General features: G+C 73.7%; 56 protein-coding genes (2 of these 56 running past the window's edge). 25 read left to right on the top strand and 31 right to left on the bottom strand.

From position 1 onward, the window contains the following. On the top strand, window positions 1-108 hold the 3' end of the coding sequence (locus tag ABZ261_RS04565) for a Na+/H+ antiporter (RefSeq protein WP_356855203.1). It extends 1,476 nt beyond the left edge of the window; only the last 108 of its 1,584 coding nucleotides appear in the window; its start codon lies beyond the left edge, outside the window; the stop codon is at window positions 106-108. Window positions 109-115: 7 nt separating this feature from the next. On the opposite strand, the gene ABZ261_RS04560 is transcribed toward ABZ261_RS04565, so the two are convergent. Together ABZ261_RS04560 and ABZ261_RS04555 are read right to left on the bottom strand one after the other, a co-directional pair. Beyond that, window positions 116-994, bottom strand: coding sequence for a pyridoxal-phosphate dependent enzyme (locus ABZ261_RS04560; protein ID WP_356855557.1), 879 nt, complete (start codon window positions 992-994; stop codon window positions 116-118). Between the two features lie 199 nt (window positions 995-1,193). Next, window positions 1,194-1,787, bottom strand: a complete 594-nt coding sequence (locus ABZ261_RS04555; RefSeq protein ID WP_356855201.1) for an N-acetylmuramoyl-L-alanine amidase — start codon at window positions 1,785-1,787, stop codon at window positions 1,194-1,196. Between the two features lie 298 nt (window positions 1,788-2,085). Between ABZ261_RS04555 and ABZ261_RS04550 the strand changes: the two genes are divergently transcribed. The 4 genes from ABZ261_RS04550 (at window position 2,086) to ABZ261_RS04535 (ending at window position 5,682) form a co-directional block, all read left to right on the top strand. Continuing rightward, window positions 2,086-3,492, top strand: coding sequence for a family 2B encapsulin nanocompartment shell protein (locus tag ABZ261_RS04550; protein WP_356855200.1), 1,407 nt, complete (start codon window positions 2,086-2,088; stop codon window positions 3,490-3,492). A 112-nt stretch (window positions 3,493-3,604) separates the two neighbouring features. Continuing rightward, the gene (locus ABZ261_RS04545; RefSeq protein ID WP_356855198.1) at window positions 3,605-4,759 is read left to right on the top strand and encodes a family 2 encapsulin nanocompartment cargo protein polyprenyl transferase; all 1,155 of its coding nucleotides are present in this window, start codon (window positions 3,605-3,607) and stop codon (window positions 4,757-4,759) included. Between the two features lie 333 nt (window positions 4,760-5,092). Continuing rightward, window positions 5,093-5,317: a hypothetical protein gene (locus ABZ261_RS04540; RefSeq protein WP_356855197.1), complete on the top strand. Its 225-nt coding sequence runs from the start codon at window positions 5,093-5,095 to the stop codon at window positions 5,315-5,317. Window positions 5,318-5,349: 32 nt separating this feature from the next. Next, window positions 5,350-5,682: a DUF952 domain-containing protein gene (locus ABZ261_RS04535; protein ID WP_356855195.1), complete on the top strand. Its 333-nt coding sequence runs from the start codon at window positions 5,350-5,352 to the stop codon at window positions 5,680-5,682. Window positions 5,683-5,992: 310 nt separating this feature from the next. Here ABZ261_RS04535 and ABZ261_RS04530 read toward each other — a convergent pair whose 3' ends face one another. From ABZ261_RS04530 to ABZ261_RS04495, 8 genes are all read right to left on the bottom strand, one after another. Next, entirely contained in the window at window positions 5,993-6,748 is a 756-nt protein-coding gene (locus tag ABZ261_RS04530) for a VOC family protein (protein WP_356855193.1), read from the bottom strand. A gap of 39 nt (window positions 6,749-6,787) precedes the next feature. Further along, window positions 6,788-7,204 carry a VOC family protein gene (locus ABZ261_RS04525; protein ID WP_356855192.1) on the bottom strand — a complete coding sequence of 139 codons (417 nt, stop codon included), beginning with the start codon at window positions 7,202-7,204 and terminating at the stop codon, window positions 6,788-6,790. 34 nt (window positions 7,205-7,238) lie between these two features. Beyond that, window positions 7,239-7,640 carry a helix-turn-helix transcriptional regulator gene (locus tag ABZ261_RS04520; protein WP_356855191.1) on the bottom strand — a complete coding sequence of 134 codons (402 nt, stop codon included), beginning with the start codon at window positions 7,638-7,640 and terminating at the stop codon, window positions 7,239-7,241. Window positions 7,641-7,754: 114 nt separating this feature from the next. Then, window positions 7,755-8,360 carry an alkaline shock response membrane anchor protein AmaP gene (locus tag ABZ261_RS04515; RefSeq protein WP_356855189.1) on the bottom strand — a complete coding sequence of 202 codons (606 nt, stop codon included), beginning with the start codon at window positions 8,358-8,360 and terminating at the stop codon, window positions 7,755-7,757. Between the two features lie 34 nt (window positions 8,361-8,394). Continuing rightward, window positions 8,395-9,135: a DUF6286 domain-containing protein gene (locus ABZ261_RS04510; RefSeq protein WP_356855187.1), complete on the bottom strand. Its 741-nt coding sequence runs from the start codon at window positions 9,133-9,135 to the stop codon at window positions 8,395-8,397. A gap of 52 nt (window positions 9,136-9,187) precedes the next feature. Next, a complete protein-coding gene (locus ABZ261_RS04505; RefSeq protein ID WP_356855185.1) occupies window positions 9,188-9,601 on the bottom strand; it encodes an Asp23/Gls24 family envelope stress response protein in 414 nt (137 codons plus the stop codon). After that, window positions 9,598-9,765, bottom strand: a complete 168-nt coding sequence (locus ABZ261_RS04500; RefSeq protein WP_356855183.1) for a hypothetical protein — start codon at window positions 9,763-9,765, stop codon at window positions 9,598-9,600. Before ABZ261_RS04500 ends, ABZ261_RS04505 begins: the two co-directional genes overlap by 4 nt. Window positions 9,766-9,852: 87 nt before the next feature. Then, on the bottom strand, window positions 9,853-10,344 hold the full coding sequence (locus ABZ261_RS04495) for an Asp23/Gls24 family envelope stress response protein (RefSeq protein ID WP_356855181.1): 492 nt from the start codon (window positions 10,342-10,344) through the stop codon (window positions 9,853-9,855). Window positions 10,345-10,494: 150 nt separating this feature from the next. Between ABZ261_RS04495 and ABZ261_RS04490 the strand changes: the two genes are divergently transcribed. From ABZ261_RS04490 to ABZ261_RS04480, 3 genes are read left to right on the top strand one after another with little or no spacing between them, the layout of a single operon-like run. Beyond that, on the top strand, window positions 10,495-11,070 hold the full coding sequence (locus ABZ261_RS04490; RefSeq protein ID WP_356855179.1) for a sigma-70 family RNA polymerase sigma factor: 576 nt from the start codon (window positions 10,495-10,497) through the stop codon (window positions 11,068-11,070). Beyond that, the gene (locus tag ABZ261_RS04485; RefSeq protein ID WP_356855177.1) at window positions 11,061-11,735 is read left to right on the top strand and encodes a hypothetical protein; all 675 of its coding nucleotides are present in this window, start codon (window positions 11,061-11,063) and stop codon (window positions 11,733-11,735) included. The genes ABZ261_RS04490 and ABZ261_RS04485 overlap by 10 nt, the downstream gene beginning before the upstream one ends. Then, a complete protein-coding gene (locus ABZ261_RS04480) occupies window positions 11,732-12,121 on the top strand; it encodes a hypothetical protein (protein WP_356855176.1) in 390 nt (129 codons plus the stop codon). Before ABZ261_RS04485 ends, ABZ261_RS04480 begins: the two co-directional genes overlap by 4 nt. A 161-nt stretch (window positions 12,122-12,282) precedes the next feature. Here the strand turns inward: ABZ261_RS04480 and sodN are convergent, their stop codons facing one another. Continuing rightward, window positions 12,283-12,678, bottom strand: coding sequence for a superoxide dismutase, Ni (sodN, locus tag ABZ261_RS04475; protein WP_014674929.1), 396 nt, complete (start codon window positions 12,676-12,678; stop codon window positions 12,283-12,285). Window positions 12,679-12,822: 144 nt separating this feature from the next. Here sodN and sodX point away from each other — a divergent pair, with 144 nt between their 5' ends. Next, window positions 12,823-13,257 carry a nickel-type superoxide dismutase maturation protease gene (gene sodX / locus ABZ261_RS04470; RefSeq protein WP_356855174.1) on the top strand — a complete coding sequence of 145 codons (435 nt, stop codon included), beginning with the start codon at window positions 12,823-12,825 and terminating at the stop codon, window positions 13,255-13,257. Here sodX and ABZ261_RS04465 read toward each other — a convergent pair. Next, window positions 13,161-13,790, bottom strand: a complete 630-nt coding sequence (locus tag ABZ261_RS04465) for a CGNR zinc finger domain-containing protein (RefSeq protein ID WP_356855172.1) — start codon at window positions 13,788-13,790, stop codon at window positions 13,161-13,163. The genes sodX and ABZ261_RS04465 overlap by 97 nt on opposite strands. A gap of 100 nt (window positions 13,791-13,890) precedes the next feature. On the opposite strand from ABZ261_RS04465, the gene ABZ261_RS04460 reads away from it, so the two are divergent. After that, the gene (locus tag ABZ261_RS04460; protein WP_356855170.1) at window positions 13,891-14,649 is read left to right on the top strand and encodes a class I SAM-dependent methyltransferase; all 759 of its coding nucleotides are present in this window, start codon (window positions 13,891-13,893) and stop codon (window positions 14,647-14,649) included. Between the two features lie 109 nt (window positions 14,650-14,758). Here ABZ261_RS04460 and ABZ261_RS04455 read toward each other — a convergent pair whose 3' ends face one another. The 3 genes from ABZ261_RS04455 to ABZ261_RS04445 are packed head-to-tail and all read right to left on the bottom strand — an operon-like array spanning window position 14,759 to window position 17,494. Further along, a complete protein-coding gene (locus tag ABZ261_RS04455) occupies window positions 14,759-15,511 on the bottom strand; it encodes an amino acid ABC transporter ATP-binding protein (RefSeq protein ID WP_356855555.1) in 753 nt (250 codons plus the stop codon). Between the two features lie 50 nt (window positions 15,512-15,561). Next, entirely contained in the window at window positions 15,562-16,497 is a 936-nt protein-coding gene (locus ABZ261_RS04450; RefSeq protein ID WP_356855168.1) for an amino acid ABC transporter permease, read from the bottom strand. Between the two features lie 37 nt (window positions 16,498-16,534). Then, complete coding sequence (locus ABZ261_RS04445) at window positions 16,535-17,494, bottom strand: transporter substrate-binding domain-containing protein (protein WP_356855166.1); 960 nt, start codon at window positions 17,492-17,494, stop codon at window positions 16,535-16,537. Window positions 17,495-18,063: 569 nt separating this feature from the next. Between ABZ261_RS04445 and ABZ261_RS04440 the strand changes: the two genes are divergently transcribed. The 4 genes from ABZ261_RS04440 to ABZ261_RS04425 all read left to right on the top strand — a co-directional run bounded on the left by ABZ261_RS04440 (window position 18,064) and on the right by ABZ261_RS04425 (window position 21,365). After that, complete coding sequence (locus ABZ261_RS04440; RefSeq protein WP_356855164.1) at window positions 18,064-19,287, top strand: NADP-dependent malic enzyme; 1,224 nt, start codon at window positions 18,064-18,066, stop codon at window positions 19,285-19,287. A gap of 225 nt (window positions 19,288-19,512) precedes the next feature. After that, window positions 19,513-20,478 (top strand): zinc-binding dehydrogenase, encoded by a 966-nt coding sequence (locus ABZ261_RS04435; RefSeq protein WP_356855162.1) that lies wholly within the window; start codon window positions 19,513-19,515, stop codon window positions 20,476-20,478. Window positions 20,479-20,589: 111 nt separating this feature from the next. Then, window positions 20,590-20,799, top strand: coding sequence for an HTH domain-containing protein (locus ABZ261_RS04430; protein WP_073889424.1), 210 nt, complete (start codon window positions 20,590-20,592; stop codon window positions 20,797-20,799). Beyond that, window positions 20,799-21,365, top strand: a complete 567-nt coding sequence (locus ABZ261_RS04425; protein ID WP_356855160.1) for a Clp protease N-terminal domain-containing protein — start codon at window positions 20,799-20,801, stop codon at window positions 21,363-21,365. The genes ABZ261_RS04430 and ABZ261_RS04425 overlap by 1 nt, the downstream gene beginning before the upstream one ends. A 121-nt stretch (window positions 21,366-21,486) precedes the next feature. On the opposite strand, the gene ABZ261_RS04420 is transcribed toward ABZ261_RS04425, so the two are convergent. Further along, a complete protein-coding gene (locus ABZ261_RS04420; protein ID WP_356855158.1) occupies window positions 21,487-22,545 on the bottom strand; it encodes a PadR family transcriptional regulator in 1,059 nt (352 codons plus the stop codon). 1 nt (window position 22,546) lies between these two features. Further along, entirely contained in the window at window positions 22,547-23,536 is a 990-nt protein-coding gene (locus ABZ261_RS04415) for a hypothetical protein (RefSeq protein ID WP_356855156.1), read from the bottom strand. 260 nt (window positions 23,537-23,796) lie between these two features. On the opposite strand from ABZ261_RS04415, the gene ABZ261_RS04410 reads away from it, so the two are divergent. Continuing rightward, the gene (locus ABZ261_RS04410) at window positions 23,797-23,976 is read left to right on the top strand and encodes a DUF6104 family protein (protein WP_003992906.1); all 180 of its coding nucleotides are present in this window, start codon (window positions 23,797-23,799) and stop codon (window positions 23,974-23,976) included. An 89-nt stretch (window positions 23,977-24,065) separates the two neighbouring features. Here the strand turns inward: ABZ261_RS04410 and ABZ261_RS04405 are convergent, their stop codons facing one another. From ABZ261_RS04405 to ABZ261_RS04390, 4 genes are all read right to left on the bottom strand, one after another. Beyond that, entirely contained in the window at window positions 24,066-27,905 is a 3,840-nt protein-coding gene (locus ABZ261_RS04405; protein ID WP_356855154.1) for a multifunctional oxoglutarate decarboxylase/oxoglutarate dehydrogenase thiamine pyrophosphate-binding subunit/dihydrolipoyllysine-residue succinyltransferase subunit, read from the bottom strand. A gap of 302 nt (window positions 27,906-28,207) precedes the next feature. Next, entirely contained in the window at window positions 28,208-29,332 is a 1,125-nt protein-coding gene (locus ABZ261_RS04400; protein WP_356855152.1) for an ATP-binding protein, read from the bottom strand. Then, window positions 29,329-30,066: a response regulator transcription factor gene (locus ABZ261_RS04395; protein WP_356855150.1), complete on the bottom strand. Its 738-nt coding sequence runs from the start codon at window positions 30,064-30,066 to the stop codon at window positions 29,329-29,331. The genes ABZ261_RS04400 and ABZ261_RS04395 overlap by 4 nt, the downstream gene beginning before the upstream one ends. Window positions 30,067-30,178: 112 nt before the next feature. Beyond that, the gene (locus ABZ261_RS04390; protein WP_356855148.1) at window positions 30,179-30,856 is read right to left on the bottom strand and encodes a spermidine synthase; all 678 of its coding nucleotides are present in this window, start codon (window positions 30,854-30,856) and stop codon (window positions 30,179-30,181) included. A 188-nt stretch (window positions 30,857-31,044) separates the two neighbouring features. Between ABZ261_RS04390 and ABZ261_RS04385 the strand changes: the two genes are divergently transcribed. The 3 genes from ABZ261_RS04385 to ABZ261_RS04375 all read left to right on the top strand — a co-directional run bounded on the left by ABZ261_RS04385 (window position 31,045) and on the right by ABZ261_RS04375 (window position 36,555). Then, window positions 31,045-31,866: a rhomboid-like protein gene (locus ABZ261_RS04385; RefSeq protein ID WP_356855146.1), complete on the top strand. Its 822-nt coding sequence runs from the start codon at window positions 31,045-31,047 to the stop codon at window positions 31,864-31,866. Between the two features lie 1,084 nt (window positions 31,867-32,950). Continuing rightward, window positions 32,951-35,371 (top strand): endopeptidase La, encoded by a 2,421-nt coding sequence (lon, locus tag ABZ261_RS04380; protein WP_356855144.1) that lies wholly within the window; start codon window positions 32,951-32,953, stop codon window positions 35,369-35,371. A 164-nt stretch (window positions 35,372-35,535) separates the two neighbouring features. Continuing rightward, entirely contained in the window at window positions 35,536-36,555 is a 1,020-nt protein-coding gene (locus tag ABZ261_RS04375; protein WP_356855142.1) for a serine/threonine-protein kinase, read from the top strand. A gap of 459 nt (window positions 36,556-37,014) precedes the next feature. Here ABZ261_RS04375 and ABZ261_RS04370 read toward each other — a convergent pair whose 3' ends face one another. Then, the gene (locus tag ABZ261_RS04370) at window positions 37,015-39,438 is read right to left on the bottom strand and encodes a SpoIIE family protein phosphatase (RefSeq protein WP_356855140.1); all 2,424 of its coding nucleotides are present in this window, start codon (window positions 39,436-39,438) and stop codon (window positions 37,015-37,017) included. 180 nt (window positions 39,439-39,618) lie between these two features. Continuing rightward, window positions 39,619-40,452 (bottom strand): lysozyme, encoded by an 834-nt coding sequence (locus tag ABZ261_RS04365; RefSeq protein ID WP_356855138.1) that lies wholly within the window; start codon window positions 40,450-40,452, stop codon window positions 39,619-39,621. Between the two features lie 227 nt (window positions 40,453-40,679). Between ABZ261_RS04365 and ABZ261_RS04360 the strand changes: the two genes are divergently transcribed. Continuing rightward, window positions 40,680-41,171 (top strand): MarR family transcriptional regulator, encoded by a 492-nt coding sequence (locus ABZ261_RS04360; protein WP_356855136.1) that lies wholly within the window; start codon window positions 40,680-40,682, stop codon window positions 41,169-41,171. A 32-nt stretch (window positions 41,172-41,203) separates the two neighbouring features. Here the strand turns inward: ABZ261_RS04360 and ABZ261_RS04355 are convergent, their stop codons facing one another. Further along, entirely contained in the window at window positions 41,204-41,992 is a 789-nt protein-coding gene (locus ABZ261_RS04355; protein WP_356855134.1) for a hypothetical protein, read from the bottom strand. Window positions 41,993-42,364: 372 nt separating this feature from the next. Between ABZ261_RS04355 and ABZ261_RS04350 the strand changes: the two genes are divergently transcribed. Genes ABZ261_RS04350 through ABZ261_RS04330 form a run of 5 tightly spaced genes read left to right on the top strand, consistent with a single transcriptional unit; the run spans window position 42,365 to window position 48,098 of the window. After that, entirely contained in the window at window positions 42,365-45,268 is a 2,904-nt protein-coding gene (locus ABZ261_RS04350) for a nitrate- and nitrite sensing domain-containing protein (protein WP_356855133.1), read from the top strand. Beyond that, window positions 45,265-45,774 carry a roadblock/LC7 domain-containing protein gene (locus tag ABZ261_RS04345; protein ID WP_356855132.1) on the top strand — a complete coding sequence of 170 codons (510 nt, stop codon included), beginning with the start codon at window positions 45,265-45,267 and terminating at the stop codon, window positions 45,772-45,774. Before ABZ261_RS04350 ends, ABZ261_RS04345 begins: the two co-directional genes overlap by 4 nt. Further along, entirely contained in the window at window positions 45,771-46,181 is a 411-nt protein-coding gene (locus tag ABZ261_RS04340) for a DUF742 domain-containing protein (RefSeq protein ID WP_356855130.1), read from the top strand. The genes ABZ261_RS04345 and ABZ261_RS04340 overlap by 4 nt, the downstream gene beginning before the upstream one ends. After that, on the top strand, window positions 46,162-46,821 hold the full coding sequence (locus ABZ261_RS04335; RefSeq protein ID WP_356855128.1) for an ATP/GTP-binding protein: 660 nt from the start codon (window positions 46,162-46,164) through the stop codon (window positions 46,819-46,821). The genes ABZ261_RS04340 and ABZ261_RS04335 overlap by 20 nt, the downstream gene beginning before the upstream one ends. A gap of 23 nt (window positions 46,822-46,844) precedes the next feature. Beyond that, window positions 46,845-48,098: a styrene monooxygenase/indole monooxygenase family protein gene (locus tag ABZ261_RS04330; RefSeq protein ID WP_356855126.1), complete on the top strand. Its 1,254-nt coding sequence runs from the start codon at window positions 46,845-46,847 to the stop codon at window positions 48,096-48,098. 80 nt (window positions 48,099-48,178) lie between these two features. Here the strand turns inward: ABZ261_RS04330 and ABZ261_RS04325 are convergent, their stop codons facing one another. The 5 genes from ABZ261_RS04325 to ABZ261_RS04305 all read right to left on the bottom strand — a co-directional run bounded on the left by ABZ261_RS04325 (window position 48,179) and on the right by ABZ261_RS04305 (window position 51,860). After that, a complete protein-coding gene (locus ABZ261_RS04325) occupies window positions 48,179-49,216 on the bottom strand; it encodes a C40 family peptidase (RefSeq protein WP_356855124.1) in 1,038 nt (345 codons plus the stop codon). 112 nt (window positions 49,217-49,328) lie between these two features. Continuing rightward, on the bottom strand, window positions 49,329-49,664 hold the full coding sequence (locus ABZ261_RS04320) for a hypothetical protein (protein WP_356855122.1): 336 nt from the start codon (window positions 49,662-49,664) through the stop codon (window positions 49,329-49,331). Between the two features lie 10 nt (window positions 49,665-49,674). Further along, window positions 49,675-50,328 (bottom strand): TetR/AcrR family transcriptional regulator, encoded by a 654-nt coding sequence (locus ABZ261_RS04315; protein WP_356855120.1) that lies wholly within the window; start codon window positions 50,326-50,328, stop codon window positions 49,675-49,677. A gap of 95 nt (window positions 50,329-50,423) precedes the next feature. After that, a complete protein-coding gene (locus ABZ261_RS04310) occupies window positions 50,424-50,762 on the bottom strand; it encodes a peptidase inhibitor family I36 protein (RefSeq protein WP_356855118.1) in 339 nt (112 codons plus the stop codon). A 159-nt stretch (window positions 50,763-50,921) separates the two neighbouring features. Beyond that, complete coding sequence (locus tag ABZ261_RS04305; protein WP_356855116.1) at window positions 50,922-51,860, bottom strand: diiron oxygenase; 939 nt, start codon at window positions 51,858-51,860, stop codon at window positions 50,922-50,924. Between the two features lie 240 nt (window positions 51,861-52,100). Here ABZ261_RS04305 and ABZ261_RS04300 point away from each other — a divergent pair, with 240 nt between their 5' ends. Continuing rightward, window positions 52,101-52,916 (top strand): hypothetical protein, encoded by an 816-nt coding sequence (locus tag ABZ261_RS04300; RefSeq protein ID WP_356855553.1) that lies wholly within the window; start codon window positions 52,101-52,103, stop codon window positions 52,914-52,916. Window positions 52,917-53,009: 93 nt separating this feature from the next. Here ABZ261_RS04300 and ABZ261_RS04295 read toward each other — a convergent pair whose 3' ends face one another. Together ABZ261_RS04295 and ABZ261_RS04290 are read right to left on the bottom strand one after the other, a co-directional pair. Continuing rightward, window positions 53,010-54,467: a penicillin-binding transpeptidase domain-containing protein gene (locus tag ABZ261_RS04295; protein WP_356855551.1), complete on the bottom strand. Its 1,458-nt coding sequence runs from the start codon at window positions 54,465-54,467 to the stop codon at window positions 53,010-53,012. A gap of 35 nt (window positions 54,468-54,502) precedes the next feature. Then, window positions 54,503-54,571, bottom strand: partial view of an FtsW/RodA/SpoVE family cell cycle protein gene (locus ABZ261_RS04290; protein WP_356855115.1) — the end only. It continues 1,293 nt past the right edge of the window; only the last 69 of its 1,362 coding nucleotides appear in the window; the start codon falls outside the window, past its right edge; it ends in the stop codon at window positions 54,503-54,505.

Below are 54,571 nucleotides of genomic sequence, written 5' to 3'. Positions count from 1 at the left end.
GTCTTCGTCAGGCTCCGCGACCACCGCCACATCGACGACGAGATGCTCCGCGCCCTGCTCAGACGCCTCGACCTGGAGGAGGCGGCGGCCTACCGGGAGGCCGGTTAGCGCGGGCTCACGGAAAGGGCCTTCCCGTGACCACGGCGGCGACCGTCGTCCCGCGATCGAAGGCGCCCTCCTCCGCGAGGGCCACGAGGGCGTACAGCAATTTGGCGACATAGAGACGTTCCACGGCCAGTCCGTGCCGCTGCTCGAAGTCCTGTGCGAACGCCTCGAGGTCCGGTGTCGTACGGGCGTAACCGCCGCAGTGGAAGCGGTCGTCCAGCGACCAGTCGCCGCAGCGGGCGCCGAAGGCGCGTTCCTGCAGGGCCTGGACGCCGCCGTCCAGGAAGCCCCCCTTCAGGACCGGGATGCCGAGCGCGCGCCGGCCGGCCGGCAGCCCGGCGGCCAGGCCGGCCAGGGTCCCGCCGGTGCCGCAGGCGACCGCGACGACGTCCGCGTGCTCGCTCAGTTCCTCGCCGAGAGCGCGGCAGCCGCGCACCGCCTCCGTGTTGCTGCCGCCCTCGGGGACGACGTACGCCCCCTCGGCGCCGGCCGCGCGCAGGATCGCGGCCAGGACGCCGGGCTCGGACTTGTGCCGGTACGTGGTCCGGTCGGTGAAGTGCAGGCGCATGCCGTCGGCCGCGCACCGGGCCAGGGACGGGTTGAGCGGGCGGCCGGCCAGTTCCTCGCCGCGCACCACGCCGACCGTGGGGAAGCCGAGGAGGCGGCCTGCGGCGGCGGTGGCCCGCAGGTGGTTGGAGTAGGCCCCGCCGAAGGTGACCAGGGGGCGGCCCCCCGCCGCCGCGATGTTCGGCACCAGCTTGCGCCACTTGTTGCCGATCAGCTCCGGGTGGATGAGGTCGTCCCGCTTCAGCAGCAGACGCAGCCCTCGGCGGGCGAAGCGGTCGTCCGGCACCTCCTGGAGGGGGGACGGAAGGCGGGGGGCGAGCATGTCCGGGCCGGTCACGGCTTCATTGTCGCCCGGCGCGGAGGCTGCGCGGGCAGCTGCCGCCGGCCCGCGGCGAGGGCGGCGCCCCGAGCGCGGCCCGCCCCTGTGCGCACCCGCGCCCCGGACGGGCGGCCCGCGCTCGCGCGGTGCTGCCGGGTCGGCCGCGGCGCCGGACCCGGAGGACGGCCGCGCCCCCGTGCCGCTACCCCTTCAGCCGTGCCCGCACCCGCTCCCTGAGCCACGCCATCGTGAAGCCACGCGGGTCCACCTTGCCCGGTTGCCACTCCAGGTGCCCGATGACCGACCGCTCCGTCCAGCCGTGGTGGCGGCACACCGCGGCGGCGACCCGTTCGATCGCGTCCAGCTGCTCCGGCGGCCACGGATCCTTCCCGTCGCCCATGTTCTCGCACTCGAAGCCGTAGAAGTGCCGGTTGCCGTCGGTGTTCGCCTCGTTGTCCGGCGGCAGCCCCTTCTCGGCGATCACCGCGCGCAGCACCTCGTCGTCGCCGAGCCCGGCGTGGTTGGCGCGGCCGTAGCCGACCAGGTGGACCGTGCCGTCCTTGGTGATCACGCCGTGGCACAGCGGACCGGGGAGCTCGGCGTAGCCGTCGCGGCACATCTCCACGGTCTGCGCACTGCCCCGGGTCACCGTGTGGTGGATCATCACGCCGTGGACCGGGCCCCAGGGCCCCTTGTGATTGCGGTTGTGGTGCTGCCAGTCGCCGACCTCGACGACCGTGGCGCCCTCCGCCCGCAACGCGTCCAGAAACCGTCTCGCCGACATGGGTGGGGCCATGACCGACTCCTTCGCGCCGTGCCCGACCGGCCGCCGGACGCGGCCGATTCGTCCTGCTTGCTTGTACCGAGGACGGACGTGCCCGGACACATCCTTCGCACACTGTGCGAGCCGATCCGGACACCCGGCACGCCCGGCGGGGCGCGACGCGAATCCCTCTTTGTGCCCAGTAGTGCGATGATCCATTCCCGCTCTTTCGGGTAATGGCATGCGCACACTGTGTGATGGAAGGCTCGGGCCCGAGACCGGTGCCCGGTGCGAGTTCGGGCGCCGGGCATACATGGGAGGGCATTTCCTTATGTCGGTAGGCGAAGAGGTCCGCACGGATCAGGGCAGGCCGCAGCAGTCCCTCGGGACGGCGGCCGCGCGGAACCTGGCCACCACCACCAAGTCCGTTCCGCAGATGCAGGAGATCAGTTCCCGCTGGCTGCTGCGCACGCTCCCCTGGGTGGACGTCCAGGGCGGCACGTACCGGGTGAACAGGCGGCTGACGTACGCCGTCGGCGACGGCCGCATCACCTTCGTGAAGACCGGGGACCAGGTGGAGGTCATCCCGGCCGAACTCGGGGAGCTGCCGGCCCTGCGGTCGTACGAGGACGAGGAGGTGCTGACGGAACTGGCCCGGCGCTGCCGTCAGCGCGAGTTCGCCCCGGGCGAGGTGATCGCCGACTTCGGCAACCGCACGGACGCGGTCCACCTGCTCGCCCACGGCCGGGTGGAGAAGATCGGCACGGGCCCGTACGGCGACGACGCCGTCCTCGGAGTCCTCGCCGACGGCGCCTACTTCGGCGACCAGGCACTGCTCGACCCGGACGCCATCTGGGAGTACACGGCCCGCGCGGACACGGCGTGCACGGTGCTGGTCCTCGGCCGGCAGGACTTCGAGCAGGTCGCCGAGCGCTCCGACACCCTCCGGGAGCACCTGGAACGCGTGCGCTCGCTCCCCCGCCAGCGCACCAACAAGTACGGCGAGAAGGAGGTCGAGCTGGCGGCCGGCCACTCCGGCGAGCCCGACATCCCGCACACGTTCGTCGACTACGAGCCCAGGCCGCGCGAGTACGAGCTGAGCATCGCCCAGACCGTGCTGCGCATCCACACGCGCGTGGCCGACCTGTACAACCAGCCGATGAACCAGACCGAGCAGCAGCTGCGGCTCACGGTCGAGGCGCTCAAGGAGCGCCAGGAGCACGAGCTGATCAACAACCCGGAGTTCGGTCTCCTCAGCAACTGCGAGTACGACCAGCGCATCCAGCCGCACGACGGCGTGCCCGGTCCGGACGACATGGACGAGCTGCTCAGCCGCCGTCGGGGCACCAAGCTGTTCCTCGCGCACCCGCGGGCGATCGCCGCGTTCGGACGCGAGCTGAACAAGCGCGGCCTGGTCCCGGAGACCATCGACATCGCCGGCAACCGCATCCCCACGTGGCGCGGTGTGCCGATCTACCCGTGCAACAAGATCCCGATCAGTCAGGCCCGCACGACCTCCGTCATCGCGATGCGCACGGGCGAGGCCGACCAGGGGGTGATCGGCCTGCGGCAGTCCGGCATCCCGGACGAGATCGAGCCGAGCCTGTCGGTGCGGTTCATGGGCATCAACGAGCAGGCCGTCATCAAGTACCTGGTCACGGCCTACTACTCGGCTGCCGTCCTGGTGCCGGACGCCCTGGGCGTGCTGGAGAACGTCGAGATCGGCCGGTGGCGGTGACGGTCGCGCACGCCACGGCCGTGTCCCCGCCCGCCGCCGTGGGTAGGCCCCCGGGGTACGCGTCCGGCCGGGCCGGCGACGCCGGCATCCGCGGACCTGGCGAGGGGGAAGCATGGCCGAGTACATGACCGAGACCCAACGCTGCTCACCCGCTGTGCCCCGTCCCGGCGCAGCGGGGGAGCCACGGCAGCGGACGGCAGGCGCCGCCGGCCCGCCCGACGGGCAGGAGGCGGCGGCGCTGCTGGAGCGCACCCGTGCCCTCGTCGACCCGGAACTGCGCGCGGCCGTCGAGTCGCTGCCCGGCCCCATGCGCCGGGTCGCGCTCTACCACTTCGGCTGGCGGCACGCGGACGGCGCCCCGGCGGCGGGCAACGCGGGCAAGGCGATCCGGCCCGCGCTGGTGCTGGCGGCTGCCGCCGCGCTCGGCGGGCCGGCGGCCCGGGCGGCGGCCGTCCGTGCGGCGGCGGCGGTCGAACTGGTCCACAACTTCACGCTGTTGCACGACGACGTGATGGACCGGGACACCTCCCGCCGGCACCGGCCCACCGCCTGGACCGTGTTCGGTGACACGGACGCGATCCTCGCCGGCGACGCCCTCCTGGCCCTCGCCCTGCGGCTGCTCGCCGAGGACCCGCACCCGGGCGCAGCGCCGGCCGCAGCCCGGCTCGCGGCCTGTGTGGTGGAGCTGTGCGCCGGCCAGCACGCCGACACCGACCTGGAGCGGTGCGCCCCGGACGCGGTCACGCTGGACGAGGTGCTCGCCATGGCGGAGGCCAAGACCGGCGCCCTGCTGGGCTGTGCCTGCGCGCTCGGCGCGCTCTACGCGGGCGCGGGGGAGGGCGAGGTGGCCGCGCTGGACGGCTTCGGCCGCCAGGCGGGGCTGGCCTTCCAGCTGATCGACGACGTCATCGGCATATGGGGGGACCCGCGGCGCACCGGCAAACCGGCCGGAGCGGATCTCGCCGCGCGCAAGAAGTCGCTGCCGGTGGTGGCGGCGCTCACCTCCGGCACCCCGGCCGCGGCCGAACTGGCCGCGCTGTACGGGAAGCCCCACGCGGGGCAGACGCACCCCGGGGAGCCGGACGCCGGTGAGATCGCGCGCGCGGCGCTGCTGGTGGAGCGGGCCGGCGGACGGGACTGGGCGCAGGCGGAGGCGGCCGACCGGATGGCCCGTGCGATGCAGGAACTGGCCCGCGCGGTGCCCGACCCCGAGGCGGCGGGCGGTCTCCTCTCGCTCGCCGAGTTCGTGACCCGGCGCACCAGCTGAGCCCCGGCCGTCCCCGGCGGCCCGGAAGGAACCGGAGTCCTCGGACCCGTGCGGCTCCTGACCCCGCACGACCGTGGGCACTCCGGCCGGGCGGGCCCCGCACCTCCCACAGTGTGCGGGGCCCGCCGCTGCCGTCATGAAAGGAGATCGGCCGGCGCACGCTCACCCACCTGACCTGACCTGCCCTGACCGCGGTCAGGGCATGCCGGTGCTCGCCGCCGGTCCCGCCCCGGCGGAGCCCACCCCGGACTCCGTGCGCACCTCCGGCGACGGCGCACCGGTGCGGACGCACCGCAGGAAGCGCCGAGGCCGCCGCCGCTCTACGCTGAGGACATGGACAGCGACCAACCCGTCTGTCCCCTCTGCGGACAGCCCGTCGAAACCGTCGTCAGGCGGCACAAGACCCTGGGCGCCTGGGTGCCGGTCTGGGGCCCCGGTCCGTGCCGCAACCCGCAATGCCCCGGCCTTGCCGACCCCGGCCCCACCCCCGGCGCCCCGGCCCGGCCGCGCGAGGGCGGGAACCCGTCGGCGACCGGAGCGGAGAACAGCGCCGTCTGAACACCCGCGGCCGAGGCGCGTAGCGTGGCCGCATGCCGAAACTGCCGTACCTCATGCACATCACCGAGCGGTCCGTGTGGGAGGCGGCGCGCGAACACGGCGCCTACGCGATGTCGACCCGGGGCCGCACCCTCCAGGAGGAAGGCTTCATCCACTTCTCCACCCGCGCGCAGCTCCCGCGCGTCGCCGCCTTCCTCTACGGCGACTACGACGGCCCGGACGAGCTGGTCGTCCTGGTCGTGGACCCGGCGCTGGTCGGGGCGCCGGTGAGATACGAGTCCGCCGAGCCGGGCGGGGAGGAGTTCCCGCACGTGTACGGGCCGGTGCCGGTCGAGGCCGTGGTGGCCGTGGAGCCCTGGGGGTGACGCGGCGGGGGGATGCGCGCCGCCGGCTGCTGTGGCGGTGGACGGTGACGGTGTGGGCGGCGGCCTTGGCCGTCGGGGGAGTACTCACCCTCTGCCTCCGCGAAGAGACCGCATCCCGGGGGCCGTACGTCTGGCAGGCGGCTCCTCGCCACCGCCCGGGCCCAGGGGGGCGCCGCGGCCGCGCACCGGTGGGGACGGCGACGGCGAGGGCAGGGGCTGTCCGCCGGGTCCGCCGGCCGGCGGACCCCCGCAGGCGTCCGGCGGCGCCTCGGCTCCGTGCTTTCCCGCGGCAGGCTTCCCCTGAGCGCCGTCACCCGGCGCTGCCGCCCGGAGCGCCGCCCGGCAGCGCGCCGGTGGCCGGGTCCCGGCCGGTCAGGCAGTAGACGCCACCCGCCGGATCGCGCATCACCGTCCAGTGCGTGCCCTCGTGGACCGGGACGGCCCCGTGCGTCTCGTGCCGGGAGCGGACCGCCGCGACGTCCGCGCAGGCGAGGTCGAGATGGGCGGAGGCGGGGCGCTCCTCGTCCAGCCGCTGCAGCAGCAGCCGTACGGGGAGTTCCGGCGGCGGTGCGAGCACCTGGAACTCCGGCCGGGAACCGGCCCGCCGCTCCCACCCGGTGAGCGCGGCCCAGAAGGCGGCCTCGGCGCCGTACGCGGAGGGCGGGATGTCCAGGCACACCTGGTCCAGGCGGCTCCCGGAGACCACCGGCGGACGCAGCGCCTCCCCCTGCCAGGGCACCGCGCAGAACGGCAGCCCGGCGGGCGAGCGCAGGACCGCCCAGTCGCCGTGGTCCGCCACGACACGGGCGCCGAGCCGGCAGGCGGCCCCGGTCAGCTCCCGCACGTCCTCGGCGCACAGGTCGATGTGGGCGCCGCCGTCGCCCTCGCCGACCCCCTGCACCTTCACGCACGGGTCCGCCCCGTCGGGCAGCAGGGTGACGAACTCGCCCCGTTCACCGCGCCGTTCGGACAGGCGGGTGCCCGTGACGGCCGTCCAGAAGGCGCAGGCCTCGCAGAAGCGCGCGGCGGGGCGGTCGGCGAAGGCGTACGTCCAGCGAACGGTCATGGCGGGGAGTGTAGAGGGGATCGGGCCGGCGACCGGGGGTCAGCCCGACGGGCGTTCGAGGAAGCGCAGTTGGTTGCCCGCGGGGTCGCGGAAGGCGCAGTCACGCACCCCGTACGGCTGGTCCGTCGGTTCCTGGAGGACGTCGGCGCCGGAGTCCCGTACCCGGGCGAACAGCGCGTCGCAGTCGGGGGTGGTGAAGATGACCCCGCGCAGCAGGCCCTTGGCGAGCAGTTCGTTGAGCGCCTGCTTGTCCGCGGGGGAGGCGTCCGGGCTCGCGTCCGGCGGCTCCAGCACGATCTCGACGTCCGGCTGGAGCGGGGAGCCCATGGTCACCCAGCGCATCCCCTCGAACCCCACGTCGTTGCGGACCTCCAGACCCAGCACATCGCGGTAGAAGGCGATGGCCTTGTCGTGGTCGTCCACCGCGATGAAGCACTGCGCCAGTTTCACGTCCATGAGCTCACCCTAGGACCGGAGGGCGGGCCGCGCCTCAGTACGGGCGGCGGCGCGGCCGGGTCAGCCTGCGGGCCACGCAGGGCGGGATCACCGCGCTCTCCTCGTGGTCACGGGCCCGGTAGGCGCTCGGCGTCTCGCCCACCAGCTCGGTGAACCGCGAGCTGAACGAGCCGAGCGAGGTGCAGCCGACCGCGAGGCACACCTCGGTCACGGTGAGGTCGCCCCGGCGCAGCAGCGCCTTGGCCCGCTCGATCCGCCGGGTCATCAGATAGCTGTACGGCGTCTCCCCGAACGCCTTGCGGAAGCTGCGCTGGAAGTGGCCGGGGGACATCAGGGCGTGGCGGGCCAGCACGGTCATGTCCAGCGGCTCGGCGTACTCGCGGTCCATGCGGTCCCGCACGCGCCGCAGGCGTCTGAGGTCCTCCACAGCGGTCACCCCCTCAGCCTCGCACAGCGCCGCCGCCGCGCCCGAGGAGGGAGCGGGTCCGCGGACGCACCGCCCGGGCGGTCGGAGGACGCTTCGGCCCCGGTGGGCAGGGGGCCGACGCGGTCACTCCGCGCGGTGCGGGGTGTGGCGGGCGACCTTGAGGCGGACCTCGGCGGGCAGCTCGGACAGGCCCGTGGACCGGCGGGCGGTCCGCAGCGGGCCTTCGCTCAGGGCGCCGAGGACGGCGCCGGGCGCGCCCCTCGGGGTGAGGGTGAGCCGGACGCGGGTGCCGGGACGGGCCGTCCGGCCGGTGATGCGGACGGCCGAGTGCGCCACCTCCGGCAGAGCGCCGGACTCTGCGGCGATCGCGTCGCCGAGCGCGCGGTCGCGCAGTTCGACGCCCTCCTGCGGGGGCGTGCCGCCGACGGACAGCACTCCCGGTGCGCGCCGGCGCAGTTGCCGGAGCAGCCACCACAGGGCGAGCAGGGCGACGAGGGCGAGGGCGGCGATGACCGCGGGCCACCACCAGCCCTGGTGGCTCCAGCGGGTGCGGTCGGCGGAGCTGAGCAGCACGTCGTCCGGGCGGGTCAGGGGCCAGCCGGCCGGCGGCGCCAGCTTCCGACCGCGGTAGACGTCGAACCCGGCGGAGAGGATCAGCAGGCCGCCGCCGAGCAGGACCAAGCCGGCGAGGGCCAGCAGGCTGCGATTGAGTACGGTTCGCGGCGTCATGGTGCGGGCTCCCGTCCCCGGTGTTCCCCGGTGTTCACGATCGGTCGGTACGCCGCACGCGGACGGCGATGCGGGGCGGGCGCGCCAGGGCGAGACGGTCGCGCTCGTCGTCGAGGACGGCGGTGAGGTCGTCCTTCACCTGCCGGGGGTCGCGGAAGCGGACGTCCGCGCGGGCCTTGACCCGGTGCCGGCGTACCTTGACGCGGGCCGTGCTCACTCCGGGGACCCGCTGGGCGGCGTCGCGCAGCAGGTCGGCGGCGCCGTTCCGGTCCAGGGAGGCCCGCAGCCGGGGCGCGGGGGAGCGCAGCGGCAGCCAGCGGCGCAGGCCGGGGGTGAGGGCCAGGACGAGCAGCCAGAGGCCGAGGGCGGCGGCCACGGCGGCCCCGGTGAGCATCCACACGTCGTCCACGGGGCGGGTGGCCAGGGCGTCGGTCAGGTGCCGCCGCCAGGCCGCCGACCGGCGTCCGGCCCGTACGGCGATCACGTCGGCCAGCGCGGCGACGGCCGCCACGAGGATCACCGAGGCGACCAGCGCGGCCGGGATGCGGCGCGCGGACCACGGGCGGCGGGTCCGGTGCCCCCCGTCGCGCCCGCCGCCCTCCGGCCGCGGTGCGGGCGCGCCCTGTCCGGGCGGGCCGGACGCCGCCGGCTCCTTCGGTGTTCCGGTCTTCGTCAGCGGCACTCCGGCGCCGCCCCGGGCGCGCCCGGCGCCGGGCGCGGGAGTGTCCGGGCCGGGTGTCGTGCCGGGTCCGGGAGGGTCCGGGTCGGGTGTCATGGCGGGCCTCCTTCCTGCGGGGGCGGCCCGGTCGCCCGGGTTGCGCGGCCGCTCACCGGACCCGCCCCCGGCCCGTGTCCGCGGCGGTCATCAGCCGCCGCACGGTGAGGGTGACCTCTTTGACGTCCAGGCCGGTCATCCCGGCCACCCCTTCGGCGACGTCGTGCTGGATCCGCTCGCAGACGCGGGGGATGTCGATGGGGTACGGCAGGTCCATGATCAGGTGCAGGCGCACCGATCCGGTGCGGACGGCGGCGGAGGCGCTCGGCGCCGCCGCCTCGCCCCGGTCGGGCGGTACGGCGGCACGCCGGGACTGGGCCGTGCGTGCGGCCCGGGCGGCGATCCGGGCGACCACCCGGTCCGGGATGACGGTGGCGCCCCGCTCGGCCGGGGGCGGCAGACCGGCGGTCCGCGCCGGTGCGCCGGACTCCGCGCCGGGGGACGCCGGACCGGGCCGGGTCCTCACCGCTGCCTCCGTGCCGGGATGTCGAGGTCGCCCTGGACGGCGAGGCCGGCGAGCAGCCCCGCCATGCCCAGCACCAGGACCAGGAGAAATGCCCAGAAGCCGCCGAAGTACCCGGCGAAGCCCAGGGCCATGCCGGCCACGAGGCCCGTCGTTGCTGCGTTCATCTTGCGCTCACCCGTCTCGCCCGTCTCGCGAACGTCACTGCGCCGTCCGTGTGATCACCCGCGCACGCCCGAGGGCGCACGGCGCGGTCACCGCACGCGGCCCTCCTCCGGTTCGGTCCCCTCCTCCTCCTCGTCGTCGGGGAGGTGGACGTCGGCGACGGCGATGTTCACCTCGACGACCTCGAGTCCCGTCATCCGCTCCACCGAGCTGATCACGTTGGTGCGCACGTCGCCGGCGACGTCGACGATGGAGACGCCGTACTCCACGACGGCGTCGAGGTCCACCGCGGCCTGCCGCTCGCCGACCTCGACCTTCACCCCCCGGGTGACGGTCGCGCTCCCGCCTCCGGGCACGCGTTCCCGCACGGCCCCGAAGGCGCGTGCCATTCCCGCTCCCAGGCGGTGGATGCCCGGGACCTCACGGGCGGCCATGCCCGCGATCTTCGCCACCACGCTGTCCGCGATGGTGGTCTTCCCCCGTGTCTCGGCGGGAGCCCCTGCCCCCGTGCGGCCCTTCAGCGCGCTCACGTCCGCTTCGGACCGGCCGCCCCCGCCGGCGCCGGTGATGTTGTCCGTCATGGCGGTCGCCTCGATCGGTAGGACACCTGCGTGGTGCCGTCACTGGGTTGGACATATGGGGACGCACGGTCCTCACATGCTTGATGTGTGACGTGCATCACATCGGAGGTGGGGGGTACCCGCCCGGCCCGAGACCTGTGCGGGAGCATCATGATCGAACGCACCGCCGCCCCCCTCCTGGGATGCGACCTGCCGGACGGCCTGCTTGCCGTGCGGGCCGCCGAGGGGGACGCGGACTCCTTCGCCGTTCTCGTCCAGCGGCACAGCCGGTCGCTGCTGGCCCTGGCCCGCTGCATGCTCGGCAACGCCCAGGACGCCGAGGACGCCGTCCAGGACGCCTTCGTCAGCGCCTGGCGGCGGTTGCCGGAGTACCACCACGGCGCGGAGTTCCGCACCTGGATGTACCGGATCACCGTCAACCGCTGCCTGACCATGCGCCGGCGCCGGCCCCCGCCCCTCTCCCTGGACACCGTCCCCGAACCGGCGACGGGCGACGCCTGGAGCCAGCCCGCCCGGTTCGCCGAGCAGGACGCCGCCACCGCCGCGCTGTCCCGCGCGCTCGCCGGGCTGGACGCCGGGCAGCGGATCTGCTGGATCCTCCGGGAGGTGCAGGGCCTGCCGTACAAGGAGATCGCCCATGTGACGCGGACCAGTGAGCAGACCGTGCGCGGCAGACTGTTCCGGGCGCGCCGATCCCTGCAGGAGGCGATGGGCCCATGGCGCTAGACGACTCGCACGCGCGGCCCTCCGGGCCGACCGGAGCCCGCGGGCCGGGCACCGGCCCCGCCGGCGCGGACCCGCCCGTGTTCCCGGGTGACGAGGTGCTGCCCTGCGGCCGCCGGCTCAGCCGGGTCTGGGAGCAGGCGCAGGACGCGGCCCCGCCCGCGGACCCGCACACCCTCTCCTGTCCGCACTGCCGCGAGGCCGTCGAGGGCCTGGCCGCCGTGAACGCGGCCACCCGGGCGCTGCGCGCCGAGGACCCTCCCGGCCTGCACGCGCTCGTCGGCCGGGTCATGGAGGTCGTCGGGGCGGAGGTCCGGCTCGGGCGGCTGCTGCCCCTGGCCGACCCGGACCGGGACCTGCGGATCGCCGAGAGCGCGGCGGCGAAGGTGCTGCGGCGTGCCGCGGACGCGGTCCCCGGCACGAGGGCCGCGACCTGCCGGCTCGTGCCCGAGGGCGACGGCCCCGACGTGCGGGTGACCATGACGCTGGCCGCCGGCCTGGACCGCCCCCTGCCCGACCGGGTCCACCAGGTGCGCCGGTCCGTCCTCGACTCGGCCGGACAGGACCTGGGGCTGGCCGTGACGGCCGTCGACATCACCGTCGTGGAGGTGCTGGAGCCGCGGCCGCCCCTCGCCTCCGGTCACCCGAACGGGGGGAGTGTGCGATGACCGCCGTCCGCACGACCACGCTGCTCGGCGTCGCGGCCGAGGCGGCGCTCGCGGTGCCCGGCGTGGCGGGCCTCCAGCCCCGTCTCGCCCGGCGCCTCGCGGCGGCCGCCGCGCCCGACCGGGCGGACGCCCCGCCCCCGGACACGTCACCGCAGGCCGGCGTCCGCGCCGACCGGGCCCCGGACGGCGCGGGGTGGCGGATCGAGGTGCGCTGCGTCCTGGCCGGCGGCCGGCGGGTGCCGGACGTCGCCCGCGACGTCCACGACCGGGTGGAGGCCGCCGTCACGGCCCGGCTCACCGCCCTGGGCGCCGCGGAGCGGGTGAGTGTCGTGGTCACGGTGACCCGGATCGCGGACCGGTCCGACGGAGGCGCCCCGGGGCGGTGACCCGCCGGGCCGGGGCGCGACGCGTCTCCCCGCGGCGGAGCGCCTCCCGAGCGACCGCACCCGGCCCGCGGGGACCGCCGTGTTCGGCGGCCTGCGGACCGGGTGCGGACCGGAAGACCATGCGACCAAGGACACCGCAGGTCGAACGGAGTGATCGAAGGTCAGGCCTTCTTGGTCTCCCAGAAGATCTTGTCGATCTGGGCGATGTAGTCCAGCGCCTTCTGGCCCGTCGCCGGGTCGGTCGACGCCTTGGCGGCCGAGAGGGCCTTCAGGGTGTCGTTGACCAGCTGGTGCAGCTCCGGGTACTTCTCGAAGTGCGGGGCCTTGAAGTAGTCGCTCCAGAGCACGGAGACGTGGTGCTTCGCGAGCTCCGCGCGCTGCTCCTTGATGACGGTGGCACGCGCCTGGAAGTGGGGGTCGTCGTTGCCGGCCATCTTCTCCTGGACGGCCTTCACCGACTCCGCCTCGATGCGGGCCTGGGCCGGGTCGTACACGCCGCAGGGCAGGTCGCAGTGGGCGCTGACCTTGACCTTGGGGGCAAACAGGCGGGAAAGCATGGAGCATTCCTTCCTCGTGATCGTCTTCTCAGGTGCGACATTACTCCCTGAGGGACCGGTTTTCGTCAGTGCCCCCTAGGGCTTAGGACGAAAGTCCAGGGTGAGACTGGGACTGTGGAGGAACGGACCGGGGAGGTGCCGGGCATGCCGGAGCTGTCACGGGAGAGCGAGCGGGACAGGGCCCAGGCGCCCTTCGGGCTGGCCGAGGTGACCGGCCCGTCCATGGTGCCTACGCTGCGCCACGGGGATCAGCTGCTGGTGCGGTACGGGGGCACCGTCAGGACCGGGGACGTCGTGGTGCTGCGTCACCCGTTCCAGCAGGACCTGCTGGTCGTCAAGCGGGCCGTGGAGCGGCGCGAGGGCGGCTGGTGGGTGCGCGGGGACAACCCGTACGCGGGCGGGGACAGCACCGACTACGGGGTGGTGCCGGAGGATCTGGTGCTGGGCAGGGCGTGGCTGCGGTTCCGCCCGCTGCCGGCCGGTCAGCGCTCGCCGCTGGCGCTGCTGCGCTGGGCGCTGTCGGCGGCGAGGCCGCTGCCGGCCGGCCGGTCGGCCTCCAGGCGCTTGCGGGCGCGGTAGGCGGCCACGTTGGCGCGGGTCGCGCAGCGGTCGGAGCAGTAGCGCCGGGAGCGGTTGGTGGAGGTGTCGAGGTAGGCGTTGCGGCACGGCGCCGCCTGGCACAGGCCGAGGCGGTCCACGCCGTACTCGGTGAGGTGGAAGGCCAGGCCCATCGCCGCGATCGCCGCGTACCCGGCGGTGGCGTTGGAGGGGTGGTCGGCCAGGTGCATGTGCCACAGGGGGCGGCCGTCGTCGTCGCGGTGGTCGTGCCCGGAGATCTGCGGGCTGACCGGGAACTCCAGCAGCAGTGAGTTCAGCAGGTCCACGGCCAGGGTCTCGTCGCCCTGGTCGGCGGCCTCGAAGACGGCGCGCAGCCGGGCCCGGACCGAGCGGAAGCGCGTGACGTCGGCGTCCGTGGCGCGGCGGGCCGCCGACGCGTTGGCCCCGAAGAGGTCGCGGACGGCCTCGACCGAGGTGAGCGTGTCCTTGCCCCGGACCGGCTCCTCGCTGTTCACGAGGCGTACGGCATAATCCGAGTAATAGGCCAGTTCCACTTGTAGTCCTTACGAGGGCGCTTTATCGTCGGGTCTGCGGTCGGGTAACAGCCCGTCGTGCTTCCAGGGTATTACGCGACATGAGGGGAGCAGAGGTGCCATGAGCACGCACACCGGAACGGACTGGGCGGCCTGGCAGGAGAGCTGGGACCGGCAGCAGGAGTGGTACATGCCGGACCGCGAGGAGCGGTTCCGGATCATGCTCGACATGGTCGAGGCGCTCGTCGGCACGGCGCCGCGCGTGCTCGACCTCGCCTGCGGCACCGGCAGCATCACCGCCCGCCTGCTCCGGCGGTTCCCGCGGGCCACCAGCACCGGCGTCGACCTGGACCCGGCGCTGCTCGCCATCGCGCACGGCACCTTCGCCGGCGACGACCGCGTCACCTTCGTCACCGCCGACCTCAAGGACCCCGACTGGCCGGCGAAGCTGCCGTACGACTCCTACGACGCGGTGCTGACCGCCACGGCCCTGCACTGGCTGCACAGCGAACCCCTCGCGGCCCTCTACGGTCGGGTCGCGGAGCTGGTCCGCGACGGCGGTGTCTTCATGAACGCGGACCACATGATCGACGACAGCACGCCCCGGATCAACGCGGCCGAGCGCGCCCAGCGCCACGCCCGCATGGATGAAGCCAGGCGGGCCGGCGCCCTCGACTGGGCCGAGTGGTGGCGGCTGGCGGCCCAGGACCCGGTCCTCGCCGAGCCGACCGCCCGCCGCTTCGAGATCTTCGGCGAGCACGCGGAGGGGGACACGCCGCCGCCGGCCTGGCACGCGCGCGTCCTGCGCGAGAAGGGCTTCGCCGAGGCCAGGCCGGTGTGGTGCTCGCCGTCGGACACCCTGCTGCTGGCGGTGAAGTGACGGACCCGCGGCGCCCGCGCGTGAAGTGACGGACCCGCGGCGCCCGCGGGGCAGGTCGCGGCAAGGGGGCGGTACGGGCATGCGTCCGTACCGCCCCTGATCGCCGCGGTTACAGCACCTTCGACAGGAAGGACTGGGTCCGCTCGTGCTGCGGGTTCGTCAGGACGTCCCGCGGGTTGCCGGACTCGACCACCACACCGTCGTCCATGAACACCAGGCTGTCGCCCACCTCGCGGGCGAAGCCCATCTCGTGGGTGACGACGACCATGGTCATGCCGGACTCGGCGAGGTCCCGCATGACGTCCAGGACGTCGCCGACCAGCTCCGGGTCCAAGGCCGAGGTCGGCTCGTCGAACAGCATCAGCTTCGGGTCCATCGCCAGCGCCCGGGCGATCGCCACGCGCTGCTGCTGGCCGCCGGAGAGCTGCGAGGGGTAGTGCCCGGCCCGGTCGGCCAGGCCCACGCGCTCCAGCAGCTGCATGGCCCGCTCCCGGGCCTGCGCCCGGCTCACGCCCCTGACCTGCACCGGCGCCTCCATGACGTTCTCCAGGGCCGTCATGTGCGGGAACAGGTTGAAGCGCTGGAAGACCATGCCGATGTCCCGGCGCTTCATGGCGACCTCGCGGTCGCGCAGCTCGTAGAGCTTCTCGCCCTGCTGGCGGTAGCCGACCAGCTCGCCGTCGACGTACAGCCGGCCGGCGTTGATCTTCTCCAGGTGGTTGATGCACCGCAGGAAGGTCGACTTGCCGGAGCCGGAGGGGCCGATGAGGCAGAACACCTCGCCCGGCTTCACCTCCAGGTCGATGCCCTTGAGCACCTCGACGTGGCCGAAGGACTTGTGCACGCCCTCCGCCTTGACCATGGGCACCGTGCTCTGCGGGCGGGTGTCCTGCGTCTTGCTCAGCTTCTCGGTCATGCCATGCCTCCCTTCGGCCGGCCCAGGGAGAGCATGTTGGCCTTCACCTTCTGCCACGGGGTCGGCGGCAGCTGGCGGCTGGAGCCGCGGGCGTAGTGCCGCTCGATGTAGTACTGGCCCACGCTCAGCACCGAGGTCATGATCAGGTACCAGGCCGCGGCGAGGAAGTACATCTCCACCGGGGCGCCGGAGTTCTGGCCGATGTCCTGGGCGAAGCGGAACAGCTCGGGATACTGGACGGCCGCCACGAGCGAGGTCGTCTTCAGCATGTTGATCACTTCGTTGCCCGTCGGCGGCACGATCACGCGCATCGCCTGCGGGACGACCACCCGGCGCAGCGTCTTGCCGTGGCTCATGCCGAGGGCGTGGGCCGCCTCGGTCTGGCCCTCGTCCACCGCGAGCAGGCCCGCCCGGCAGATCTCGGCCATGTACGCCGCCTCGTTCAGACCCAGGCCGAGCAGCGCCGTCAGCAGCGGCGTCATGAAGTTCGACCAGTAGTCCTTGTAGAACGGCATCAGGTTGATGTACTCGAAGACCAGGCCCAGGTTGAACCAGAGGAACAGCTGGACCAGGACCGGGGTGCCGCGGAAGAACCAGATGTAGAACCAGGCGATCGACGAGGTCACCGGGTTCTTCGACAGCCGCATCACCGCGAGGACGATGCCGCCGACGATGCCGATCAGCATCGACAGGACCGTCAGCAGGAGGGTCTTGCCGACACCGGTCATGATCCGGTCGTCGAAGAAGTAGTCGGGTACCGCCTGCCAGTTGATCTTGCCCTGGCCGAAGGCGTAGATGATCGCGACGAGGAGCGCGATCGCGATGACGGCGGAGACGTACCGCCCGTAGTGCCGGACCGGGATGGCCTTGATGGCCTCCGCGCCGGCCGGGGGCGTGCTCGTCGGCCCCGCCGTCTTGTCGATGTCAGTCACGGGTATTGCCTCTCGGTGGCCGCTCGTGCTCCGCGGGTCACTTGCCGCCGTTGATCACGGACTCCTTGACGGCGCCGTCCTGGGCGCCCCACTTCTCGAGGATCTTCTGGTACTCGCCGTTCTTGATGATGGCGTTCATCGCGGCCTGCAGGGCGTCCCGCAGCTGGGTCTCCTTCTTGGCGACCGCGATGCCGTAGGGAGCCGCCTCGACCTGCTCGCCGACGATCTCGAAGTCCTTGCCGCCGCCGGAGGTCTTCACCGCGTACGCGGCCACCGGGAAGTCGGCGGACACGGCGTCCGCGCCGCCGGAGCGCAGCCGGGTCTGGGCCTGCTGGTTGTCGTCGAAGGCCTCGATGGCGAGCTTCTTCCCGCCCGGACACTTCTTGGCCTGCTGCTTGGCCAGGTCCTCCGAGGTGGTGCCGCGCTGGACGGCGAGCTTCCTGCCGCACAGGTCGTCCCAGGTCTTGATGCCCTGGGTGTCGCCCTTGCGGGTGTAGATCGAGACGCCGGCGGTCAGGTAGTCGACGAAGTCGACGCCTTCGCCGACCTTCTTGCCGGTGTCGGGGTCGACGCCCTCCTGACGGTTCTTGTTGTCCGTCATGGCCGACATCGCCATGTCGTAGCGGTCCGAGCGCAGGCCGGTGAGCAGGGCGTCGAAGGTGCCGTTCTGGAACTGGAACTTCACGCCGAGCTGCTTGCCCAGGGCCGCCGCCAGGTCGGGGTCCAGGCCGACGACGTTGCCGGCCGAGTCCTTGTACTCCACCGGCGCGTACGCGATGTCCGAGCCGACCCGGACGACACCCTTGCTGCGGATGTCCTGCGGGAGCTTGTCGGCGAGCGGGGCGCTGCTGGTGGACGCGCTGCCGGAGTCCTTGTCCTTGTCGTTCGTCTGGTCACCGCAACCGGTGAGCAGCAGGGCGCCTGCGACCGCGATCGCACCGGCCGCGGCCAGACGGGAGCGCGCTGCGGTCGTACGACGGGTGGAGCTTGCGGTCATCGTGGTTCCTCCGGCGGATGGGAAGAGTTGCCGATGGGTCGACGGAAACACACACATTCGGGTGTCGCGACCTCGTGGGTTTACGGCATCTTGCCATTCGGACTACGCCATTCAGGGGAGTCACTATGTCAAAATCGGATAACGGGTGACCCCCGAATCGCATCAGGCCGGTACAACCCCGGTCCATCACGGCCGAACCATCTGCGGGATTCCAGTGCTCCCGCCGGAAAATCTTCGGCGTGTCTCACCATGTGATCACCCTGCCGCAGGGTCTTCGCGGCCGGACTCGGGGCGCCCCCGCCCGGCTCCGGCCCGCCGGCGGCGCGGCCGCCCCGGCACCGGCCCCCGGTTCCCGGATGTGACCTTGGGCCTATTCGACTCGTCGCGGACACCGTCCGTCCGGTAAGAAGGTTCTTTACACCCCTCATCCGGGGCTCAGGGCGCGTGTGCGGCGCGCCCGTCGCGTGTGTGCTCGTACGTATCCGCAACCGAGCCGCGCGCGGTGCCCGCCCACCCCTCACCAGGAGTGGTCGACCCTCAAACCATGCATACCTAAGGGGTAAAACGAAGTGGCAGCGGAGATCGTCAATCCTCGCAGCGACAGCGGTACGGACCAGGACGACGGGGCCGAGCCCCTCGATTCCTTCGATCCGGCGTTCGCGCTGCACCGCGGCGGCAAGATGGCCGTGCAGGCCACCGTGCCGATCCGCGACAAGGACGACCTTTCCCTCGCGTACACGCCCGGTGTGGCGCGCGTGTGCACCGCGATCGCGGAACAGCCGGAACTGGTCAACGACTACACATGGAAGTCCTCGGTGGTCGCCGTCGTCACCGACGGCACCGCCGTGCTCGGGCTCGGGGACATCGGTCCCGAGGCCTCCCTCCCCGTGATGGAGGGCAAGGCGATCCTGTTCAAGCAGTTCGGCGGCGTCGACGCGGTGCCGATCGCGCTGGACTGCACCGACGTGGACGACATCGTCGAGACCGTCGTCCGGCTCGCCCCGTCCTTCGGCGGAGTGAACCTCGAGGACATCTCGGCGCCCCGGTGCTTCGAGATCGAACGCCGGCTCCAGGAGTGCCTCGACATCCCGGTCTTCCACGACGACCAGCACGGCACGGCCGTCGTGACGCTGGCGGCGCTGCGCAACGCGGCGCGGCTCAGCGGGCGCGAGATCGGGCAGCTGCGCGCGGTCGTCTCGGGCGCCGGTGCGGCCGGTGTCGCCATCGCCAGGATGCTGGTCGAGGCCGGCATCGGGGACGTGGCCGTGGCGGACCGCAAGGGCGTCGTGTCCGCCGGCCGGAAGGACCTGACGCCGGTCAAGCGCGAGCTGGCCTCCTTCACCAACAAGGCCGGCCTCACCGGCTCGCTGGAGGACGCCCTCGCGGGCGCGGACGTCTTCATCGGCGTCTCCGGCGGTACGGTCGCGGAGGCGGCCGTCGCCTCCATGGCGCAGGGCGCCTTCGTCTTCGCGATGGCCAACCCGGACCCGGAGGTGCACCCGGAGGTCGCGCACCGGCACGCCGCCGTGGTCGCGACCGGGCGCTCGGACTTCCCGAACCAGATCAACAACGTGCTGGCCTTCCCCGGGATCTTCGCGGGCGCGCTGCAGGTGCGGGCCACGCGGATCACGGAGGGCATGAAGATCGCCGCTGCGGAGGCGCTGGCCGCGGTGGTCGGTGACGATCTCGCCGCCGACTACGTCATTCCCTCCCCGTTCGACGAGCGGGTCGCCCCCGCGGTGACGGCGGCGGTCGCCGCTGCCGCGCGGGCCGAGGGGGTCGCCCGGCGCTGAGACCGCACCGGGCCGAACGGCTCCGTCCACCCGGACGGGGCCGTTTTCCGTACCGCCCGCCGTCCGCCCTCCGCCGCCCGCCCGTACGCCCGTCCGCCGGGTGAGGGAGAAGGGTATGCGCTGGTCCGTGCCCGGCTGCGCCGCCCGGGTGCCGACGCGCAAGAGGGCATGTGTCACAGCGGGGCCTGGTTCCGCCGGCCGCGGCGCGCCCCTATCGTCGGCGGCATGTTCGCTGTCTACGCCGCCCGAATCGACCCCGACCAGCCGCTCGCCGGCCTCGCGATGGGGGAGCGCCCGGCTCCCGAGCCCCGCCCCGGCTGGAGCACGGTGACCGTACGGGCCGCTTCCCTCAACCACCACGACCTCTGGTCCCTGCGGGGCGTCGGCCTCCCGGAGGAACGGCTGCCGATGATCCTCGGCTGCGACGCCGCCGGCGTCGACGCGGACGGCAACGAGGTCGTCCTGCACTCCGTCATCGGCCAGACCGGCCACGGCGTCGGCCCCGACGAGCCGCGCTCCATCCTCACCGAGCGCTACCAGGGCACCTTCGCCGAGCAGGTCGCCGTGCCGACCTGGAACGTGCTGCCCAAGCCCAGGGAGCTGTCCTTCGCCCAGGCCGCCTGTCTGCCGACCGCCTGGCTGACCGCGTACCGGATGCTGTTCACCAATGCCGGGGTGCGGCCCGGCGACTCGGTCTTGGTGCAGGGCGCGGGCGGCGGTGTCGCCACGGCCGCGATCGTGCTCGGCAAGGCGGCCGGTCTGCGGGTCTTCGCCACCAGCCGGGACCAGGCCAAGCGGAAGCGGGCCCTGGAGCTCGGGGCGGTGGAGGCCGTGGAGCCCGGGGCGCGGCTGCCGCAGCGGGTGGACGCCGTCATCGAGACCGTCGGCGCCGCCACCTGGTCGCATTCGGTGAAGTCGCTGCGGCCCGGCGGCACGCTCGTCATCTCCGGCGCCACGAGCGGGGACCGGCCCTCGCACGCCGAGCTGACCCGGATCTTCTTCCTGGAGCTGAAGGTCGTCGGCTCCACCATGGGGACCAAGGAGGAGCTGGAGGACCTGCTCTCCTTCTGCGCCGCGACCGGTGTGCGGCCCGTCATCGACGAGGAGCTGCCGCTGGACCGGGCCCGCGAGGGCTTCGAGCGGCTCGCGTCCGGGGAGCAGTTCGGGAAGATCGTGCTCACCAACCCCTGAGTCCGGGACGGCACGGCCGAGAGGCGGGTCCGGTGTCCGGGCCCGCCTTTTCCGCGTCCCGGGTTGTCAACCAGGGTTGACATGGCGCATGCGTCAACTTAGGTTGACGTCATGACCGAGGCAACCGATCTGGCCGAGCGTGCCGGCGACCGTGATCCGCGGGTCGGCCTGCGGGCCGTGGCCGCGCTGCGCAGGCTGCTGGAGCAACTGGAGGCGGTGCAGGTGCGCAATGCGCGCAATCAGGGCTGGTCGTGGCAGGAGATCGCGGCGGAGCTCGGGGTCAGCAGGCAGGCCGTGCACAAGAAGTACGGGAGGCGTTGATGTTCGAGCGGTTCACGAGGGACGCCCGCGAGGTCGTGCGGGGGGCGGTCGAGCACTGCTCACGGGCCGGGTCGCCGTCCGTCGGGCCGGAGCACCTGCTGCAGGCACTGCTGGACCGCGAGGGCAGCCGTGCCTCCTTCGCGCTGGCCGCCCTCGGGCTCGCGGAGCGCAGGGAGTCCGTGCGCGCCGCCCTGGCCGAGGCGCGGCGGCGGGCCGGGCTCTCCCGCGCCGAGGCGGACGCCCTGGCCGGGCTGGGGATCGACGTCGCGGAGATCGTCTCCCGGGTCGAGGAGGTGCACGGCGCCGGAGCGATGTCGGGCGACGGGGAGGAGCGCGGCCGGTGGCCGGGGCGTGGGCCGCGCTTCGGCCGGGGCACCAAGGACGTCCTGGAGCAGTCGTTGCGGGTCGCTCTCGCGCACCGCGACCGGCACATCGGCGACGAGCACCTGCTGCTGGCCCTCACCGCCCTGCGGGGTGTGACGGCCGAGGTGCTGGCCGACCACGGGGTGACGTACGCGTCCGTGACCCGCGTGCTGTACGGCGCGGGCCAGGCGAAGGCGGGCTGAGGCGCGGGCCGGTGCCGGGGCGGAGGGCCCTCGGGGCCGCCCGCCTCGGGAAGCTCCCCGGGGCGGGCGGCCCGGGCAGCTCCACGCTCCGGGTCCCGGACGGCCGCTGCCCTGGTCCCGCTCAGGGCTTCGGGGCTCGCAGGAGCGTGCCGATGCGGGCCGCCGCCGTGGTCAGATGGTCGCGGGCCTGTCGGAGCTGGGCGGGGGTGACGCCGTGGTCGCGGGCCGCGTCGCGGATGTCGTCGCGGAAGCGGTCCAGGAGGCGGTCGAGGTCCCGGGCCGGGTCGCCGGTGAGGTCCTCGTGCGCCCAGGACGGCTCGTACGCGACGGTGAGGTCCTCGTCGGGGGAGGTGCGGTGCGGTGCGGAGGCGGTAGCCGGCCCGGACGTCTCCCCGGCGGTCCGGCCGAAGCCCCAGTCCCTGCCGAAGTCCTTGCCGAACTCCTTGCCGAAGTCGCCGAACTCCTTGACCAGTTCCGTCAGCCCCTCGCGGACGCCCGTCGGCCAGTCGCCCCGGCCGAAGTGGTCCTGGACGCGGTCCTGGACCCGCCGGGCGATGCGCTGCATCTCCTCCTGCGCCTGGGCCCGCGCCCGCGCCTGCGCCTCCTGGGCCTGGCGCCGGGCCCGCTGGGCCTCCTCACGGGCCCGGCGGCTCTCGTCCTTGGCGCGCCGGGCCTGCTCCTTCCACTCCAGCTTGACCCGGCGCATCTCCTCCTTGGCGGCCTTCCAGGCCTCCTTGTCGCCGGGCTCGCCGTGGTCCCCCAATGCCCCGGCGCCGGCCGTCCCGGCGCCCCGGCGGGCCGCGGAGGCCGCCGCGCGCACCTCGCGGCGCAGATCGCCGGCGGCGCCGCGGACATCGGCCCGTATCTCGGCGGCCAGCTCCGCCACCGACTCCCGGATCTCCAGCTCCAGGTCGGCCAGCTCGTCGCTGCGGTCGGCGAGCTCCGCCCGGCCGGCGTCCGTGATGGCGTACACCTTGCGTCCGCCCTCGGTGGTGTGCCGGACCAGGCCCTCCGCCTCCAGCTTGGCCAGACGGGGGTAAACCGTGCCCGCCGAGGGCGCGTACAGCCCCTGGAAGCGCTCCTCCAGCAGCCTGATCACCTCGTAGCCGTGGCGCGGAGCCTCGTCGAGCAGCTTGAGCAGGTACAGGCGGAGGCGCCCGTGGGCGAAGACGGGGGGCATGTCAGAGCACCTTCTTGTCGGTCGTGCCACCGGCCGGGTCGCCGGTGGCGCCGGTGGCGCCCGTGTCCCGGCCGGAAACGGCATTGTCCCCCCGGGCGGGCGGGGCGTCGTCGGCAGGGTCGGACGCGGCGCCCGGGTGCGGGGCCCGCGGTGGTGCCGTCTGCCGGGGGGTGCTCTCCTCGTCGTCCCGGGGCGGGCGGCGCAGCAGGGCGATCGAGCCGGAGACGGTGGTGGCGCGGAGCCGGCCGGTGCCCGCGCCGAGCCGCCCGGTGACCTTGTGGGCGCCCCACTGGCCGTGCACCCGCAAGCCCTCGAAGGCGTTGGAGATCCTGCCGCTCGCCGTGTTCGCCTCCACCTCGGCGTCGGCCGGGTGCGGCAGGCGGATGGCGATCTCACCGGAGACGCTGGTGAGGCCGACGTCCGTGGGGCCGTCCGGATCCAGGTCGACGATCATGGAGCCGCTGACCGAGTCCGCGCGGACGGAAGGGCCGGAGCCGTCGACCACGGTGAGGTCTCCGGAGACCGAGTGGAACCGCAGGTCGCCGGTGACCGCCTGGGCCTCCAGATTCCCCGACACGGTCTCCGCGCGGACCGGGCCGGAGACGCCGACCAGGGTGGTGTCGCCCGACACTCCCCTGATCACCGCGGAGCCGCTCAGCCCGGACACGACCGCGCCGGCGCCGACCACGCCCACCTCGACGCGCGTGCCGGCCGGGACCGCGAGGGAGACGACGGCGCTGCGGCGCCGGCCCCGGGAGTCGAGCCACTTGAGGAAGCCCTTCCAGGGCAGGTCCTCGTACGCCACGGTGAGGGCGCCGTCCTGGTGGGTGATCACCAGGGGCGGGCCCGTGATCTCGGAGACCTCCAGGCGCGCGGAGCCCCCGTCCGTGCCCACGACGTTCACCGTGCCGTCGACGATGCGGACCTGCAGGTCGTGCACGGGAGTGTCGAAGGTCAGCTTCCGGGGCTCGGTGACGGACCACTCGGGCATGGGACCTCCTCGGCCGCAGACGGTCAGCACGCGCCATATCGCGTCCTTCGAACAACACGATATATCGTGGACGGGTGAAGTCAAGGCGCTCTTCCGGGTGAGCGCGCCGCTCCCGGCCGAGCGCCGTTCACCGGCCGGCGAGTGCGCCCCCGCACCGGCCGGGGGTGCGCCCCCGCACCGGCCGGGGGTGCGCTCCCGCACGGCGCATAGGCTGGTGGGGAGTCATCACCGGCCCGGATGCAACGCAGGAGACGCAACCCATGTACTTCACCGACCGCGGTATCGAGGAGCTGGAGAAGCGGCGCGGCGAGGAGGAGGTCACCTTCGAGTGGCTCGCCGAGCAGCTGCGCACCTTCGTGGACCTGAACCCGGACTTCGAGGTGCCCGTGGAGCGGCTGGCCACCTGGCTCGCGCGTCTCGACGACGAGGACGACGAGTAGAACCCCCCGACGGGCCCCGCCGACGAAAAGGGCCCGGCCCCGAGTCGTTGCGGACTCGGGGCCGGGCCCTTCGCGTGCGTGCCGGAGGCCTACGCCTCGAACACCTCACGCACCAGCTGCTCCTGCTCGGCCTGGTGGCGCTTGGCCGAACCCACCGCCGGGGACGAGGAGTGCGGGCGCGAGATGCGCCGCAGCCGCTCGCCGTGCGGGACGTCCGCGCCGACCGCCAGGTCCAGGTGGTCGATCAGGTTGAGCGCGATGAACGGCCAGGCGCCCTGGTTCGCCGGCTCCTCCTGCGCCCACAGGTACTTCTCGGCGTTCGGGTACTTCTTGATCTCCGCCTGGAGCTCGGCGCCCGGCAGCGGGTACAGGCGCTCGATGCGGATGATCGCCGTGTCCGTGACGCCGCGCTTGACCCGCTCCGCCTCCAGGTCGTAGTAGACCTTGCCGGCGCAGAAGACGACCTTGCGGACCGCGGCCGGGTCGACCGTGTCGTCGCCGATGACCGGGCGGAACTGCCCGTTCGTGAACTCCTCCGCCTTCGAGGCCGCCGCCTTCAGGCGCAGCATCGACTTCGGGGTGAAGACGATCAGCGGCTTGTGGTGCGGGTTGTGCACCTGCCACCGCAGGAGGTGGAAGTAGTTCGACGGGAGCGTGGGCATGGCCACCGTCATGTTGTTCTGCGCGCACAGCTGGAGGAACCGCTCCGGACGCGCGGACGAGTGGTCCGGGCCCTGGCCCTCGTAGCCGTGCGGCAGCAGCAGGACGACGCCGGAGGTCTGGCCCCACTTCTGCTCGGCGGAGGAGATGAACTCGTCCACCACCGTCTGCGCGCCGTTGGCGAAGTCGCCGAACTGCGCCTCCCACATCACCAGCGCGTCGGGGCGGGCCAGCGAGTAGCCGTACTCGAAGCCCATCGCCGCGTACTCGGACAGCAGGGAGTTGTAGACGTTCAGGCGGGCCTGGTCCTCGGAGAGGTACTGCAGCGGGGTGTACTCCTCGCCGGTCTCCCGGTCGATGAGCACCGCGTGGCGCTGGCCGAAGGTGCCGCGCTGGGAGTCCTGGCCCGCCAGGCGGACCGGGGTGCCCTCCAGCAGCAGGGAGCCGATGGCGAGGGTCTCGCCCATGCCCCAGTCGATGGTGCCGTCCTCGACCATCGCCGCGCGGCGCTGCAGCTGCGGCTGCAGGCGCGGGTGGACGGTGATGTGGTCGGGGATGTTTACCTGGGACTCGGCGATCCGCTTGACGACCTCGCTGGAGACCGCGGTCGGCACCGCGACCGGGAAGCCGTCCTGCGGCGCCTGGACGTCGCCGGCGACCGGCTGCGAGGTGGCCTCGCGGACCTCGGTGAAGACCTTCTCCAGCTGGCCCTGGTAGTCCTGCAGGGCCTGCTCGGCCTCCTCCAGGGTGATGTCGCCGCGACCGATCAGGGACTCGGTGTACAGCTTGCGCACCGAGCGCTTCTTGTCGATCAGGTCGTACATCAGCGGCTGGGTGAAGGCCGGGTTGTCCGACTCGTTGTGACCGCGGCGGCGGTAGCAGATGAGGTCGATCACCACGTCCTTGTTGAACGCCTGGCGGAACTCGAAGGCGAGCCGCGCCACGCGCACGACGGCCTCCGGGTCGTCGCCGTTCACGTGGAAGATCGGGGCCTCGATCATGCGGGCGACGTCCGTCGCGTACATGGAGGAACGCGAGGACTCGGGGGCCGCGGTGAAGCCGACCTGGTTGTTGATGACGATGTGGACGGTGCCGCCGGTGCGGTAGCCGCGCAGCTGCGACATGTTCAGGGTCTCGGCCACCACGCCCTGGCCCGCGAAGGCCGCGTCGCCGTGGATCGCCACCGGCAGGACCGTGAAGTCCGTGCCGCCCTTGTTGATGATGTCCTGCTTGGCGCGGGCGACGCCCTCCAGGACCGGGTCGACGGCCTCCAGGTGGGAGGGGTTGGCGACCAGGGAGACCTTGATCTGCTCGCCGTCCAGGCCGGTGAAGGTGCCCTCGGCGCCCAGGTGGTACTTGACGTCGCCGGAGCCGTGCATCGACTTCGGGTCGAGGTTGCCCTCGAACTCGCGGAAGATCTGCGCGTACGACTTGCCGACGATGTTGGCGAGGACGTTGAGGCGGCCGCGGTGGGCCATGCCGATGACGACCTCGTCCAGCCGGGACTCGGCCGCGGAGTCGATGACCGCGTCGAGCAGCGGGATGACGGACTCGCCGCCCTCCAGCGAGAACCGCTTCTGGCCGACGTACTTGGTCTGCAGGAAGGTCTCGAAGGCCTCCGCCGCGTTCAGCCGGCGCAGGATGCGCAGCTGCTCCTCGCGCTCCGGCTTGGAGTGCGGGCGCTCCACGCGGTCCTGGATCCACTTGCGCTGCTTGGGGTCCTGGATGTGCATGAACTCGATGCCGGTGGTGCGGCAGTACGAGTCGCGCAGCACGCCGAGGATGTCGCGCAGCTTCATCATCGACTTGCCGGCGAAGCCGCCGACGGCGAACTCGCGCTCCAGGTCCCACAGGGTGAGGCCGTGCTCGACGATGTCCAGGTCGGGGTGCTTGCGCTGGCGGTACTCCAGCGGGTCGGTGTCGGCCATGACGTGGCCGCGGACCCGGTAGGAGTGGATCAGCTCGAAGACGCGGGCGGCCTTGGTGACGTCGTCGTCGTGGGAGGCGTCGATGTCCTTGAGCCAGCGGACCGGCTCGTAGGGGATGCGCAGCGCCTCGAAGATGTCGTCGTAGAAGCCGTTCTCGCCGAGCAGCAGGTTCGCGACCTGGCGCAGGAACTCGCCGGAGGCGGCGCCCTGGATCACCCGGTGGTCGTAGGTCGACGTGAGCGTCATGACCTTGGAGACGCCGAGCTTGTTCAGGGTGTCCTGGCTGGTGCCCTGGAACTCCGCCGGGTAGTCCATGGAGCCGACGCCCATGATCACGGACTGGCCGGGCATCAGCCGCGGCACGGAGTGGACGGTGCCGAGGCCGCCGGGGTTGGTGAGGGAGACCGTGACGCCGGTGAAGTCGTCCATCGTCAGCTTGCCCTCGCGGGCGCGGCGGACGATGTCCTCGTAGGCCTGCCAGAACTCGAAGAAGTTCAGCGTCTCGGCCTTCTTGATGGCGGCCACGACGAGCTGGCGGTCACCGTTCGGCTTGACCAGGTCGATGGCCAGGCCGAGGTTGACGTGCGGCGGCTTGATCAGGGTCGGCTTGCCGTCCTTGACGCCGTACGACCAGTTCATCGACGGCATGGCCTTGATGGCCTGCACCATCGCGTACCCGATGATGTGCGTGAAGGAGATCTTCCCGCCGCGGGCGCGCTTGAGGTGGTTGTTGATGACGATCCGGTTGTCGAACAGCAGCTTCACCGGGACGGCGCGGACCGAGGTGGCGGTCGGCATCTCCAGCGAGGCGTCCATGTTCTTCGCCACCGCGGCGGCCGGGCCGCGCAGCGTGACCAGCTCGGGGCCCTCGGTCGTCCCGGCGTCGGGAGCGGCCTCGGCCTTGGGCCGGGCGGGCGCCTGTGCGGGCTGCGCCGGCTTGGCCGGGGCGGGGGCCGCGGCCTTCGCCGCGGGGGCGGGAGCAGGGGCCGGAGCGGCGGCGGGCTTCGGGGCCGCGTCCGCCGGGGCGGCGGCCTGGGGGGCCGGGGCCGAGGGCCGGGCCTGCGGGGCCGTGGTGGGGGTCTCTGCGGCCCCCGCGGCCGCAGCACCCGCCGGAGCCGGGGTGGCAGGAGCCCCCGGCTTGTAATCGGCGAAGAAGTCCCACCAGGCGCGGTCTACCGAATTCGGGTCCTGGAGGTACTGCTGATAGATCTCGTCGACGAGCCACTCGTTGGGACCGAACGCGGCAGCGGGGTTCTTCCCGGCTTGGTCGTCGGTCGTGGGAGTACCGCCCGGCCGGAGGCCGGCGGAGCTCGATGAGTTACTGGGGGACTGTGGCGACACGGCGGCAACCGCCCTCTTCCGCTTCACAAGGTGATGGACAGCGGGAATAAAGGCTACGCCTCCAGGACCGTGAAGGTCAGGCCGGGCCCGTTCATCGTCGCGTAAGTCACATCGAGAATCTCGTTTCAGGGCTTGAAATGACGGGAAACAAGCGTGGTTCCGCAGGTGAGAGGGTGCGACGGCCCGGGCCCTGCGCGTCTTCGTTCGACGGGTGGCGCGGGCCTGCCCCGATCACACGTGTCAGCTGCGCGGCGACGGCGCGGGACGCTCGTGGATCTTGTGCTTCCGGCTCGGACTGTACGTCAACTCGGTGCGGAAGTCAGTCCCGGAAGAGTGACGATGATCCGGCAGCCGCGCTCCGATTCGGCCACGCCGATCCGGCCGCCGTGCAGATCCACCGCCCACCGGGCGATCGCCAGACCCAGCCCCGTGCCGCCGTCGCTGCCCGGCCCGTGCGGCCGCGTCACCGCCCCGCGGTTGAACCGCTCGAACACCCGGTGCCACTCCGAGCGCGGGATGCCGGGACCCTCGTCCAGGATCTCCAGCTGCAGCGACTCCGGCTGCGGCCCGCGCCGCGCCCTCACCGTCACCCGGCCGTGCGGCGGGCTGTGCTTGACCGCGTTGTCGATCAGGTTCGCCACCACCTGGTGGATGCGCTCCGGGTCCGCGTGCGCCGTCAGCTCCGGAGGGGAGACGTCCAGGTGCAGATGCACGTCGGTGCGGGTGTGGCTGCCCGATCCGGAGGCGATGCCCGCGCGCGCGGAGGCCACCATGTTGGCCTCCTTCAGCACGCCCGAGAGATACGGCCACACCTCGAACCGCCGCATCTTCAACGGGACGACGCCGTTGTCGAGCCGGGACAGGTCCAGCAGCGTCTCCACCAGCCGGCCGAGCCGCTCCGTCTGCTTCAGGGCCGTCCGCATGGTCTCCGGGTCGGCCTCGGTGACCCCGTCGACGATGTTCTCCAGCACCGCGCGCAGCCCCGCGATCGGGGTGCGCAGCTCGTGCGAGACGTTCGCCACCAGCTCCTTGCGCTGGCGGTCCTGCGCCTCCAGCTCGTCCGCCATGACGTTGATCGTCTGCGCGAGGTCGCCGAGCTCGTCCCGGCGGTTCTCCTTCACGCGGCGCGTGTAGTCGCCCTGCGAGATCGAACGGGCCACCGCGTTCATCTCGTCCAGCGGCATGGTGAGCGAGTGGGCCACGAACTGCGTGATCAGAAGCGTGGCGATCATCGAGAAGACCGTGATGAAGCGCAGTTCCGTCTTGGTGTGCACCGCGACGATCGACAGCCCGGTGGTGATCAGCACCGCGATGACGACCAGCGCGCCCAGCTTGGTCTTGATCGAGAACGGGCGTACGCCGCCCCAGGGTTCCTCACCGGATGCCCCGGGGCTCCGCCGTGCGGCCTGGCGCCCGTCGCTGCTCATGGCGTCGGCGTCTCCAGCGCGTAGCCCACGCCGTGCACCGTGCGGATCCGCTCCGCGCCGATCTTCCGCCGCAGCGCCTTGATGTGGCTGTCGACGGTGCGGGTGCCGGAGGCGTCCGCCCAGTCCCACACCTCGGCCAGCAGCTGCTCGCGGGACAGCACCGCGCGCGGGGTGTTCGCCAGGCACACCAGCAGGTCGAACTCGGTCGGCGTCAGGTGGACGTCCTCCGACTTCACCCGCACCCGGCGCTGCGCGTGGTCGATCTCCAGTTCGCCCAGGCGCAGGATGCCGGTGCGGGGCGTGGCGGCGGCCAGCGCGGCCCGCTCCACCCGGCGCAGCAGCACGTGCACCCGGGCCGCCAGCTCGCGCATCGAGAACGGCTTGGTCATGTAGTCGTCCGCGCCGACGCCGAGGCCGACCAGCATGTCGGTCTCGTCGTCCCGGGCGGTGAGCATCAGCACCGGCACCGGCCGCTGCGCCTGCACCCTCCGGCACACCTCCAGCCCGTCGAAGCCGGGCAGCATGATGTCGAGGATCAGCAGGTCGGGCTGCCAGGCCTCGGCGGTGTCCACGGCGGCCGGACCGTCGGCCGCCGTTTGCACCAGGAATCCCTCGGCGCGAAGCCGGGCCGCGACGGCGTCGACGATCGTGGGGTCGTCCTCGACGACCAGCACCCGGCGCTGTGCGCCCGGGGTGGTCGTCGCGCCGGTCTGGGAGGTGTGTGTCTGCTCCATCGCCCGCCCCTGTTGTTGCTTTCCGGAATCCGTGGGGTGATCCCATGTCTGCGATTGACGCTTGAATGATCGGCGTCGAGGCAGCACATTACGGGGACTCGCCGCGCTGTCGCTATCCAGGTCGGACGCCGAGGTGGACGGCGTCCGGAACGCCCCGGGCAACGGGCACCTCTTCGGTACGCACCTGACGGAACCCGGCATTCCGCAAGCTTCCTTCAAATTCCGGAGAGGGCCGGGCCGACCACACCGCCAGCACCCCGCCCGGTCTCAACACCCTTGCGCAGGCGGCGAGTCCGGCGGGCGAGTAGAGCGTGCCGTTGCCCTCCGTCACGGTCCAGCCGGGCCCGTTGTCGATGTCGAGGCACAACGCGTCGAACGTGTCCGACGTCTCATTGACGTACGCCACCAGATCCGCTTCCACGATCGTGGTGCGCGGGTCGGCGAGCGCGTCCGCGGACACCTCGGCCAGCGGCCCCTCCCGGTGCCACCCGATGACGGCGGGCTCGCGCTCCACCACGGTGACCGCTGCCCACCGCGGGTCGGCGGCGGCGTGCGCCAGCGAGAACCCCACCCCCAGCCCGCCGAGCAGCAGGCGCGGTTCCGGCCGCCCGCCCAGCGCGTCCCGCGCCGCGTCCACCAGCAGCCGCTCCGAGCGGCCGTCCGAGGTGTCCATCAGGAAACAGCCGTTGGCGATGATCTGCAGCAGCGCACCGTGCCGGCGCAGCACCACCTCGCCGTACGGGCCGTCATGCCGGTCCAGGACCACGGGGGAGTCGTTCGCGGCAGCCATGCCCCCATCCTGGCCGAACACCGCTGGAGGTTCACGGCGATTACGGGTGAAGCGACGGCGCGGGGGCGGTGCGCGGACGCGCCCGGAGCGTGAGAGGCCGCCGTGCACGCGCTCCCGCGTGGCGCCGGTCATAGACAGCGGCGCGCCCGGGGGCGAAGGGTGGGGTGCGACGGAAGGAGCGCCCCACCGTGGAGCGGAACGCGACGGGCCCCGGGACGACCGCGTCCCCGCCCCCGACGGGGCCGCCCCTTCCCGGCGCGGCCGCCGCCGAGCCCCCGGCGGTCTCCGGGCCGCTCGACGGCATGCCCCGTCAGCGCGGCGCCGCGACGGCCGCCCAGGCGCCCGCCGACGTCCCCGAGCCTCCCCGGGGCCCGCGGCCGTGGAACGTGCTGCCCACCCCGGCCGGCACCCCGTTCACCTTCGCCTACGCGGCCGTGCTGGCCGTCACCTCCCTGGTCGCCGCCCGGGCCGACCCCGGCCTGGTGCACACCCTCCACCAGGGCTCCAGCACGGACGTGGCCCATCTGGTGCGCGCGCCCGTGCCGGTGCTGCTGGCGAGCGCGCTGTGGATCGCGGGCGGGGTCGTCTCGCCGTACACGGCCGCGTTCGTGCTGGTCCTCACCGCACTGGAGCGGCGCGCCGGTGCGGTGCGGGCCGCCTGCGTCTTCCTGGGCGGGCACGCGCTGGCCACCCTCGCCACCGAGGTCCCGGTGGGCCTCGCCGTCCTGCTCGGGCGACTGCCCCCGACCTCGCTGCACCGCCTCGACTACGGCATCAGCTTCGGCGTCGCCGCCAGCGTCGGCGCGCTGGCCGGCCTGCTCCGCCCCCTGCTGCGCTGGCCCCTGCTCGCCGTGACGGCCGGGGCGCTGCTCGACGGCCTCCTCGCCTACCGGGACCCGCTGACCGACTGGGGTCATGTCATCGCCCTCACCCTCGGCATCGCCGCCTGGCCCCTGATCCGGCCCGTGCGGCACCGAACCCCCGTGACGCTGCGCGCACCTGACGCCTGAACGGGCCGGGGCACCGCGCCGCGGGTCATCGGCAGCGGCGGGCTCTACGACGGGCGCCTGGCTGGTGTCTTCCCTCCGGCCGAGGCGCGGTGGCTGCGCGGCGTACCGGCGGGATACGGGTTGGGTGGCCGAGATCAGGGCCGGGTTGTCGGCATCGCCCGGGTGGCGGGGCGGGCGGCGTGCCTGCCCGGCGGGCGCATGGCCGGGGCGGTGGCGAGGAGTGGCGGTCCGCATCGGTCGGGCGGCGGGGCGGCGGTCCCGCGGTGTGCATGGCTCGGGGCTGCGCCCCGGCCGAGCCCGCGGTGGCCGCGGGGTGCGCTGGCGGGGAGGGCGCCCGGTCGGGCGGCGGGGGCCGGTTGCGGCGGCGGGCGGGTGCGCGGGGGTGCGCTGCCCGACGGGGGTACGGGTCGGGGTGCCCGGCACCGCAGCCGGGCCGTCGGCGTCGGCCGGGCGGTGGAGCGGGCGGAGTGCCTGCCCGGCGGGCGCATGGCTCGTGTCTTGGCTTCGGCCGAGCCGCGGTTGCCCTGCGGCGTACTGACGGGGGTGTATCGGCCGGGGGAGAGGGACCGCTCCGGGCGGTGGGTGGGTGCGCATGCCTGCCCGGCGGGGCGCACGGCATCGGGGCGGTGGGCACCACGGCAGGCCGTCGGCTTCGGCCGGGGGCGGTGGGCGGCGTGCCTGCCCGGCGGGCGCATGGCTGGGGCGGTGCCCAAGCGGTGGCTGTCTGCATCGGCCGGGCGGCGGGGCCGCGGTCCCGCGGTGTGCATGGCTCGGGTCCGCGCCTCGGCCGAGCCCGCGAGGCGCGCCGGCGCGGATCCTCGGCCGGGCGGCGGGGAACGAACCCGGCCGCGGGCGGGTGTGCCGAGCGGGGCTTTCCGGCGGGGGAGGCGCCGGCGCTCTCGCCGGTCGGTCGGCGGGCCGGGGGAGTGCTCGCGGGCCGGCGTTTCCCCGCTTGAGCGGGCCTCGCACGCTCCCCACCTGCATCGATCATCTGATCGCTCACAGCGAACACATGCGCGGGAACATAACTCGCGGCCAAAACATTGAGTCGGCATAGCTCAAGTTGACTGCCTAAGGGGAGATCATGGCTGCTGAGTCACCGGCGTTCACGCTGAACCTGCCCGTGCTGCCGCTCGACGACGAGGTCGTACTGCCCGGCATGGTGGTTCCGCTGGACCTGAGCGACGCCGAGGTGCGAGCCGCGGTGGAGGCCGCGCAGGCCGCCGCCCGGTCGGAGCCCGGCAAGCCCAAGGTGCTGCTGGTGCCGCGGATCGACGGCACGTACGCCAAGACGGGCGTCCTCGGCACGGTCGAGCAGGTCGGCCGGCTGGCCGACGGTGACCCGGGGGCCCTGATCCGCGGCCGGAGCCGGGTGCGCATCGGCGCCGGCACCACCGGTCCGGGCGCGGCGCTGTGGGTCGAGGGCGCCCGCATCGAGGAGAGCGTGCCCGACCCGCTGCCGGGCCAGGTCGCCGAACTGGTCAAGGAGTACAAGGCGCTCGCCACCACCTGGCTGAAGAAGCGCGGCGCCTGGCAGGTCGTGGACCGCGTCCAGGCCATCGACGACGTCTCGGCGCTGGCCGACAACTCCGGCTACTCGCCGTTCCTGACCGTCGACCAGAAGGTCGAACTGCTGGAGACCGCCGACCCGGTGGCCCGGCTCAGGCTCGCCACGCAGCGGCTGCGCGACCACCTCGCGGAGCAGGAGGTGGCCGAGACCATCGCCAAGGACGTCCAGGAGGGCGTCGACAAGCAGCAGCGCGAGTTCCTGCTGCGCCGTCAGCTGGAGGCCGTCCGCAAGGAGTTGCGGGAGCTGAACGGCGAGAAGGAGGGCGAGGAGTCCGACGACTACCGCGCCCGCGTGGAGGCCGCCGACCTGCCGGAGAAGGTCCGCGAGGCCGCGCTGAAGGAGGTCGACAAGCTGGAGCGCGCCTCCGACCAGTCGCCCGAGGGCTCGTGGATCCGCACCTGGCTGGACACGGTCCTGGAGATGCCGTGGAACGAGCGGACCGAGGACGCGTACGACATCCAGGGCGCCAAGGCGGTCCTCGACGCCGAGCACGCGGGCCTGGAGGACGTGAAGGAGCGCATCACCGAGTACCTGGCCGTGCGCAAGCGGCGCACCGACCGGGGCCTGGGCGTCATCGGCGGCCGGCGCGGCGGCGCCGTGCTGGCGCTGGTCGGACCGCCCGGCGTCGGAAAGACCTCGCTCGGGGAGTCGGTCGCCCACGCCATGGGCCGCAAGTTCGTCCGGGTCGCCCTCGGCGGCGTCCGCGACGAGGCCGAGATCCGCGGACACCGCCGCACCTACGTCGGTGCGCTGCCCGGCCGGATCGTGCGCGCCGTCAAGGAGGCCGGGTCCATGAACCCCGTGGTCCTGCTGGACGAGATCGACAAGGTCGGCTCCGACTTCCGCGGCGACCCGGCCGCGGCTCTGCTGGAGGTGCTGGACCCCGCGCAGAACCACACCTTCCGGGACCACTACCTGGAGGTCGAGCTGGACCTGTCGGACGTGGTCTTCCTCGCCACCGCCAACGTCCTGGAGGCGATCCCGGAGGCCCTCGCCGACCGTATGGAGATCGTCCGGCTGGACGGCTACACCGAGGACGAGAAGATCGTCATCGCCCGGGACCACCTGCTGCCGCGCCAGCTGGAGCGGGCCGGCCTGGACGGCGACGAGGTCACGATCGACGAGAGCGCGCTGCGCAAGCTCGCCGGCGAGTACACCCGCGAGGCGGGCGTACGGAACCTGGAGCGGTCCGTCGCACGGCTGCTGCGCAAGATCGCCGCCCAGCACGAACTGGGCGAGCGGGAGCTGCCGTACACCGTGACCGACGCCGACCTGCGCGACCTCATCGGGCGCCCGCACCACGTGCCCGAGTCCGCCCAGGACCCGGCCGAGCGCCGTACGGCCGTCCCCGGTGTGGCGACCGGTCTCGCGGTCACCGGAGCCGGCGGCGACGTGCTCTTCGTGGAGGCGTCCCTCGCCGACCCGGAGACCGGGGCGGCGGGCCTGACCCTCACCGGCCAGCTCGGCGAGGTGATGAAGGAGTCCGCGCAGATCGCGCTGAGCTTCCTGCGCAGCCACGGCGCCGAACTGGAGCTGCCGGTGGCCGACCTCAAGGACCGGGGCGTGCACATCCACTTCCCGGCGGGCGCGGTCCCCAAGGACGGCCCGAGCGCGGGCATCACGATGACCACGGCGCTCGCCTCGCTGCTCTCCGGCCGCCTGGTCCGCACGGACGTGGCCATGACCGGCGAGGTCTCGCTGACCGGCCGGGTGCTGCCCATCGGCGGCGTGAAGCAGAAGCTGCTCGCCGCCCACCGCGCCGGGGTGACCACCGTGATCATCCCCAAGCGCAACGAGCCCGACCTGGACGACGTCCCGGCCGAGGTGCTGGACAAGCTGGACGTCCACACCGTGACCGACGTCCGCCAGGTCCTGGAGCTGGCGCTCGCGCCCGCCGTGAACGGCGCGGCGCCGGAGGTGCCGGTCGCGGCGTGACGGACGCGGCCGGACGGGTGGGGCCCGGGCTCCGTGAGGAGACCCGGGCCTTCGCCCTGCCCGGCGTCCGGCCGGGCGCACACCGGGCGCACACCGGGAGCGATCGGTAGGATTCAGGCAGGAGCCGGCCCTCCGCAGCCGACCGGGGTGGGGGTGGTGTCCCGATGAACACGGCGTCCGGGCAGGGGAGTCGGCCGCCCGCGGCCCCGGCCGCCCCGATCGGCGCCGAGATCGCCGGCTACCGGGTGGAGCGCGAACTCGGCCGCGGCGGCATGGCCGTCGTCTACCGCGCCAAGGACCTGCGCCTCGGCCGCACGGTCGCCCTCAAGCTGCTCGCCCCCGAGTACACCCGCAACGAGGCCTTCCGCGGCCGCTTCGCCCAGGAGTCGCGGGTGGCCGCCGCCATCGACCACCCCAACATCGTGCCCGTCTTCGAGGCCGGCGAGGCCGACGGGATCCTGTACATCGCCATGTGCTTCGTCTCCGGCCTGGACCTGCGCGCCCTGCTGGACCGCGAGGGTCCGCTGCCGGTGCCGGCAGCGCTGCGCATCGCCGCCCAGCTCGCCTCCGCGCTCGACGCGGCGCACGCCCGCGACCTGGTCCACCGGGACGTCAAGCCCGGCAACGTCCTGGTCGCCAAGGGCATCGACAGCGACCACCCCGAGCACGTGTACCTCACCGACTTCGGACTGGCGAAGAAGTCCCTGTCGCTCACCGGTTTCACCAGCGCGGGGGAGTTCGTCGGCACGCTGGACTACGTGGCGCCCGAGCGGATCGCCGGCCGCCCCGTGGACGGCCGGTCCGACCTGTACAGCCTCGCCTGCGTCGTCCACGAGACGCTCACCGGCGCACCGCCCTTCCGGCGCGAGGACGACCTGGAACTGCTCTGGGCCCACCAGTACGATCCGCCGCCCGCCCTGAGCGAGCAGCGGCCGGACGTCCCGGCCGCCGTCGACGAGGTGCTGCGCCGGGCCCTGGCGAAGGCCCCGGACGACCGGTACGACACCTGCCTGGAGTTCGTGACGGCCCTGCGCGCGGCCGCCGGCGAGGTCGGCCCGCGCGGCCGCACGCCGACGCTGGTGGACCGGCGGGTGGGCGCCGCCTGCGCCGGCCCCGGCGGGGACCGGACCCGGCCGCCCGAGCCGCCGGCGTGGGCCCGGCCCGTCCTCCGGGCGCCGCGGTAGGGGGCGTGCCGCCCGCCGTCAAGTCCCGAGTTCTCGGAACGTGCCCTCGCCGCGCCCCCTCCGGCCTACTGGACGTACGGGCCGCACGGGCCGCACCGGCGCCCGGCCAGGTCCGCCGGCCAGGTCCGCCGCACAGGCCCACGAAACGGGCCTACGACACGGGCCTACGACACAGGCTTGCGACACGACACGACACGACACGGCACGACACGAGCAGGAGGACGACCGTGAGGAGCACGCACCGCATCCCTGGGGGAAGCCCCCCGTCCCGGGCACACGCGTCCGGGGGCGCCCGCCGCCCCGGCCGCGCAGGACACCGCGTCCGGGCCGCCGTCCGCCGGCGCGACGCCGGCCCCGATCCCCCGCACCCCGGACGGGCCCTCCGCCGAGCACCACCGCGCCCGGCGGCTGATGCCGCCCCGCCGCACCCCGCGGCGGGGCGGCGGCGTGCGTGCGGCGTCACAGCGCGGACAGCGACTGCTCCGCCCACACCGTCTTGCCGATCCGGTCGTGCCGGGTGCCCCAGCGGTCGGCGAGCTGGGCGACCAGCAGCAGACCCCGGCCGCCCTCGTCGAAGATGCGCGCCCGCCGCATGTGCGGGGTGGTGCCGCTGGCGTCGTACACCTCGCTGATCAGGGTGCTGTCCTGGTGGATCAGCCGGAGCCGGATCGGCGGGCGGCCGTAGCGGATGGCGTTGGTGACCAGCTCGCTGACCACCAGCTCGGTGGTGAACGCCGCCTGCTCCAGGCCCCACGCGGACAGCTGCGCGGTGGCGTGGTGGCGGGCGCGGGCGACGACGGTGGGCTCGCTGTCCAGGTGCCAGGAGGCGACCCGGTCCTCGTGCAGGGCCCGGGTGCGGGCCACCAGCAGGGCGATGTCGTCGTCGGGACGGCGGGTCAGCAGCTCGGTCAGGACCCGGTCGCAGACGGAGTCCGGCGACGTCGCCGGGCGGCCGAGCGCGGCGGACATCTTGTCAAGGGCCTCGTCGATGTCGTGGTCGCGCGCCTCCAGCAGGCCGTTGGTGTAGAGGGCGAGCAGGCTGCCCTCGGGCAGGTCCGTCTCGACGGCCTCGAACGGCAGCCCGCCCAGCCCCAGCGGCGGCCCCGCCGGCACGTCGAGGAAGCGGACGGCGCCGTCCGGGGTGACCACGGCGGGCGGCGGATGCCCGGCCCGGGCCAGCGTGCAGCGGCGCGAGACCGGATCGTAGACCGCGTACAGGCAGGTGGTGCCGATGCCGCCGGCGGTCTCGGCGTCCGGGTCCGCGCTGCCCTCGTCGGCCGCCAGCCGCAGCACCAGGTCGTCGAGGTGGGTGAGCAGCTCGTCGGCCGGCAGGTCGACGTCGGCCAGGGTCCGCACCGCCGTGCGCAGCCGGCCCATCGTGGCGGAGGCGCGGATGCCGTGGCCCACCACGTCGCCGACGACGATCGCCACCCGCGCCCCGGACAGCGGGATCACGTCGAACCAGTCCCCGCCCACGCCGGCCCGGGTGGCGGCGGGCAGATAGCGGGTGGCGACGTCCAGGGCCGCCTGGTCGGGCAGCGTGTGCGGCAGCAGGCTGCGCTGCAGGGCCATCGTGGTCGTACGGGACCGGGAGTGGTCGCGGGCCTGCCGGATGCCGGCGGCGGCCCGGGCGGCGAACTGCTCCGCGAGCCGCAGATCCTCGGGCCCGAAGGGCTCGCGCTGCCGGAGGCGGCCGAACAGGGCCACGCCGAGCGTGCTGCCCTGCGCCAGCAGCGGCACCGCCAGCAGCGAGTGCGCCCCGGACGCGCGCAGCCACGCGGCGCCCGGGTCCAGCGCCGCCCAGCCGGCGACGGCCGGGTCCGCCGTGTCGTACAGCAGGGGGCGGGCCGCGGCCAGGCACTGGGCGGGCGGCGACTGAGCCGGGCAGACGATCGCGTCGCCGACACCGACGCTGTCGCCGACGCCGACGCCGACGCCGACGCCGACGCCGACGCCTACGTCGGCGCCGGCTCCGGTGCCGTGACCGGGGCCGCCGGCCGGAACGGCGCGCAGGGCGGCCCGGCGCAGCACCACCTGGTCCGGCGGCGGGCCGGTGGCCTCGGCCGGCGTGCGCGGGTCGTCCAGCAGGTCGACCGCCATGACGTCGGCCAGCCGGGGAACCGTGACCTCGCCGAGCTCCTGGGCGGCGCGTGCCTGGTCCGCGGCGGTCCCGGCGCGCGAGCCGGTTCCGCCGGGCGGGCGCTGGGCGGCGGCGGCCTCCCGGCCGGCCTGCGGCACGGACAGGCAGACGGCCCGTACCCGGCCGCCGGTGTCCTTCAGCGGGCTGAGGACGGCGGCCCCGCCGAGGTGCGGACCGGGGGCGCCGCGCGTCTCCTGCGGCCGGCCCGACTCCAGCGCCGCCCGCATCGACCGCTCGGCCTCCTCGCTCGCGCCCCCCGGCACGATGTGGACGAGGCGCAGCCCGCGCATCGCCGCCTCCGGCAGCGCGAGGGCGTGCTCCATCCGGCGGTTGGCGCGCACCAGGCGCAGGTCGGCATCGAAGATCGCCAGCGGAAAGGGGGACTGCAGGAACGTCCACTCCTCCAGCGGTTCCCCGCGGGGCGGCTGCGCGCGGGCCGTCACGGCGCTCACCACCAGCCAGTCGGCGGCCCCGCCGTCCGAGGTCCGGCGGTGGGCGAGCACGCCCAGCTCCACGCGCCTGCCGTCCTGGTGGCGCAGCGGGACGGTGCCGTTCCAGCGGGTCCGGCCGGCCAGCGCCCGCCGAGCTGCCGCGCCCCCGGCGGCGAGCAGCGCCGAGGCGGGCCGGCCGACGACGGCCGAGGAGTCGTAGCCGAGCAGCCGCTGCGCGCCCTCGCTCCAGCCGGTCAGGATGCCCTGCTCATCGATGGTGGCCGTGGCCGTGTACGTCGACTGTCGCTCCATCGCCGCTCATCTCGCCCTTGCTCGGCAGGCTCTCCTGACCAGCATGATCCCGGCCGGCGCGGAGCACCAACGCAGGCCCGGCGGCGCGTCCCGGGGCGCCGGGGCGCGCGGCCCGGGACGCCGGCTCGGGCCCCTGGGCCCGCCGGACGACCCGGTGCCGGCCGGACCCGGTGCCGGACGCTAGCCGAGGGCCAGGGCCTGGACCCGGTCGAGCGCCCCGTTGAACTTGTCGTGGTCGCCGACGGTCGGGCCGGAGGAGGTGTACTGCCACATGGTGTAGTACTGCCACCCGGCCGGCAGCGTGCCCGGATCGGAGGCGTAGCGGGCGATCCACAGCGGGTTGTTCGCCGCGAAGCCGCCGTAGTTGCCGGTGCACTGGGTCCACCAGGTGGTGGCCGTGTAGATCACCGGGTACCGGCCGGTGCGCGCCCTGTAGGCGTTGACGAAGTCGGCGATCCAGCTGACCATCTGGCTCGCGGTCTTGCCGTAGCAGGCGGCGCCGTAGGGGTTCCACTCGATGTCGAGGGCGCCGGGCAGGGTCCTGCCGTCCCGGGACCAGCCGCCGCCGTGGTCGACGAAGTAGGCGGCCTGGGTGGCGCCGCTGGTGGTGTCGGGGGTGGCGAAGTGGTAGGCGCCGCGGATCATGCCCACGTCGTAGGAGCCGTTGTACTGCTGGGCGAAGTACGGATTGGTGTAGTACGTGCCTTCCGTGGCCTTGGTGTACGCCCAGCGCACCCCGCTGTTCCACAGGGTCGGCCAGGCGACGTCGCCCTGGTGGCCGGAGACGTCGACGCCCTCCGTCTGGGCGGCGCTGCCGGTGCGGGGGGCGCCGCTGCGGCCGTCGTGGGCGAGGACGCCGACGCCCATGCGGGCGGAGCCGCGGGCGGGCGCTGCCGCGGCCTGCGCGGAGGCGGGCGGGGCGGTGAGAGAGAGGGCCGCGAGCACGGCGGTGAGGAGGCCGGCGAGGGGGAGCGGGCGCGGGCGGCGGACGGAGCCGGGTCTGAGCACGGGCATGACGTGCCTCCGGGGGAGTGAAGTGGGGGGACACGGCCAGGAACAGATCACTGGCGTGGGCATGCCATCACCTGCCTGGTAAGGGAAGCTACGCACGTAGACGACGGCGTGGGAAGGGGGTCCGGACGACGCCGTTGGTCTACGCCTGCGAAATACTTACGGAGCTGCGGCAATGGCGGCGTTTGACGGAAACTTTCAGGACAGCGAAACCGATCAGGGGTGCTGACGTGCACGAGGACGCAAACGGCGGCGCGCGGGGCGTCGCCGCGCAGGGGACGCCCAGTGGTGCAGACCAGGAGTTCCTGGCGCTGGAGCGCGAATTGACCGTGCTGCTCCGGCGCGCCCGGGCCAACCAGGGTGAGATGGCCCGCGCGGTCCACCCCGACCTGGAGTCCTCCGCGTACGGCCTGCTCATCCGCCTGGACGAACTGGGCGGCCAGCGGGCCACGGAACTCGCCGCCTACATCGGCGTCGGCAAGGCGACCATGTCCCGCCAGCTGCGCGCCCTGGAGGAGCTGGGTCTGATCGCCCGGGAACCCGACCCCGCCGACGGCCGCGCCTGGCTCGTCACCCTCACCGCCGAGGGCCGCCGCCGCGTCGGCACGGTCCGCGAGGCCCGCCGCGCCCGCTACGTCCGCCAGCTCGCCCACTGGGACCGCCACGAGGTGGCCGAACTGGCCCGTCTGCTGCACCAGTTGAATCGCGTGATGGAGAAGTAGCCCCGCGGAGGCGGCCCCTCGCGAGCGGCCCCTCACAGTTCCACGTACACCACCGTCGCGTCGTCGTGCGTCTTGCTCCGCCCCAGGAACGCGCGCTCCTCCCGGTCCGCCGTCTCCAGCTCCCGCACCCGGTCGACCAGCGCACGGGCGCCCTCCTTCGCGACCACGTCGAACAGGGCCGTCCAGTCGCCCTCCCGGAACATCTCCGTCCAGCGGGCCGCGCCGTCCGTCAGCGCGGCCAGCGCCCGGGCCTCCCGCCGGGGCAGGGCGCCGGTGACCGCGCGGGAGGCGACCGAGGGGTCGGCGGCGGCCGTGAAGAAACCGCCCTCCTTGTTGCGCAGGTGCGCGTCGACCAGGGCGTCCGTGGCCAGCGCGGAGCGGGGGAGCCGGGCGAGCCGGTCGTCCAGCAGCGGCGTCACCGTGCCGCCCGGACCCTGTACGAGCAGCACGGAGTCGGACAGCACCAGATACTCCACTGCGGCGTCGGACCAGCGGGTCAGGACGACGGTCGCCTGGGGGGTTCGCGGGTGAGAAAGGTCACAGGTGTCCGCGTGGGCGTCGGCGGTCCGGCGGATCGCCCGTCCGAGAATCTCCGGGAGCGTCAGATCTCGGCCGGAAACGGTCAGTTCGGTCAGCGCGCCGCCCAGTCGCGCGGTGAACCAGGGGACCGAATGCAGACAGCCGGCTCCGCCGTCGGGCGGGGTCACCCCGTCCAGGACGACCACGCAACCTCCCTGCCCGGAGGCGGGTAGTCCGACACCGGCGAAGTCCTCGTCGGGGCGGGCCGCGTCGCCGGGTACCGAAACGAGATCAGTGCGCATCCAGCCAGTCTGCACGAGCCCTTCACACCCTCCGCCAAAGGCTGGCAAGCACTGGCGCATCTCAGGGACCCCGCAGGTCAGACGCCTGTTTTGGGGGAGAATGATCCACTCCGGGAAGACGTGGTGGCGAATATTGCCAAAGCCTGCCGCGTGCGTCCAACCGGCCGGCCGCACAAGAGGCCCGCACACGCCAGAGGAACTTGCCCGCCAACTCCCCTCCGATGTTCACTCCTTCGGGTGGCGGGTCAGGTGATGCGCGACCACTGCCCACCGGCGCTGGGAGGGTCGGGAACCGTACGAACCGGGTGTACGCACCACTTGGCACCGAGACGACGGGGCGCCACCCGGGCCCTTGGGTAGACGATTTCAGGAATGCGAGCACCGGTGCAGAAGAAGCGGCCTCGGCGCACAGGCAGTCAGACGGCCCCCGCGGGAACCGTCCCGAAGACCCCCGTGGGCACCGGCCGCCCCACACATGTGCGCAACCGGCTGATCATCGCCGTCGCCGTGGTGGCCGCCGCCATCGCCGGCGCCGGCGCCCCCGCGCTCCTCGGCGCCTCACAGGACGTCGGCGACTCACAGGAACTGGTGACGCTCGCCGCCCGCACCCAGGACGCGCTGACCCTCGCGCACTCGCTCGCCGACGAGCGCGACGAGGTCACCTCCTACGTCGCGGCCGGCCGGCCCCGGTCGAAGGCGCCCTCCGAGGACCGCAGCGCCCGAGTCGACCGGCAGGTCGAGGAACTGCGCGCCGACTCCGGCACCCCGGCGGGCCTGCGCGCCGCCCTCGACGGCATAGAGGCCGTCCGCCGCGGCGCCCTCACCGGCAAGACCACGGCCCTGCAGACCCACCAGGCGTACTCGGCGGCGATCACCGCACTGCACCGGCTCGCCGAGCAGCTGGCCGAGCAGATGCCCCCGCGGGCCGGCTCCGGCGCCCACGCACTTGCCGCGCTGGACTCCGCCGTCCAGCAGTCCGCCGCCGCCCGCGGGCTGCTGCTGGCCGCGCTGAACGTGCCCTCGCGCACCCGGACGGTGATCGACCCCACCACCGGCCTGCCGAGCACCTCCGCCACCACCGGCGAGGCGGAACGCAAGCGGCGCGACGCGCTCACCGCCGCCGCGCAGCAGGCCCGCCTGCGCGCCGACGCGGCCCTCGCCGACTTCCGCGAGACCGCCCCCAAGGCCGCCGCGAACGCCTACGACTCCACGGTCACCGGCCCGGAGGTCAACTCGGCCGACAAGTACCTGGCCTCGCTCACCGACCAGCCGACGCTCGCCGACAGCGAGCTCACCACCGACGTCAAGAAGCTGGACGCGGCCCTGTCCGCCCGCGTCGACCTCATGCGCGGCGCCGAGTCCGCGCTCTACGACCACCGCACCAAGGACCTCGAGAAGCTCCGGGACGACGACGTCACCGCCCTGGAAATCCGCGTCGCGGTCCTCGGCGCGCTGATGCTGGTCGCGGTCGGCGTCGCCACGGCCATGGCCCGCAGCCTGACCCGCCCCCTGTCGGTCCTGCGCCGCGGCTCGGCCCGCCTCGCGGAGTCCGAGGACCCCACGGCCCAGGAGCCGATCGCCTTCACGGGCCGCAACGACGAGTTCGCCCAGGTGGTCCGCTCCGTCAACGCCCTGCACGCGCACGCCGTGGCCCTCCACGAGCGCGTCGCCACCCTGGAGACCGACCGCAAGCACCTGGTCGGCCAGCGCCAGAAGATGGCCGACGCCCGCGAGGAACTGCGCGCCGAGCTCGCCGAGTCCGCAGCCCAGCTGGAGCGGCTGCGCGCCAGCATCGGCGGCACCTTCGTCAACCTCGCGCTGCGCACCCTCGGCCTGGTCGAACGCCAGCTCGCCGTCATCGAGGGCCTGGAGGACCGGGAGCAGGACCCCGACCGCCTCGCCACCCTGTTCAAGCTCGACCACTTCGCCACGGTCATGCGCCGGCACAGCGAGAACCTCCTGGTCCTCGCCGGCACCGAGCACGTCCAGCAGCACCCCGGCCCGGTGCCGCTGGTCGACGTGGTCCGGGCGGCGGTCAGCGAGATCGAACGCTACGAGCGCGTCCGCATCGCGGCGCTCCCCCCGCACGCGCACATCGCCGGCTTCGCCGCCGACGACCTCTCCCACCTGCTGGCCGAGCTGATGGAGAACGCCACCTCGTTCTCCCCGCCGGACCTGCCGGTGGAGGTCTCCGGCTGGCTGCTGGAATCCGGTGAGGTCATGCTCTCGGTGCAGGACGAGGGCATCGGCATGACCGAGGAGCGCCTCGCCCGGCTCAACGCCCGCCTCACCGAGTTCGACCCCGAGGCCCCCTACGAGCAGGAGGGCGACGACGGCCTCGGCCTCGGCCTGTACGTGGTCGCCCGCCTCGCCCACCGCCACGGCGTCCGCGTCCAGCTGCGCGAGCAGAAGCAGGGCGGCATCGCGGCGGTCGTGGTCCTCCCGGAGCCCCTGCTCACCGAGGCCCCGCCGGCGGCGCTCCCGCCCCAGGCCGCGGCCCCCGGCGGCACCGGCGCCTTCACCCTGCCCGGCGCCCACGCCGAGGCCAACTCCAACGTCCTTCCCGCCCGCGGGAAGCACACCGACCCGCTGGTCGCCCTGGCGGAGCAGGCGGTACGCGACGCCGGCGCGGCCGGTACCGCCCGGCGGGCCGGCGACACCGCCGGCGCCGGCGAGGGGAAGACCCCGGCGCCGGACTCTGCCGGGCCGGGCGCCGACGGCGGCGACCCGGCGGACCGCCCGGTCCACGAGCAGGCCGGCCGGCCCGCACGGGACGCGGAGACCCGCCCGAAGGCCCCGGCGGAGACCTACGCCGAGACGACGATGGAGCTCCTGCTCCCGGACCCGCACGGGGAGCCGGCGCAGCCGGACGGGCCGGAGCGGAGCCCGCGGCGCCACGACCCGGCCGCGGCCGACGGCGAGCGGACCCCGCACCAGGCGCCCGCACCCGGCGACGAGAGCCGCACGGCCGGCGCGGACGGGACCGAGCACCACCCCGACGACGAAGCCGGGGCGGAGGACCAGCTCACCAGCAAGGGCCTCCCCAAGCGCACACCCAGGATCACCGCACCCACCGCCCCGCCCCGCCAGCGCAGCACCAGCGTGGACGCCGAGGCTCTGCGCCGCAGGCTCGGCGGCTTCCGCCGCGGTGCCGAGGCCGGTTACCGCCATGTGGAGGCGGAGATCGCCGAACAGACGGCCAGCCACCAGCGGCCGGCCGGCCACGCACACGCCGAAGAAGCCACGGGGGGCACAGCCGAGGAGGCAAGCAGTTGACCGCGCCCACTACCTACGGACTGAGCAGTGAAGCCCGCAACCTGCACTGGCTGCTGACCAATCTGGTCGAGGAAGTACCCGGCATCCAGTCCGTCGCCGTGGTCTCCTCGGACGGTCTGCTGCTGCTGTCGTCCGACCCGGGCCACACGGAGGAGGCCCGTCAGACCCGCGGCAGCCGGCGCACCGGCCCGCGGGGCTCCTCCGCCGACCTCGCCACCATCGTCTCCGGCATCGGCAGCCTCACCGTCGGCGCCGCCAAGCTGATGGCGTTCGGCGGGGTCAAGCACACGATGGTCGCGATGGAGGAGGGCAGTCTGTTCGTGATGTCGATCAGCGACGGCTCGCTGCTCGGCGTGCACGGTTCCGCCGAGTGCGACATGAGCGTGGTGGCGTACCACATGGCGCTGTTCGTGGGCCGCGCCGGACATGTGCTGACGCCGGAACTGCGCAGCGAGCTGCGCAAGTCCCTGGAGACGTCCACGGAGTCGACCGGGAGCGCCCGATGAGCGGTGCGTCCAGGCAGCTCCCGGTCCGCGGCGGTGATCGCAAACCCGCCCGGGTCCGCCCCTACTCGCTCACCGGCGGCCGTACCCGCTTCGGCCACGTCCTCCTCGTGGAGACGTTCGTGGCCGCGCTGGAGGCCCCCGAGGAGCGCAAGGAACTGACGAACGGCTCCCTCACCACCCGGGTCATGCCGGAGATGCGGGCCATCGTCGAACTGTGCCGCCGTATGCGCACGGTGGCTGAGATCGCCGCGCTGCTGAAGATGCCGCTCGGCGTGGTCCGCGTGCTCCTCAGCGATCTCGCGGACCAGGGAAAGATCCGTGTGTACGGAACCGGAACCGGTCACGGCACCGGCCGCCCGGACCGAGCGCTGCTGGAAAGGGTGCTGAGTGGACTCCGCCGTCTCTGACGCCGCCGCCTCCGCCGTCGGAGGCGCCTCCCTCGTCGCCGGCTTCACCGAGCCCGACGAGGACCTGAAGTCCTGGCAGACGGACCGCACCCGGGCCCCCATCGCCACGAAGATCGTGGTCGCCGGGGGCTTCGGCGTGGGCAAGACCACGCTGGTCACGTCCGTCTCGGAGATCACGCCCCTGCAGACCGAGGCGCTGATGACCGAGGCCAGCGAGGGCACCGACGACCTGTCCGCCACGCCGGACAAGCTGACCACCACCGTGGCCATGGACTTCGGCCGCATCACGCTCGACGACGACCTGGTGCTCTACCTGTTCGGCACGCCGGGTCAGCAGCGGTTCTGGTTCATGTGGGACGACCTGGTGCGCGGCGCGATAGGCGCCGTCGTCATGGCGGACACCCGCCGTCTGAAGGACTGCTTCCCGGCGCTGGACTACTTCGAGAGCTGCGGGCTGCCGTACGTCGTCGCGGTCAACCACTTCGACGGCAGCGAGCGGTTCGAGCCGGAGGACGTACGGGAGGCCCTGACGATCCCCGTGCACGTCCCTGTCATGATCATGGATGCGCGGCGCCGGATCTCGGTGATCGAGACCCTCCTGGCCCTGGTGGGCCACGCGCTGGACGCAACCCCCGAGTAGTCCCTGTTAGGAGCACCACCCGCATGCGGAAGATACTCGTCGTCGGAGCCGGCCAGTCCGGGCTCCAGCTCGCCCTCGGCCTGCAGTCGCACGGCTACGAGGTCACCCTGATGTCGAACCGGACCGCGGACGAGATCCGCTCCGGCCGGGTCATGTCGACGCAGTGCATGTTCGACACCGCTCTGCAGCACGAGCGCGATCTCCAGCTGAACTTCTGGGAGTCCCAGGCCCCGAAGATCGAAGGACTCGGCGTCTCGGTCGCGGCCCCCGGCTCCCACGACCCGGGCCCCACCCAGCGGGCCATCGACTGGGTGGGCCGGCTGGACGGGTACGCGCAGTCGGTCGACCAGCGGGTCAAGATGGCGGGCTGGATGGAGACCTTCGCGCAGCGCGGCGGCCAGCTCGTCATCCACGGCGCGGCGGTCGGCGACCTCGACTACTTCTCCCGCGCCTACGACCTCGTGATGGTGGCGGCCGGCAAGGGCGAACTGGTGTCGATGTTCGCCCGCGACCCGGAGCGCTCCCCGTACAGCGAGCCGCAGCGGGCGCTGGCGGTGGCGTACGTCCACGGGCTCGGCCCGCGTCCCGAGCACCCGGACTTCCTGGCGGTGCGCTGCAACCTGGTCCCCGGCGTCGGCGAGCTGTTCGTCATGCCGACGCTGACCACCTCCGGCCCGGCCGACATCCTGTTCTGGGAGGGCATACCCGGCGGCCCGCTCGACGTCTTCGCGGGCGTCAAGGACCCGGCGGAGCACCTCTCCCTGACCCTGGAACTCATGGAGAAGTTCACTCCCTGGGAGTACGCGCGGGCCACGAAGGTCGAACTGACCGACGCCGGCGGCACGCTGGCCGGCCGTTACGCCCCGACCGTCCGCAACCCCGTCGGGCGGCTGCCCTCCGGCGGCCTGGTCCTCGGCGTGGCCGACGTGGTCGTCGCCAACGACCCGATCACCGGCCAGGGCGCCAACTCGGCGTCCAAGTGCGCGGCCGCCTACCTCGCGTCGATCCTCGAGCGGGGCGACAAGCCGTTCGACGAGGAGTGGATGCGGGCCACCTTCGACCGGTACTGGGCCACCGCGCAGCACGTCACCAAGTGGACCAACGCCATGCTGGCCCCGCCGCCGGAGCACGTGCTGAACCTCATCGGCGCCGCCGGGCAGCTGCAGCCGGTGGCGGACCGCTTCGCCAACGCCTTCAACGACCCGGCCGACTTCGAGAACTTCTTCTACGACCCGGAGAAGACCGGGGCCTACCTGGCGTCCGTCACCGGGGCCTGACGGCGTCCCGCCCGCCCCGCACGTCCCGTTCCGCGCCTTCCGGGCGCCCGCCTCCCCCAGGCGGGCGCCCGGCGGCGTTCTCACCGGGCGGAGTCGTCCGGGCGGACGGCGCCGAGCACCGGATAGGACGCGAGCGGCGAGACGGTCACCTTGCCGCCCGGCCGCGGCGCCTGGACGACCTTGCCGTCCCCGACGTACATCGCCACGTGCGTCGCCTCGGGGAAGTAGACCACCAGGTCCCCCGGGCGGAGGTCCCTGAGCGGGACCTTCCGCAGCCGCTGCCACTGCTCCTGGCTGGTGCGCGGGATCGGGGTGCCGGCGTGGGACCAGGCCTCGGCGGTCAGGCCCGAGCAGTCGTACGCGTCGGGGCCCTGCGCGCCCCAGGCGTACGGCTTGCCGAGCTGGTCGAGGGCGTAGTGGACCGCGCGGTCGCCGGCCGGTGAGGCGGGGCGGGCGGCGGGCAGGGCGCCCGCGGCGGTCAGGCGCTGCTGGGCCGCGGTGACCGACTGCTGCTCCAGCCGGGCCACGGCCGCGAGCTGGTCCGCGCTGAGGCCGGCCAGCATGCGCTCCACGCCGGCCAGGCTCGCCCGCACCTCGTCGCGCTGTCTGCGCTGCCGGCCGGCCAGCGTCTGCTGGGTGTCCAGGGCCTTGCGGGCCGCCCGGGCCAGCGCGTCCTTCCGTTCCTCCGCGGCGGTCAGCCGGGCCACCGTCCTCACCCTCGCGCGCGCCAGCTCGCCGATGACGTGTCCCTCGTCCAGCGCGTGCTGCGGGTCGGGGGCGAGCAGGAGGCGGACGTAGGGGCCGAGCCCGCCGCTGTTCTGGTACTGCTGGCGGGCCAGGCGTCCGGCGTCGGCCCGGCCGCCCTGCAGGGCGAGCCGGGCGCGGGCCAGTTCGGCGTCGAGGCGGGCCACCTCGGCGCGCTGCCGCCGCAGTTGCTCGCTCGTGGCGTTGTAGGTCTCGGTGGCCTGTTCGGTCTGCCGGTACAGCCGCTGAAGGTCCGTCAGCAGCCGGGCGACGGACGGCTGCGGGTCCGGCGCGGCCGCGGCCGGTACGGGCGCGAGGACGGCCTGGGCCGCGACCGCGGCCGTACAGGCCCAACGCAGAAGCACTCCTGACACGTCATCACCTCGGATGCGGGGAGACGGACGCTCCGCCTCTCGTATGAAAGGTGATAATCAGACGTGTCGGCCCGGTTCAGGGGGGACGCCTGCGCGAGACGGCGCAGCGCTTTCACCCCTTCGCGTCATCCGGCTTGCCGGACGGCCCGGCGTCCGGTCGCGACCACGGCCACCTGAGCCTGCCGCCGGACCGGTCGTCCGGGTCGTACCGGTACGTCCAGCCCTGGACCAGCCCCAGCCTCGCCCACGCCCGGCCCCGCCCCCGCGAGGGGGCGCCGCCGTGCCCGCGCGGGACGCGCCGGTAGACCAGCACCGTGGGCGGGCCGCCCGCCGGGTCGGGGACGGGAATGCGGTACGTCTTCGGGGGATGCCCGGTGGGGCCCAGCAGCACGGGCAGCACGCGCCCGTCCATGGGGCCGCCCTCGAACGGGGTGTCCTGGCTCTTCACGGTTCCAGTCTCAGCCTTCCCCGGTGAGCGCGCCGACGAGGGCGGCCGTCTGCGGGTCCCGGCCCGCGGTGACGGTGAGGACGGCCATGAACTGCTCCACCAGCCAGTCGCGCAGCTCCCCGGCCGGGGGCTGCCGGCCCTCGTCCAGCCAGATCAGGGAGGCCGCCTCCACGGCGGTGATCCACATCCGGACGGTCATGCGCAGCCGGGGGCCGGGTCCGGTGACGCCCAGGTGCCGGTAGATGTGCTCGGCGGCGACCCGGCGCACCTCGTCGACGATGGCGGTGGTGCGGGAGGTCTCCACCACGCTGCCCCCCTGCAGCAGCGCGCTGAAGCCGGTGCCGTGCTGGTCCACGAAGGCCAGATAGCGGTCCAGGGCGCGGGACAGGCGGAGCATCGGCGGGCCCTCGCGGGGCTCGTCGAAGCACTGCTGGAGCTCGTCGGCGGCCGACCGCAGCGCGGCCTCGTACAGCTGCTGCTTGCCGCCCGGGAAGTACCGGTAGACCAGCGGCCGCGAGACCCCGGCCGCCTCCGCCACGTCGTCCAGCGAGACGTCCTCGGGGGCGCGGTGCGCGAAGAGGTCCAGCGCGGCGCCGAGCAGCTGGCTGCGGCGCTCCTCGACGCTGAGCCGGCGGTAGGCGGGGGTGGGGGCCTGCGGGGTCATGAGCCGCAGGGTAACCGGGCGGCCGGGATCGCGCTGGCCGGGCCGGAGGCCGGCCCCGGCCCGGAGGCCGGAGCCGGCCGTGCGGTGGCCGTCGGTCAGTTGGCGGCCTTGAAGCTCATGACGGGGAACGGGAACCCGTCGCCGGTCTTCACGCCCCAGTTCATGGAGAAGACGGAGCCCTTGCAGTCCTTCTTGGAGTACAGGTTGAGCATGTGCCGCGTGTTGTTGTTGATCGACCGGGCACCGACGGAACGGCTGTCGTAGCACTGGCCGAGCTGAGTGTTGATCTTGCCGGTCCGGCCCGTGAAGTGCTCCCCGGACCAGACGCAGGTGTAGTTCTTCTCGCAGTCCCCGCTCGCGGCCTGGGCGGGTGTGGTCATGACGGCCACGCCGATGCATCCGGCGGCGGCCATCACACCCGCAGAGCGGGCCATGCGCTTGACAATGGTCACTTCGAACCCCGTGTGTCTGATGTCGGTCGACGACTGCGACCACGGCAATCACATGATCACCCCGGCCGCGGCGCCAGCCTAACCGAACCGCCGGCACGAGCCGGCTCACCGGGCCCGCGGCCGCCCCGCCCCCGGCCCGCGCTACGCCAGCAGCCCCGACGACCGCCACAGCCGGCGGCCGACGCCCCGCAGGACGCCGATGTCGTCCAGGAAGTCGGTCAGCCGCTTCGCCCCCGTCTGCATGACCTCCCGCCGGTGCCCGCTCGCCTTCACCTGCGCGAGGGCCTCCCGCCTGTCGAGGCCGACGGCGGTGTACACCGCGGGGTTCACGAAGGCGACCGAGAACACCCGTGCGAACTCCCCGGACGTGATCCGGGTGAACTCCCGCGACCACCTCGGCGCGGTCACCATCTGGCGCCGCAGCTCCTCACGGGCGTACCGGACGTGCCGCGCCTCCTCCACCACGTGGATCCGCGTGACGCCCCGGATCAGCGGCTGGACCCGCTCGTCGGGGAACGTCAGCCGCTGCATCCAGTCCAGGACCTCCTCGCCGAGCAGCGTGGCGGTGAAGGAGCCGGGGGTCGTGGAGACCGTCTTGAACAGGCGCCCGAGGTTCTGGTGGACCCGGCTGACCGGGTACCAGGGCGTGCCGCCGTGCGCGATGAGCCGCGCGAACATCTTCGAGTGCCGGCACTCGTCCTCGATCTCGGTGAGCGCGTACCGCACGTGCGCGCTGGTCGCCGCCTTGTCGTAGATGTGCCGCACCAGCAGCTGCATCAGGATGATCTCGAACCAGATGCCGAGCGAGGCCAGCGCCGCCGCCTCGTGCCGGGAGAGCAGGATGCGCTGCTCCTCGCCCATCCGCTTCCACAGCGGGGTGCCGTAGAGGGACACCAGCTCCGGCGGCCAGAACCACTTGCCCTCCTCGAAGGGCGCGTCCCAGTCCAGCTCCTCGTCCGGGTCGAAGGAGTGCCTGGCGGAAGAGACGAGCAGCCGTTCGGCCACCTGTTCCCGGTCCTTGAGCAGGCCGAGCGCGTCGCGCAGTCCGTCCACCGCGTCCGCTTCCGTCAGGGTCGTCATGGCTCCCTCACCTCGTTGCCCGGGGGTAGTCGTCCGTTCTTATGAGACTGCCTGTCAGCAAGGGCGTCAATCCCCCGCGCAGCACTTGCCGGCCCGGCCACGTTGAACGCTTCGCCGCGGAGGAACGGGCACGGGCGGCCGAGGCGGAGGCGGCGATCGGGTCGGGCGCCGCGGAGACCCGACCGGACGGGGTGCGATGCCGGTCCCGTCACCCGGGTGCAGTAGCGTGCTGGCGTGTCCATGCCTCCGCCGCCGCAGCAGCCGCAGTACCCGTACGGCCAGCCCCCGCACTCCCCGCAGCCCCCCGGGCCCTACGGCTCGCCGTACCCCCAGCAGCAGCCCTACCCGCCCCAGCCCTACCCCCAGCAGCCGCCCTACCCGCAGCCGCCCTACCCCGCCTGGGGCGCGCCGCCCATGGGCCCGCCCCCGAGGAAACGCCGGGTCGGCCTGGTGCTCGGCATCGTCGGCGGCGTCGTCGCCTCGGTGACCGTGGTGCTCGTCCTGATCGGGGTCGCGGCCGGCAGCGGCTTCCCCGAGGCGAAGAACAGGCTGACCCTGCCGCACACGTTGCTGGACGACGAGTACACGCTCGCCCAGGACCTGTCCGGCACCGAGGGCAAGAAGGTCGAGCAGGAGGCCGACGGCGCCTGGGACGCCAAGGACATCCACGCCGCGGTCGGCCGCTACAGCCCGGACGGCGGCGAGTCCCAGGGCATGCTGCTCGTGTCCGGCATGTACGGCCGGTTCAAGAACGAGGCGGCGGTCCGCCGGAACATGCTCAAGGGCGCCGCCGAGTCCGGCAGCGTGACGGTCGAGGAGCCGCCGCGGGACGTCACCCCCGCCGGCGCGGAGACCACCGTCCTGTGCCAGGTCCTCACCCAGAAGACCTCGCTCGCCGAGCTGACCTACCCGGTCTGCGCCTGGGCGGACGGCAACACGGCGGCCGTCGTCGGCGAGATCACCACGTCCGGGAAGGACCCCGCCGACGTGGACCTGGACGCGGCCGCCCGCAACACCCTGAAAATCCGCACCGAGATGCTCCAGCCGGTCGGCTGACGGCATCGGCCGGCGCGGCCCCGGCGCCGGCGGCGTTCCCCGAGCCCTTCCGCGGCCCCGGGACGGAGCCGCCCGCCGCCGGGGCCCGCCGCCTCACCGGTCGAGAACCGCCCGCATCACCTCCTTGGCGATCGGCGCCGCGTCCCCGCCGCCGCTGATCTCGCCCCGGTCCGCCGAGGCGTCCTCCACCACCACCGCGACCGCCACCTGCGGCTCCGGCGCGTCCTCCGGCTGCGCCCAGGAGACGAACCACGCGTACGGCGCCCCGGAGTTGCCGATGCCGTGCTGGGCGGTGCCGGTCTTGCCGCCGACGACCGCGCCGGGGAGGGCCGCCCGGGTGCCGGTGCCGTCCCGGACCACGCCGGCCATCAGCTCCTTCAGCCGGGCCGCCGTGGAGGGCCGCATCACCTGCCGCCCCGGACGGGCCCCGCTCCCGGCGACCGTCTCGCCGCCGTGCCGGACGGTGCGCTCCACCAGGTACGGCGGGCGCAGCCGGCCGCCGTCGGCGACCGCCGCCGCGACCATCGCCATCTGCAGCGGCGTGGCCCGCGTGTTGTACTGCCCGATGGAGGACAGTGCGAGCTGCGCCCGGTCCACCCGCGTGTCGAAGGTGCTCGGCGACACGGCGAACGGGATGCGCAGGTCGGGGTCGTTGAATCCGAACGCCTGGGCGGTGGTCGCCATGTCCCGCACGCCCACGTCCACCCCCAGCTTGGCGAAGACCGTGTTGCAGGACCACTCGAAGGCCTCCCGTACCGAGGCGTCCGCGCAGCCGTCGCCCTCGTTGGTCAGCCGGGTGGTGGTGCCGGGCAGCCGGTAGGGGTCGGGGGAGTCGGTCGGCGCGTCCAGGTCCGTGACCACGCCCGCGTCCAGCGCCGCCGCCGCGGTGACCACCTTGAACGTCGAACCCGGCGGATAGGTCTGCCGCACCGCCCGGTTGAGCATCGGCTTCTCCGGGTCGTGGTTGAGCCGGGCCCACGCCGACGCCACCGCCTCGCTGTTGCCGGACAGCTCGGAGGGGTCGTACGACGGGCTCGTCACCAGGGCCAGGACACGGCCCGTGGCCGGCTCGATCGCGGCCACCGCGCCCTTGCGTCCGGCGAGTCCCCGGTACGCGGCCTCCTGCGCCCGCCGGTCCAGGGTCGTGGCGACGTCCCCGCCGGGCGTCCGGCCGCGCGTCACGTCCCGCCACACCGGCAGCGGCGCCAGCATCGGGTCGGTGCCGGCGAGCACCCCGTCCTCGGTGTGCTCCAGGAACGTGGTGCCGTACGTCTGCGAGGCGAAGCCGGTGACCGGTGCGTACAACGGGCCGTCCCGGTAGGTGCGTTCCCAGCGCAGCTGCTCGCCGGTGTCCACGGAACCCGTGACCGGCTCGCCGTCCACCAGGATGTTCCCGCGCGGCTGCTGGTACCGGGCGATCACGGCCCGGCGGTTGGCCGGGTTGCCGTCGTACGCGCCGGACTGGACGACCTGCACCCGGGTGGCGTTGACCAGCAGGGCCGTCAGCAGCAGGGCGCAGAACCCCGAGGCGTGCCGGATGTACCGGGCCATCGGCCGCCCGCCGTCGGGGAAGGGGCCGTACTCGCTCACGGCGCCTCCCGGCCGTCGTACTGGCTGCGCGCCGAGTCGCTCACCCGGACCAGCAGCGCCACGAT

The sequence above is a fragment of the Streptomyces sp. NPDC006193 genome (assembly GCF_040613915.1).
In the GTDB taxonomy this organism is placed as follows: Bacteria; Actinomycetota; Actinomycetes; order Streptomycetales; family Streptomycetaceae; genus Streptomyces.
This window is presented reverse-complemented; position numbering and strand designations above follow the sequence as displayed.

Bases quoted from the DNA above. Each gene is read 5' to 3' on its own strand.
- ABZ261_RS04560 (WP_356855557.1), bottom strand. From the start codon at position 994: ATGCTCGCCCCCCGCCTTCCGTCCCCCCTCCAGGAGGTGCCGGACGAC.
- ABZ261_RS04555 (WP_356855201.1), bottom strand. From the start codon at position 1,787: ATGGCCCCACCCATGTCGGCGAGACGGTTTCTGGACGCGTTGCGGGCG.
- ABZ261_RS04550 (WP_356855200.1), top strand. From the start codon at position 2,086: ATGTCGGTAGGCGAAGAGGTCCGCACGGATCAGGGCAGGCCGCAGCAG.
- ABZ261_RS04545 (WP_356855198.1), top strand. From the start codon at position 3,605: ATGGCCGAGTACATGACCGAGACCCAACGCTGCTCACCCGCTGTGCCC.
- ABZ261_RS04540 (WP_356855197.1), top strand. From the start codon at position 5,093: ATGGACAGCGACCAACCCGTCTGTCCCCTCTGCGGACAGCCCGTCGAA.
- ABZ261_RS04535 (WP_356855195.1), top strand. From the start codon at position 5,350: ATGCCGAAACTGCCGTACCTCATGCACATCACCGAGCGGTCCGTGTGG.
- ABZ261_RS04530 (WP_356855193.1), bottom strand. From the start codon at position 6,748: ATGACCGTTCGCTGGACGTACGCCTTCGCCGACCGCCCCGCCGCGCGC.
- ABZ261_RS04525 (WP_356855192.1), bottom strand. From the start codon at position 7,204: ATGGACGTGAAACTGGCGCAGTGCTTCATCGCGGTGGACGACCACGAC.
- ABZ261_RS04515 (WP_356855189.1), bottom strand. From the start codon at position 8,360: ATGACGCCGCGAACCGTACTCAATCGCAGCCTGCTGGCCCTCGCCGGC.
- ABZ261_RS04510 (WP_356855187.1), bottom strand. From the start codon at position 9,135: ATGACACCCGACCCGGACCCTCCCGGACCCGGCACGACACCCGGCCCG.
- ABZ261_RS04500 (WP_356855183.1), bottom strand. From the start codon at position 9,765: ATGAACGCAGCAACGACGGGCCTCGTGGCCGGCATGGCCCTGGGCTTC.
- ABZ261_RS04495 (WP_356855181.1), bottom strand. From the start codon at position 10,344: ATGACGGACAACATCACCGGCGCCGGCGGGGGCGGCCGGTCCGAAGCG.
- ABZ261_RS04490 (WP_356855179.1), top strand. From the start codon at position 10,495: ATGATCGAACGCACCGCCGCCCCCCTCCTGGGATGCGACCTGCCGGAC.
- ABZ261_RS04485 (WP_356855177.1), top strand. From the start codon at position 11,061: ATGGCGCTAGACGACTCGCACGCGCGGCCCTCCGGGCCGACCGGAGCC.
- ABZ261_RS04480 (WP_356855176.1), top strand. From the start codon at position 11,732: ATGACCGCCGTCCGCACGACCACGCTGCTCGGCGTCGCGGCCGAGGCG.
- sodN (WP_014674929.1), bottom strand. From the start codon at position 12,678: ATGCTTTCCCGCCTGTTTGCCCCCAAGGTCAAGGTCAGCGCCCACTGC.
- sodX (WP_356855174.1), top strand. From the start codon at position 12,823: ATGCCGGAGCTGTCACGGGAGAGCGAGCGGGACAGGGCCCAGGCGCCC.
- ABZ261_RS04460 (WP_356855170.1), top strand. From the start codon at position 13,891: ATGAGCACGCACACCGGAACGGACTGGGCGGCCTGGCAGGAGAGCTGG.
- ABZ261_RS04455 (WP_356855555.1), bottom strand. From the start codon at position 15,511: ATGGTCAAGGCGGAGGGCGTGCACAAGTCCTTCGGCCACGTCGAGGTG.
- ABZ261_RS04445 (WP_356855166.1), bottom strand. From the start codon at position 17,494: ATGACCGCAAGCTCCACCCGTCGTACGACCGCAGCGCGCTCCCGTCTG.
- ABZ261_RS04435 (WP_356855162.1), top strand. From the start codon at position 19,513: ATGTTCGCTGTCTACGCCGCCCGAATCGACCCCGACCAGCCGCTCGCC.
- ABZ261_RS04430 (WP_073889424.1), top strand. From the start codon at position 20,590: ATGACCGAGGCAACCGATCTGGCCGAGCGTGCCGGCGACCGTGATCCG.
- ABZ261_RS04425 (WP_356855160.1), top strand. From the start codon at position 20,799: ATGTTCGAGCGGTTCACGAGGGACGCCCGCGAGGTCGTGCGGGGGGCG.
- ABZ261_RS04420 (WP_356855158.1), bottom strand. From the start codon at position 22,545: ATGCCCCCCGTCTTCGCCCACGGGCGCCTCCGCCTGTACCTGCTCAAG.
- ABZ261_RS04415 (WP_356855156.1), bottom strand. From the start codon at position 23,536: ATGCCCGAGTGGTCCGTCACCGAGCCCCGGAAGCTGACCTTCGACACT.
- ABZ261_RS04410 (WP_003992906.1), top strand. From the start codon at position 23,797: ATGTACTTCACCGACCGCGGTATCGAGGAGCTGGAGAAGCGGCGCGGC.
- ABZ261_RS04400 (WP_356855152.1), bottom strand. From the start codon at position 29,332: ATGAGCAGCGACGGGCGCCAGGCCGCACGGCGGAGCCCCGGGGCATCC.
- ABZ261_RS04395 (WP_356855150.1), bottom strand. From the start codon at position 30,066: ATGGAGCAGACACACACCTCCCAGACCGGCGCGACGACCACCCCGGGC.
- ABZ261_RS04390 (WP_356855148.1), bottom strand. From the start codon at position 30,856: ATGGCTGCCGCGAACGACTCCCCCGTGGTCCTGGACCGGCATGACGGC.
- lon (WP_356855144.1), top strand. From the start codon at position 32,951: ATGGCTGCTGAGTCACCGGCGTTCACGCTGAACCTGCCCGTGCTGCCG.
- ABZ261_RS04375 (WP_356855142.1), top strand. From the start codon at position 35,536: ATGAACACGGCGTCCGGGCAGGGGAGTCGGCCGCCCGCGGCCCCGGCC.
- ABZ261_RS04370 (WP_356855140.1), bottom strand. From the start codon at position 39,438: ATGGAGCGACAGTCGACGTACACGGCCACGGCCACCATCGATGAGCAG.
- ABZ261_RS04365 (WP_356855138.1), bottom strand. From the start codon at position 40,452: ATGCCCGTGCTCAGACCCGGCTCCGTCCGCCGCCCGCGCCCGCTCCCC.
- ABZ261_RS04355 (WP_356855134.1), bottom strand. From the start codon at position 41,992: ATGCGCACTGATCTCGTTTCGGTACCCGGCGACGCGGCCCGCCCCGAC.
- ABZ261_RS04350 (WP_356855133.1), top strand. From the start codon at position 42,365: ATGCGAGCACCGGTGCAGAAGAAGCGGCCTCGGCGCACAGGCAGTCAG.
- ABZ261_RS04340 (WP_356855130.1), top strand. From the start codon at position 45,771: ATGAGCGGTGCGTCCAGGCAGCTCCCGGTCCGCGGCGGTGATCGCAAA.
- ABZ261_RS04330 (WP_356855126.1), top strand. From the start codon at position 46,845: ATGCGGAAGATACTCGTCGTCGGAGCCGGCCAGTCCGGGCTCCAGCTC.
- ABZ261_RS04315 (WP_356855120.1), bottom strand. From the start codon at position 50,328: ATGACCCCGCAGGCCCCCACCCCCGCCTACCGCCGGCTCAGCGTCGAG.
- ABZ261_RS04310 (WP_356855118.1), bottom strand. From the start codon at position 50,762: ATGGCCCGCTCTGCGGGTGTGATGGCCGCCGCCGGATGCATCGGCGTG.
- ABZ261_RS04305 (WP_356855116.1), bottom strand. From the start codon at position 51,860: ATGACGACCCTGACGGAAGCGGACGCGGTGGACGGACTGCGCGACGCG.
- ABZ261_RS04300 (WP_356855553.1), top strand. From the start codon at position 52,101: ATGCCTCCGCCGCCGCAGCAGCCGCAGTACCCGTACGGCCAGCCCCCG.
- ABZ261_RS04295 (WP_356855551.1), bottom strand. From the start codon at position 54,467: ATGGCCCGGTACATCCGGCACGCCTCGGGGTTCTGCGCCCTGCTGCTG.